At 72.3% G+C, this 53,843-nt stretch carries 62 protein-coding genes (2 of these 62 running past the window's edge); 39 read left to right on the plus strand and 23 right to left on the minus strand.

Annotation, left to right across the window (positions count from 1 at the left end):
* The 12 genes from pyrF to BJ958_RS05670 form a co-directional block, all read left to right on the plus strand.
* On the plus strand, positions 1–218 hold the end of the coding sequence (pyrF, locus tag BJ958_RS05615; protein ID WP_179725931.1) for an orotidine-5'-phosphate decarboxylase. Its footprint begins 607 nt before the window's first position; 218 of the gene's 825 nt are visible here — the last part of the coding sequence; its start codon lies beyond the left edge, outside the window; its stop codon occupies positions 216–218.
* A gap of 2 nt (positions 219–220) precedes the next feature.
* Positions 221–682: a hypothetical protein gene (locus BJ958_RS05620; protein WP_179725932.1), complete on the plus strand. Its 462-nt coding sequence runs from the start codon at positions 221–223 to the stop codon at positions 680–682.
* Positions 683–813: 131 nt separating this feature from the next.
* Entirely contained in the window at positions 814–1,134 is a 321-nt protein-coding gene (gene mihF, locus BJ958_RS05625; protein ID WP_179725933.1) for an integration host factor, actinobacterial type, read from the plus strand.
* A gap of 73 nt (positions 1,135–1,207) precedes the next feature.
* Complete coding sequence (gmk, locus tag BJ958_RS05630) at positions 1,208–1,699, plus strand: guanylate kinase (RefSeq protein WP_273517734.1); 492 nt, start codon at positions 1,208–1,210, stop codon at positions 1,697–1,699.
* A gap of 53 nt (positions 1,700–1,752) precedes the next feature.
* On the plus strand, positions 1,753–2,082 hold the full coding sequence (gene rpoZ / locus BJ958_RS05635; RefSeq protein WP_179725934.1) for a DNA-directed RNA polymerase subunit omega: 330 nt from the start codon (positions 1,753–1,755) through the stop codon (positions 2,080–2,082).
* 10 nt (positions 2,083–2,092) lie between these two features.
* Complete coding sequence (coaBC, locus tag BJ958_RS05640; protein ID WP_179725935.1) at positions 2,093–3,358, plus strand: bifunctional phosphopantothenoylcysteine decarboxylase/phosphopantothenate--cysteine ligase CoaBC; 1,266 nt, start codon at positions 2,093–2,095, stop codon at positions 3,356–3,358.
* Between the two features lie 79 nt (positions 3,359–3,437).
* A complete protein-coding gene (gene metK / locus BJ958_RS05645) occupies positions 3,438–4,637 on the plus strand; it encodes a methionine adenosyltransferase (RefSeq protein ID WP_179725936.1) in 1,200 nt (399 codons plus the stop codon).
* 184 nt (positions 4,638–4,821) lie between these two features.
* Complete coding sequence (locus tag BJ958_RS05650) at positions 4,822–6,867, plus strand: primosomal protein N' (RefSeq protein WP_179725937.1); 2,046 nt, start codon at positions 4,822–4,824, stop codon at positions 6,865–6,867.
* 31 nt (positions 6,868–6,898) lie between these two features.
* Positions 6,899–7,444, plus strand: a complete 546-nt coding sequence (gene def / locus BJ958_RS05655) for a peptide deformylase (RefSeq protein ID WP_179725938.1) — start codon at positions 6,899–6,901, stop codon at positions 7,442–7,444.
* Positions 7,441–8,367: a methionyl-tRNA formyltransferase gene (gene fmt / locus BJ958_RS05660; RefSeq protein WP_179725939.1), complete on the plus strand. Its 927-nt coding sequence runs from the start codon at positions 7,441–7,443 to the stop codon at positions 8,365–8,367. Before def ends, fmt begins: the two co-directional genes overlap by 4 nt.
* A complete protein-coding gene (locus BJ958_RS05665; RefSeq protein ID WP_179725940.1) occupies positions 8,360–9,700 on the plus strand; it encodes an RsmB/NOP family class I SAM-dependent RNA methyltransferase in 1,341 nt (446 codons plus the stop codon). The genes fmt and BJ958_RS05665 overlap by 8 nt, the downstream gene beginning before the upstream one ends.
* 40 nt (positions 9,701–9,740) lie before the next feature.
* Positions 9,741–10,757: an LLM class flavin-dependent oxidoreductase gene (locus BJ958_RS05670; RefSeq protein WP_179725941.1), complete on the plus strand. Its 1,017-nt coding sequence runs from the start codon at positions 9,741–9,743 to the stop codon at positions 10,755–10,757.
* A gap of 59 nt (positions 10,758–10,816) precedes the next feature.
* Here the strand turns inward: BJ958_RS05670 and BJ958_RS05675 are convergent, their stop codons facing one another.
* Both BJ958_RS05675 and BJ958_RS05680 read right to left on the minus strand, forming a co-directional pair.
* Entirely contained in the window at positions 10,817–11,773 is a 957-nt protein-coding gene (locus BJ958_RS05675; RefSeq protein WP_179725942.1) for an IS481 family transposase, read from the minus strand.
* A 147-nt stretch (positions 11,774–11,920) separates the two neighbouring features.
* Positions 11,921–12,298, minus strand: a complete 378-nt coding sequence (locus BJ958_RS05680) for a MerR family transcriptional regulator (RefSeq protein WP_179725943.1) — start codon at positions 12,296–12,298, stop codon at positions 11,921–11,923.
* A 70-nt stretch (positions 12,299–12,368) separates the two neighbouring features.
* On the opposite strand from BJ958_RS05680, the gene BJ958_RS05685 reads away from it, so the two are divergent.
* Positions 12,369–13,529, plus strand: a complete 1,161-nt coding sequence (locus tag BJ958_RS05685; protein WP_179725944.1) for an MFS transporter — start codon at positions 12,369–12,371, stop codon at positions 13,527–13,529.
* A 4-nt stretch (positions 13,530–13,533) separates the two neighbouring features.
* Here BJ958_RS05685 and BJ958_RS05690 read toward each other — a convergent pair whose 3' ends face one another.
* The 3 genes from BJ958_RS05690 to BJ958_RS05700 are packed head-to-tail and all read right to left on the minus strand — an operon-like array spanning position 13,534 to position 15,634.
* Positions 13,534–14,358, minus strand: a complete 825-nt coding sequence (locus BJ958_RS05690; RefSeq protein ID WP_179725945.1) for a hypothetical protein — start codon at positions 14,356–14,358, stop codon at positions 13,534–13,536.
* A complete protein-coding gene (locus tag BJ958_RS05695) occupies positions 14,355–14,873 on the minus strand; it encodes a SigE family RNA polymerase sigma factor (protein ID WP_343052582.1) in 519 nt (172 codons plus the stop codon). Before BJ958_RS05695 ends, BJ958_RS05690 begins: the two co-directional genes overlap by 4 nt.
* Before the next feature lie 32 nt (positions 14,874–14,905).
* Positions 14,906–15,634, minus strand: a complete 729-nt coding sequence (locus BJ958_RS05700; protein ID WP_343052583.1) for an AAA family ATPase — start codon at positions 15,632–15,634, stop codon at positions 14,906–14,908.
* Between the two features lie 48 nt (positions 15,635–15,682).
* On the opposite strand from BJ958_RS05700, the gene BJ958_RS05705 reads away from it, so the two are divergent.
* Both BJ958_RS05705 and ligD read left to right on the plus strand, forming a co-directional pair.
* Positions 15,683–16,228, plus strand: coding sequence for an NUDIX domain-containing protein (locus tag BJ958_RS05705; RefSeq protein WP_179725946.1), 546 nt, complete (start codon positions 15,683–15,685; stop codon positions 16,226–16,228).
* An 18-nt stretch (positions 16,229–16,246) separates the two neighbouring features.
* The gene (gene ligD, locus BJ958_RS05710) at positions 16,247–17,206 is read left to right on the plus strand and encodes a non-homologous end-joining DNA ligase (protein ID WP_179725947.1); all 960 of its coding nucleotides are present in this window, start codon (positions 16,247–16,249) and stop codon (positions 17,204–17,206) included.
* Here ligD and BJ958_RS05715 read toward each other — a convergent pair.
* On the minus strand, positions 17,196–17,429 hold the full coding sequence (locus BJ958_RS05715; RefSeq protein ID WP_179725948.1) for a hypothetical protein: 234 nt from the start codon (positions 17,427–17,429) through the stop codon (positions 17,196–17,198). The genes ligD and BJ958_RS05715 overlap by 11 nt on opposite strands.
* A gap of 101 nt (positions 17,430–17,530) precedes the next feature.
* Positions 17,531–17,950, minus strand: coding sequence for a DUF4440 domain-containing protein (locus BJ958_RS05720; RefSeq protein ID WP_179725949.1), 420 nt, complete (start codon positions 17,948–17,950; stop codon positions 17,531–17,533).
* Between the two features lie 47 nt (positions 17,951–17,997).
* Between BJ958_RS05720 and rpe the strand changes: the two genes are divergently transcribed.
* Positions 17,998–18,663 carry a ribulose-phosphate 3-epimerase gene (gene rpe, locus BJ958_RS05725; protein ID WP_179725950.1) on the plus strand — a complete coding sequence of 222 codons (666 nt, stop codon included), beginning with the start codon at positions 17,998–18,000 and terminating at the stop codon, positions 18,661–18,663.
* 3 nt (positions 18,664–18,666) lie between these two features.
* On the opposite strand, the gene BJ958_RS05730 is transcribed toward rpe, so the two are convergent.
* Positions 18,667–19,257 (minus strand): hypothetical protein, encoded by a 591-nt coding sequence (locus BJ958_RS05730; protein WP_179725951.1) that lies wholly within the window; start codon positions 19,255–19,257, stop codon positions 18,667–18,669.
* 33 nt (positions 19,258–19,290) lie between these two features.
* Between BJ958_RS05730 and BJ958_RS05735 the strand changes: the two genes are divergently transcribed.
* A complete protein-coding gene (locus BJ958_RS05735; RefSeq protein WP_179725952.1) occupies positions 19,291–19,758 on the plus strand; it encodes an MOSC domain-containing protein in 468 nt (155 codons plus the stop codon).
* On the opposite strand, the gene BJ958_RS05740 is transcribed toward BJ958_RS05735, so the two are convergent.
* From BJ958_RS05740 to kstD, 3 genes are all read right to left on the minus strand, one after another.
* Positions 19,730–20,170: an OsmC family peroxiredoxin gene (locus tag BJ958_RS05740; protein WP_179725953.1), complete on the minus strand. Its 441-nt coding sequence runs from the start codon at positions 20,168–20,170 to the stop codon at positions 19,730–19,732. The two genes, BJ958_RS05735 and BJ958_RS05740, sit on opposite strands and share 29 nt — an antisense overlap.
* A 99-nt stretch (positions 20,171–20,269) precedes the next feature.
* Positions 20,270–21,157, minus strand: coding sequence for a MaoC/PaaZ C-terminal domain-containing protein (locus BJ958_RS05745; protein ID WP_179725954.1), 888 nt, complete (start codon positions 21,155–21,157; stop codon positions 20,270–20,272).
* Positions 21,157–22,818, minus strand: a complete 1,662-nt coding sequence (gene kstD, locus BJ958_RS05750; RefSeq protein ID WP_179725955.1) for a 3-oxosteroid 1-dehydrogenase — start codon at positions 22,816–22,818, stop codon at positions 21,157–21,159. The genes BJ958_RS05745 and kstD overlap by 1 nt, the downstream gene beginning before the upstream one ends.
* A 105-nt stretch (positions 22,819–22,923) precedes the next feature.
* Here kstD and BJ958_RS05755 point away from each other — a divergent pair, with 105 nt between their 5' ends.
* The 9 genes from BJ958_RS05755 to BJ958_RS05795 all read left to right on the plus strand — a co-directional run bounded on the left by BJ958_RS05755 (position 22,924) and on the right by BJ958_RS05795 (position 32,246).
* Positions 22,924–24,030: a calcium-binding protein gene (locus BJ958_RS05755; RefSeq protein WP_179725956.1), complete on the plus strand. Its 1,107-nt coding sequence runs from the start codon at positions 22,924–22,926 to the stop codon at positions 24,028–24,030.
* A 176-nt stretch (positions 24,031–24,206) separates the two neighbouring features.
* Positions 24,207–25,328: a calcium-binding protein gene (locus BJ958_RS05760; protein ID WP_179725957.1), complete on the plus strand. Its 1,122-nt coding sequence runs from the start codon at positions 24,207–24,209 to the stop codon at positions 25,326–25,328.
* A 45-nt stretch (positions 25,329–25,373) separates the two neighbouring features.
* Complete coding sequence (locus BJ958_RS05765) at positions 25,374–26,522, plus strand: calcium-binding protein (RefSeq protein ID WP_179725958.1); 1,149 nt, start codon at positions 25,374–25,376, stop codon at positions 26,520–26,522.
* A gap of 137 nt (positions 26,523–26,659) precedes the next feature.
* Positions 26,660–27,847, plus strand: coding sequence for a 3-hydroxy-9,10-secoandrosta-1,3,5(10)-triene-9,17-dione monooxygenase oxygenase subunit (gene hsaA, locus BJ958_RS05770; RefSeq protein WP_179725959.1), 1,188 nt, complete (start codon positions 26,660–26,662; stop codon positions 27,845–27,847).
* Positions 27,847–28,731 carry a 4,5:9,10-diseco-3-hydroxy-5,9,17-trioxoandrosta-1(10),2-diene-4-oate hydrolase gene (hsaD, locus tag BJ958_RS05775; RefSeq protein ID WP_179725960.1) on the plus strand — a complete coding sequence of 295 codons (885 nt, stop codon included), beginning with the start codon at positions 27,847–27,849 and terminating at the stop codon, positions 28,729–28,731. The genes hsaA and hsaD overlap by 1 nt, the downstream gene beginning before the upstream one ends.
* Entirely contained in the window at positions 28,728–29,624 is an 897-nt protein-coding gene (hsaC, locus tag BJ958_RS05780) for an iron-dependent extradiol dioxygenase HsaC (protein WP_273517196.1), read from the plus strand. The genes hsaD and hsaC overlap by 4 nt, the downstream gene beginning before the upstream one ends.
* A gap of 21 nt (positions 29,625–29,645) precedes the next feature.
* Positions 29,646–30,281, plus strand: coding sequence for a flavin reductase (locus BJ958_RS05785; protein WP_273517198.1), 636 nt, complete (start codon positions 29,646–29,648; stop codon positions 30,279–30,281).
* A 63-nt stretch (positions 30,282–30,344) separates the two neighbouring features.
* Positions 30,345–31,694 carry a trypsin-like serine peptidase gene (locus tag BJ958_RS05790; RefSeq protein ID WP_179725961.1) on the plus strand — a complete coding sequence of 450 codons (1,350 nt, stop codon included), beginning with the start codon at positions 30,345–30,347 and terminating at the stop codon, positions 31,692–31,694.
* Positions 31,695–31,745: 51 nt separating this feature from the next.
* Positions 31,746–32,246: a TetR/AcrR family transcriptional regulator gene (locus BJ958_RS05795; RefSeq protein ID WP_179725962.1), complete on the plus strand. Its 501-nt coding sequence runs from the start codon at positions 31,746–31,748 to the stop codon at positions 32,244–32,246.
* On the opposite strand, the gene BJ958_RS05800 is transcribed toward BJ958_RS05795, so the two are convergent.
* Genes BJ958_RS05800 through BJ958_RS05810 form a run of 3 tightly spaced genes read right to left on the minus strand, consistent with a single transcriptional unit; the run spans position 32,176 to position 35,218 of the window.
* On the minus strand, positions 32,176–33,168 hold the full coding sequence (locus tag BJ958_RS05800; protein WP_179725963.1) for an acyl-CoA dehydrogenase family protein: 993 nt from the start codon (positions 33,166–33,168) through the stop codon (positions 32,176–32,178). The genes BJ958_RS05795 and BJ958_RS05800 overlap by 71 nt on opposite strands.
* On the minus strand, positions 33,168–34,070 hold the full coding sequence (locus BJ958_RS05805) for an acyl-CoA dehydrogenase family protein (protein ID WP_179725964.1): 903 nt from the start codon (positions 34,068–34,070) through the stop codon (positions 33,168–33,170). Before BJ958_RS05805 ends, BJ958_RS05800 begins: the two co-directional genes overlap by 1 nt.
* Positions 34,067–35,218 (minus strand): acyl-CoA dehydrogenase family protein, encoded by a 1,152-nt coding sequence (locus tag BJ958_RS05810; protein WP_179725965.1) that lies wholly within the window; start codon positions 35,216–35,218, stop codon positions 34,067–34,069. Before BJ958_RS05810 ends, BJ958_RS05805 begins: the two co-directional genes overlap by 4 nt.
* Positions 35,219–35,315: 97 nt before the next feature.
* Between BJ958_RS05810 and BJ958_RS05815 the strand changes: the two genes are divergently transcribed.
* The 5 genes from BJ958_RS05815 (at position 35,316) to BJ958_RS05835 (ending at position 40,095) form a co-directional block, all read left to right on the plus strand.
* Positions 35,316–36,518 carry an acyl-CoA dehydrogenase family protein gene (locus BJ958_RS05815; RefSeq protein ID WP_179725966.1) on the plus strand — a complete coding sequence of 401 codons (1,203 nt, stop codon included), beginning with the start codon at positions 35,316–35,318 and terminating at the stop codon, positions 36,516–36,518.
* Positions 36,515–37,318 carry an SDR family oxidoreductase gene (locus BJ958_RS05820; protein WP_246319010.1) on the plus strand — a complete coding sequence of 268 codons (804 nt, stop codon included), beginning with the start codon at positions 36,515–36,517 and terminating at the stop codon, positions 37,316–37,318. The genes BJ958_RS05815 and BJ958_RS05820 overlap by 4 nt, the downstream gene beginning before the upstream one ends.
* 33 nt (positions 37,319–37,351) lie before the next feature.
* Positions 37,352–38,515 (plus strand): acetyl-CoA C-acetyltransferase, encoded by a 1,164-nt coding sequence (locus BJ958_RS05825; protein WP_179725967.1) that lies wholly within the window; start codon positions 37,352–37,354, stop codon positions 38,513–38,515.
* Between the two features lie 75 nt (positions 38,516–38,590).
* Positions 38,591–39,109: a SigE family RNA polymerase sigma factor gene (locus tag BJ958_RS05830; protein ID WP_179725968.1), complete on the plus strand. Its 519-nt coding sequence runs from the start codon at positions 38,591–38,593 to the stop codon at positions 39,107–39,109.
* A complete protein-coding gene (locus tag BJ958_RS05835) occupies positions 39,106–40,095 on the plus strand; it encodes a hypothetical protein (protein WP_179725969.1) in 990 nt (329 codons plus the stop codon). Before BJ958_RS05830 ends, BJ958_RS05835 begins: the two co-directional genes overlap by 4 nt.
* A 23-nt stretch (positions 40,096–40,118) precedes the next feature.
* On the opposite strand, the gene BJ958_RS05840 is transcribed toward BJ958_RS05835, so the two are convergent.
* On the minus strand, positions 40,119–40,838 hold the full coding sequence (locus tag BJ958_RS05840) for a PilZ domain-containing protein (protein WP_179725970.1): 720 nt from the start codon (positions 40,836–40,838) through the stop codon (positions 40,119–40,121).
* A 69-nt stretch (positions 40,839–40,907) separates the two neighbouring features.
* Between BJ958_RS05840 and BJ958_RS05845 the strand changes: the two genes are divergently transcribed.
* Positions 40,908–41,288: a VOC family protein gene (locus BJ958_RS05845; RefSeq protein WP_179725971.1), complete on the plus strand. Its 381-nt coding sequence runs from the start codon at positions 40,908–40,910 to the stop codon at positions 41,286–41,288.
* Between the two features lie 19 nt (positions 41,289–41,307).
* Here the strand turns inward: BJ958_RS05845 and BJ958_RS05850 are convergent, their stop codons facing one another.
* Positions 41,308–41,682 (minus strand): hypothetical protein, encoded by a 375-nt coding sequence (locus tag BJ958_RS05850; protein WP_179725972.1) that lies wholly within the window; start codon positions 41,680–41,682, stop codon positions 41,308–41,310.
* A 52-nt stretch (positions 41,683–41,734) separates the two neighbouring features.
* Here BJ958_RS05850 and BJ958_RS05855 point away from each other — a divergent pair, with 52 nt between their 5' ends.
* Positions 41,735–42,724 (plus strand): GNAT family N-acetyltransferase, encoded by a 990-nt coding sequence (locus BJ958_RS05855; RefSeq protein WP_179725973.1) that lies wholly within the window; start codon positions 41,735–41,737, stop codon positions 42,722–42,724.
* A 174-nt stretch (positions 42,725–42,898) separates the two neighbouring features.
* Here BJ958_RS05855 and BJ958_RS05860 read toward each other — a convergent pair whose 3' ends face one another.
* Positions 42,899–43,156, minus strand: coding sequence for a hypothetical protein (locus BJ958_RS05860; protein WP_179725974.1), 258 nt, complete (start codon positions 43,154–43,156; stop codon positions 42,899–42,901).
* 102 nt (positions 43,157–43,258) lie between these two features.
* On the opposite strand from BJ958_RS05860, the gene BJ958_RS05865 reads away from it, so the two are divergent.
* Positions 43,259–43,585 (plus strand): hypothetical protein, encoded by a 327-nt coding sequence (locus tag BJ958_RS05865; protein ID WP_179725975.1) that lies wholly within the window; start codon positions 43,259–43,261, stop codon positions 43,583–43,585.
* 37 nt (positions 43,586–43,622) lie between these two features.
* Here BJ958_RS05865 and BJ958_RS05870 read toward each other — a convergent pair whose 3' ends face one another.
* The 4 genes from BJ958_RS05870 to BJ958_RS05885 are packed head-to-tail and all read right to left on the minus strand — an operon-like array spanning position 43,623 to position 47,092.
* Positions 43,623–44,690, minus strand: coding sequence for an NAD(P)H-dependent flavin oxidoreductase (locus tag BJ958_RS05870; protein WP_179725976.1), 1,068 nt, complete (start codon positions 44,688–44,690; stop codon positions 43,623–43,625).
* Positions 44,683–45,438 (minus strand): CoA-transferase subunit beta, encoded by a 756-nt coding sequence (locus BJ958_RS05875; RefSeq protein WP_179725977.1) that lies wholly within the window; start codon positions 45,436–45,438, stop codon positions 44,683–44,685. The genes BJ958_RS05870 and BJ958_RS05875 overlap by 8 nt, the downstream gene beginning before the upstream one ends.
* Positions 45,435–46,334: a CoA transferase subunit A gene (locus tag BJ958_RS05880; protein WP_179725978.1), complete on the minus strand. Its 900-nt coding sequence runs from the start codon at positions 46,332–46,334 to the stop codon at positions 45,435–45,437. The genes BJ958_RS05875 and BJ958_RS05880 overlap by 4 nt, the downstream gene beginning before the upstream one ends.
* Positions 46,334–47,092 carry an enoyl-CoA hydratase family protein gene (locus tag BJ958_RS05885; RefSeq protein ID WP_179725979.1) on the minus strand — a complete coding sequence of 253 codons (759 nt, stop codon included), beginning with the start codon at positions 47,090–47,092 and terminating at the stop codon, positions 46,334–46,336. Before BJ958_RS05885 ends, BJ958_RS05880 begins: the two co-directional genes overlap by 1 nt.
* A gap of 97 nt (positions 47,093–47,189) precedes the next feature.
* Here BJ958_RS05885 and BJ958_RS05890 point away from each other — a divergent pair, with 97 nt between their 5' ends.
* Positions 47,190–48,074: an SDR family oxidoreductase gene (locus BJ958_RS05890; protein WP_179725980.1), complete on the plus strand. Its 885-nt coding sequence runs from the start codon at positions 47,190–47,192 to the stop codon at positions 48,072–48,074.
* A 110-nt stretch (positions 48,075–48,184) separates the two neighbouring features.
* Here the strand turns inward: BJ958_RS05890 and BJ958_RS05895 are convergent, their stop codons facing one another.
* The gene (locus BJ958_RS05895; RefSeq protein WP_179725981.1) at positions 48,185–49,123 is read right to left on the minus strand and encodes a type IV toxin-antitoxin system AbiEi family antitoxin domain-containing protein; all 939 of its coding nucleotides are present in this window, start codon (positions 49,121–49,123) and stop codon (positions 48,185–48,187) included.
* A 244-nt stretch (positions 49,124–49,367) separates the two neighbouring features.
* On the opposite strand from BJ958_RS05895, the gene BJ958_RS05900 reads away from it, so the two are divergent.
* Together BJ958_RS05900 and BJ958_RS05905 are read left to right on the plus strand one after the other, a co-directional pair.
* The gene (locus tag BJ958_RS05900) at positions 49,368–49,973 is read left to right on the plus strand and encodes a hypothetical protein (RefSeq protein ID WP_179725982.1); all 606 of its coding nucleotides are present in this window, start codon (positions 49,368–49,370) and stop codon (positions 49,971–49,973) included.
* 8 nt (positions 49,974–49,981) lie between these two features.
* Positions 49,982–51,610, plus strand: a complete 1,629-nt coding sequence (locus tag BJ958_RS05905) for a DNA polymerase Y family protein (RefSeq protein ID WP_246319011.1) — start codon at positions 49,982–49,984, stop codon at positions 51,608–51,610.
* Between the two features lie 31 nt (positions 51,611–51,641).
* On the opposite strand, the gene BJ958_RS05910 is transcribed toward BJ958_RS05905, so the two are convergent.
* Positions 51,642–52,937, minus strand: coding sequence for an AAA family ATPase (locus tag BJ958_RS05910; RefSeq protein ID WP_179725984.1), 1,296 nt, complete (start codon positions 52,935–52,937; stop codon positions 51,642–51,644).
* 144 nt (positions 52,938–53,081) lie between these two features.
* Between BJ958_RS05910 and BJ958_RS05915 the strand changes: the two genes are divergently transcribed.
* Together BJ958_RS05915 and BJ958_RS05920 are read left to right on the plus strand one after the other, a co-directional pair.
* On the plus strand, positions 53,082–53,630 hold the full coding sequence (locus BJ958_RS05915; RefSeq protein WP_179725985.1) for a hypothetical protein: 549 nt from the start codon (positions 53,082–53,084) through the stop codon (positions 53,628–53,630).
* Positions 53,631–53,700: 70 nt separating this feature from the next.
* On the plus strand, positions 53,701–53,843 hold the 5' portion of the coding sequence (locus tag BJ958_RS05920; RefSeq protein ID WP_179725986.1) for a phospholipase D-like domain-containing protein. It continues 1,204 nt past the right edge of the window; only the first 143 of its 1,347 coding nucleotides appear in the window; the start codon lies at positions 53,701–53,703; the stop codon falls past the right edge of the window.

Below are 53,843 nucleotides of genomic sequence, written 5' to 3' on the forward strand. Positions count from 1 at the left end.
ACCGCGGCCTGGACCTCGCGTTCAACGGCCCGATCCTCGCGCCCGGGTACGGCGAGCAGGGCGGCACCACGGCCGACATCCGCCGGATCTTCGGAGCCAGCGCCGGCAACGTGCTCGCCAGCTCGTCGCGGGGCGTGCTGCGGCTCGGCCCCGATGCGGCGGCGATGCGTGAGGCCGTGCTGCGCACCAACGACGAGCTGCGCGCCCTCCAGGGGTGAGCGTGCGCCGCAACCTGCTGCTCGGCGCGATGCTGGTGCTCGCGGTCGTCGCGGGCTTCCTGGTGCTGCGCGGTGGCGGCGAGGACGATCCCTTCGCGTCGTACTGCGACGCGGTCACCGACCACCGCGAGGACATCGGTGCCGCGCTCAGCGCCGGTCCGACCACCGGCCTGCTGCGTGCACTGCCCAGCTTCGAGGCGCTCGCCGACGAGTCGCCCGAGGACATCAGGGCCGACTGGACGCTGGTCGTCGACCGGATCACCGCGCTGGAGAAGGCGCTCGACTCAGCCGGGGTCGACGCCGCGACGTACAGCTTCGACCAGCCGCCCGCCGGTCTGCCGGACGACGACAAGTCGGCGATCGACGCGGCGGCGGCCCGGCTGGGTGCCGCGGACACGGCCACCGCACTGGCCCACGTCGAGCAGCAGGCGCGCGACGTCTGCAAGACACCGCTGAGCATGTGAGGTTTCGCCACCGGGTGGCGCAACCTCGCAGGCACACGACCCCGCATTGCCCGCTGCGTCGGGCAATGGCTAGATTGACCAACGGCGGCTCCGCCCGCTCGCTGGCCCGTTGACCGAAGGAAATCTCACCCGTGGCTCTGCCCCCGCTCACCCCCGAACAGCGCCAGGCTGCCCTCGAGAAGGCAGCCGCCGCCCGCCGGGAGCGGGCCGAGGTCAAGAACCGGCTCAAGAACTCCGGCGCCTCCATCCAGGAGGTGCTGCAGCAGGGCCAGGTCAACGAGGTCATCGGCAAGATGAAGGTGCTCGACCTGCTGCAGTCCGTGCCCGGGCTCGGCAAGGTGCGCGCCCGTCAGGTCATGGAACGCCTCGGCATCGCCGAGTCGCGGCGGGTGCGCGGGCTCGGGGCCAAGCAGGTCGCCGCGCTCGAGCGCGAGTTCTCCCCTGAGGCATGAGCACCCGGTGACGGCGAAGCTCTTCGTCCTCGCCGGACCCACCGCGGTCGGCAAGGGCACGGTCGCTGCTGCGATGCGCGAGCAGCACCCCGAAATCTACCTGTCCGTCTCGGCCACGACGCGCGCCCCCCGGCCCGGCGAGGTCGACGGTGTCCACTACCACTTCGTGTCCGCCGAGGAGTTCGACCGCCTGGTCGCCGAGGGCCAGATGCTGGAGTGGGCCGTCGTCCACGGCGTCAACCGCTACGGCACGCCGCGCGGTCCTGTCGACGAGGCGTTGGCCGCCGGACGGCCCGCGCTGCTCGAGATCGACCTCCAGGGCGCGCGCCAGGTCCGGGAGTCCGCGCCCGACGCTGTCTTCGTGTTCCTCAAGCCCCCGTCGTGGGACGAGCTGGTCCGCCGGCTGGTCGGCCGCGGCACCGAGGACGAGGAGGAACGCGAGCGCCGGCTGGCGACCGCCCGCGAGGAGCTCGCCGCCGAGTCGGAGTTCGACGTGACCATCGTCAACCGCGAAGTTCACGCTGCCGTCGAGGAGTTGGTAACCTTGATGGTTGGTCCGCGCTGATCGCCCGGCCCAGCTCGTCTTCTGCCCGCCCATCATCTGTGAGGCTTCTCCACGTGTCTGCCCCGAACATCGCCGCCGAGGGTGTCACCAACCCTCCCATCGACGACCTGCTGTCCAAGACCGACAGCAAGTACAAGCTGGTGCTCTACAGCGCCAAGCGCGCGCGGCAGATCAACGCCTACTACTCGCAGCTGGGCGAGGGCCTGCTCGAGTACGTCGGCCCGCTCGTGGAGACCCACGTGCAGGAGAAGCCGCTCTCGATCGCGCTGCGCGAGATCAACGAGGACCTGCTGACCTGCGAGGACATCGACCCGGCCGAGCTCGCTGCCGAGGCTGCTGCCGCTGCGGCGGCCGTCGAGGCCCCGGTCGCCGACGCTGAGTGACCTGAGCGCCATGTCGTCGGCTGCGTCGTCGGCCACCACCTCGGCCGGGGCCCGGCCCCGGGTGGTGCTCGGCGTCGCGGGCGGCATCGCCGCCTACAAGGCGTGCGAGCTGCTGCGCCGGTTCACCGAGTCGGGCCACGACGTGACCGTCGTACCGACCGCGGCGGCACTGGAGTTCGTCGGCGCGCCCACCTGGGCCGCGCTGTCGGGCAAGCCGGTGTCCGCCGAGGTCTGGGACGGCGTCCACGAGGTGCCCCACGTCCGGCTCGGTCAGAGCGCCGACCTGGTCGTCGTCGCGCCTGCGACCGCCGACCTGCTGGCCAAGGCCGCCCACGGGCTGGCCGACGACCTGCTCACCAACACCCTGCTCACCGCACGGTGCCCGGTCGTGCTCGCCCCGGCGATGCACACCGAGATGTGGGAGCACCCGGCGACCGCCGCCAACGTCGCCACGCTGCGATCGCGCGGCGTGCTCGTGATCGAGCCCGCCGAGGGCCGGCTCACCGGCGCCGACACCGGCAAGGGCCGGCTGCCGGAGCCCGCCGAGATCTTCGAGGTCTCCCGCGACGTGCTCGCCCGGGCGCAGGCCGGCGCCGCCGTGCCCGCCCTCGACCTCGCCGGCCGCCACGTCGTCGTGTCCGCCGGTGGCACCCGGGAGCGCCTCGACCCGGTCCGCTTCCTCGGCAACCGGTCCTCGGGCCGGCAGGGCTACGCGCTGGCCCGTGCTGCCGTCGCCCGCGGCGCCGAGGTCACCCTCGTCGCCGCCAACGTCGACCTGCCCGACCCGGCCGGTGTCAAGGTGGTCCGCGTCGAGTCGACCGCCGAGCTACGCGACGCCGTGCTGAGCGCGACCGCCGGCGCCGACGCCGTCGTGATGGCCGCGGCTCCGGCCGACTTCCGCCCGACCCAGCTGTCGGACGTGAAGATCAAGAAGGCGGACGACGGATCGGCTCCGTCGATCACGCTGCAGCAGAATCCCGACATCCTCAAGGAGATCTCGACGCACCGGGCCCGTCCGGAGGCCGTGATCGTGGGGTTCGCCGCCGAGACCGGTGACGCCACCGGGAGCGTCCTCGACCTGGCCCGCGCCAAGCTGGCCCGCAAGGGCTGTGACCTGCTGGTCGTCAACGACGTGAGCGGGGGAGCGGTCTTCGGCAGCACCGACAACGAGGCGGTGATCCTGGGCGCCGACGGCTCCGTGGTCGACGTACCGCACGGATCCAAGGGTGCGCTCGCGCACCACATCTGGGACCAGGTCGTCTCGCGACTTTCCTGAGACTCCCCGGCATCACCTCCACCGGTCCGTATCGTTGGACCACCGCCCATCAGCCCCCCAACCAGGAGTTCCCACCACCATGACCGGACGTCTGTTCACGTCGGAGTCGGTGACCGAGGGTCACCCGGACAAGATCGCCGACCAGATCAGCGACACCGTGCTCGACTACCTGCTCGAGCACGACCCCAAGAGCCGGGTCGCTGTCGAGACCCTGCTGACCACCGGCCTGGTCGTCGTCGCCGGCGAGGTGACCACCGAGGCGTACGCCCCGGTCGCCCAGCTGGTCCGCGAGAAGGTCCTCGAGATCGGCTACGACTCGTCGGACAAGGGCTTCGACGGCAACTCCTGCGGCGTGCAGGTCGCCATCGGCGCGCAGTCGCCGGACATCGCGCAGGGCGTGGACACCGCCGAGGACGTCCGCCTCGGCGGCTCGTCCGACGAGCTCGACAAGCAGGGCGCGGGCGACCAGGGCCTGATGTTCGGCTACGCCTGCGACGACACCCCCGAGCTGTTCCCGCTGCCGATCAAGATCGCGCAGACGCTCGCCGAGAAGCTCACCGAGGTGCGCAAGGACGGCACGCTGCCCTACCTCCGTCCCGACGGCAAGACCCAGGTCACCATCGAGTACGACGAGGACGACCGCGCCGTCCGCGTGGACACCGTCGTGCTCTCGACGCAGCACGCCGAGGACGTCACGCAGGAGCAGATCGCCGCCGACATCAAGGCGAAGGTCATCGAGCCGGTGCTCGAGCAGTTCAAGACCAGCGTCCCGTTCGACGGCTACAAGCTGCACATCAACCCGACCGGCAAGTTCGTCGTCGGTGGACCGATGGGCGACGCCGGCCTGACCGGCCGCAAGATCATCGTCGACACCTACGGCGGCATGGCCCGCCACGGCGGCGGCGCCTTCTCCGGCAAGGACCCGTCCAAGGTCGACCGCTCGGCCGCCTACGCCATGCGCTGGGTCGCCAAGAACATCGTCGCCGCGGGCCTGGCTCGCCGCGCCGAGGTCCAGGTCGCCTACGCGATCGGTGTCGCCAAGCCCGTCGGCGTCTTCGTCGAGACCTTCGGCACCGGCGTCGTCCCGGACGAGAAGATCCAGGAGGCCGTGCTCGAGGTGTTCGACCTGCGCCCGGCCGCGATCCTGCGCGACCTCGACCTGCGTCGCCCGATCTACGCCAAGACGGCCGCCTACGGCCACTTCGGTCGCGAGCTCCCCGAGTTCACCTGGGAGAAGACCGACCGCGCCGAGGCCCTGAAGGCCGCCGCGGGCATCTGATCCACCGACCCGGCGCGAAGTAGCCCGGGATCTGCGTCGACCCGGCAGGAAATGACCTCGCGAGAGGCCACTTCCTGCCGGGTCGGCGCTTTTTTGGAGCGACCTCCTGACGGGTCGGCGCGATTTCGGAGCCTCCTCGTGCCGGGTCGGCGATGGGTCGGGGGACGCTGGTAGAACTGCGGCCATGACCCCCACTCCCGACGAGCCGGCGCTGGAGCTGCCCGGTCTCGTCCGGGACCGGGCGGCCGAGGGGCGGGCCAGGGCGGTCGCGACCCGCGCGCGGAAGGTGGCCGAGGCCGAGATCGCGCAGGTCGACCCGGTGGCCCACGTGGTGCTCGACCTGCCGCTGGCCCACCTCGACCGCACCTTCGACTACGCCGTGCCGGCCGCGATGGCCGACGGCGCGGTGCCCGGCACCCGGGTCAAGGTGCGCTTCGGCGGCCAGGACGTCGACGGCTTCGTCGTCGCTCGCGCCGCAGCCTCCGAGCACGACGGCCGGCTCACCCCACTCAAGCGGCTGGTGAGCCCCGAGCCGGTGCTCAGTCCCGCGGTGGCGGCGCTGTGCGCCCGCGTCGCGGAGCGGTACGCCGGGGTGGCTGCCGACGTGCGCCGGCTCGCGGTGCCGCCGCGGCACGCCACCACCGAGAAGGAACCGACGCCACCCGAGCCCGCGCTGGCCCACGACGGTGCTGCCGCCGACCGCGCCTGGGCCGCCTACCCGGCGGCCGCACCCTTCCTGACCCACCTCCGCGAGGGTCACCCACCGCGAGCGGTGTGGTCGGCCGGCCCCGGTGAGGACTGGCCGGCGCTGCTGGCCCACCTCGCCGGCGCCGCGCTGGCGGCGGGCCGGGGGACGCTCGTGTGCGTGCCCGACCACCGCGACGTCGCCCGCCTCGACGCCGCGCTCACCACCCTGCTCGGCGAGGGCCACCACGTCGCCCTGCACGCCGACCCGGGTCCGGCCGCCCGCTACCGGGAGTTCCTGGCCGTCGCACGCGGGGAGCGCCGGATCGTGGTCGGCACCCGGTCGGCGGCGTTCGCGCCGGTCCGCGACCTCGGGCTGGTCGTGGTGTGGGACGACGGCGACGACCTGCACGCGGAGCCGCGGGCGCCCTACCCCCATGTCCGGGAGGTCCTGCTGCTGCGCGCCGAGCAGGAGCGCACCGCCGCGCTGGTCGGCGGGTTCGCCCGCACCGTCGAGGCCCAGCACCTGCTCCACACCGGCTGGGCGCGGGAGATCGCACTGCCGCGCACGACGGTTCGCGAGCGCGCGTTGATCGGCGTCACCGGCGCCAGCGACGTCGCCCTCGACCGCGACCCGACCGCGGGCGCGGCCCGGGTGCCGAAGGAGGCCCACGACGCGCTGCGCTGGGGGCTCGAGCGCGGACCGGTGCTGGTGCAGACCCCGCGAGCGGGCTACGCGCTGCGGCTGGCCTGCGAGCGCTGTCGCACTCCGGCCCGCTGCCGGGCCTGCTCCGGGCCCCTGGAGCTGACCGGCCCGACCACGCCGCCGCGCTGTCGCTGGTGCGCGACCGAGGCGCCCGCCTGGTCGTGCCCGGAGTGCGGCGCCACCGGCCTGCGGGCGCCCGTCGTGGGCGACGCCCGCACCGCCGACGAGCTGGGCCGCAGCTTCCCGAAGGTGGCCGTCGTGTCCTCGTCGGGGGACCGGATCCGGTCCCGGGTGGGGCCCGAGCCGCGGATCGTCGTCGCGACACCGGGGGCGGAGCCGGTCGCCGACGGCGGGTACGCCGTCGTCGTCCTCCTCGACACCTGGTGGGCGCTGGGTCGCGACAGCCTGCGCGCGCCCGAGGAGGCGCTGCGCCGCTGGTGCAACGCGGTGGGCCTGGTGGGCCCGGGCGGTCGCGCTCTCGCGGTGGGGGACCCGGCGATCCCGGCGCTGCAGGCGCTGGTGCGCTGGGACGCCGCCGGCTTCGCCGTGCGCGAGGCGGAGGAGCGGCGCGAGGCCCGGCTGCCCCCGGCCGCGCGGATCGCCACCGTCACCGGCCCGCCGGGCGCCCTCGACGACCTGCAGGCCCTGCTCGAGCTGCCGCCAGCTGCAGAGGTGCTCGGGCCGGTCCCGACCCACGACGCCGACGCCGAGCGGCTCGTGCTGCGGGTGCCCCGAGCCGACGGGGTCGCCCTGGCCAGGGCGCTGGGGGAGGCGCAGCGACTGCGCTCGGCGCGCAAGCTGGAGCCGGTGCGGATCCAGGTCGACCCGTGGGAACTGTGAGCGCCGACGAGCGCCTCGATAGGCTGACGCGGTGGCGATCCGACCCATCCGACTCTTCGGCGACCCCGTCCTGCGCAAGCCCGCGATCGAGGTCGTCCACTTCGACGCCGAGCTGCGCCAGCTGGTCACCGACCTGACCGACACCATGCTCGACGCCCCCGGCGCCGGGCTGGCCGCACCCCAGATCGGCGTGGGCCTGCGGGTCTTCACCTGGTACGTCGACGGCGAGGTCGGGCACCTCGTCAACCCGACGCTGCAGCTCTCCGACGAGACCCAGGACGGCCCCGAGGGCTGCCTGTCGCTGCCCGAGCTCACCTATGACTGCCTGCGCGCGCTCTCCGTGGTGGCCAGCGGCTTCAACATGCACGGCGACCCGGTCACGATCGAGGGCTCCGACCTGCTCGCGCGGGCGATCCAGCACGAGACCGACCACCTCGACGGGATCTTGTTCATCGACCGCCTCGACGAGGCCGGCCGCAAGGCCGCGATGCGCGAGATCCGCGAGTCCGAGTGGTTCGGCCTCGACAAGCCGACGATCAAGCTCTCGCCGCACGCGACCGGGGGCTTCGGCCGATGAGGGTCGTCTTCGCCGGCACCCCCGTGGTCGCCGTCCCCGCCCTCGACGCGATCGCTGCGTCCGCCCACGAGCTGGTCGGCGTGGTCACCCGTCCCGACGCCCCCGCCGGCCGTGGGCGGAAGCTGACCCCGAGCCCGGTCGCGCAGCGCGCCGCGGAGCTCGGCGTACCCGTCCTCAAGCCGACCCACCCGCGCGACCCCGAGTTCCAGGAAGCGCTCGAGGCGCTGGAGCCCGACTGCTGCCCGGTGGTCGCGTACGGCGCCCTGATCCCGCGTGCCGCGCTCGACATCCCGGTCCACGGCTGGGTCAACCTCCACTTCTCGGTCCTGCCGGCCTGGCGGGGAGCAGCGCCGGTGCAGCACGCGATCTGGAGCGGTGACGAGTACACCGGCGCCACGACCTTCCGGATCGTCGAGGCGCTCGACGCCGGCCCGACCTTCGGGGTGATGACCGAGCGGATCCGGCCCACCGACACCGCCGGTGACCTGCTCGGACGACTGGCCGAGGGCGGTGCGAGCCTGCTCGTCGCGACCCTCGACGGCATCGCCGACGGCTCGCTCGAGGCGCGCGAGCAGCCCGTCGACGGGATCAGCCTGGCGCCCAAGATCAGCGTCGACGACGCCCGCGTGGACTGGAAGGAGCCGGCGGTCGGTGTCGACCGGCGGATCCGCGCCTGCACCCCGGGGCCCGGCGCCTGGACCACCCTGGACGACGAGCGGGTCAAGCTCGGCCGGGTCGAGATCGTCGCCGACGGTCCTGATCTCGCTCCCGGCGCCATCGTGGTGGGCAAGAACGAGGTCCTCGTCGGCACGGCGAGCGACCCGGTGCGGCTCACCGACGTCAAGGCGTTCGGCAAGAAGCAGATGGGCGCGTCCGACTGGGCGCGCGGCGTACGGCTGCCGGAGACCGCTCGCTTTGAGTAGGCAGAAGCGGCGGGCGGTCGACCCGGCCCGGCTGGCGGCCTTCGAGGTGCTGAAGGCGGTCCGGGTCGACGACGGCTACACCAACCTGCTGCTGCCGGCCGTCCTGGCCCGCCACGGCCTGACCGGCCGCGACGCCGCGTTCACCACGGAGCTCGCCTCGGGCACGATCCGCCGCCAGGGCACGTACGACGCCGTGCTCGCCGCCTGCATCGACCGGCCGCTGCGCAAGGTCGAGGCGAAGGTCCTCGACGCCCTGCGCCTCGGCGCCCACCAGCTGCTCGCGATGCGGGTCCCGACCCACGCCGCGATCGACACGACCGTCACCCTGGTCCGCAACCAGGTCAACCAGGGCGCGGCCGGCTTCAGCAACGCCGTGCTGCGCAAGGTGGCCGCGCGCGACCTCGAGGCCTGGCTCGCCGACGTCGCCCCCGACGACCTGGCGGTGGCGCACAGCCACCCGGCCTGGGTGGTCGACGAGCTGCGCCGCGCGCTCGGCGACCGGGCCGGCGAGCTGCCCGCGCTGCTCGCCGCCGACAACGACCCACCCCGGGTGACCCTCGTGGCCCGGCCGGGCCTGGCGGCGCGCGAGGAGCTGCCCGGTACGCCGACCCGGTACTCGCCGTACGGCGTCGTCCTCGACGGCGGCGACCCGGCAGGAGTGGCGGCGGTCGCCGAGGGCCGCGCAGGCGTGCAGGACGAGGGCTCCCAGCTGGTCGCGCTCGCCCTGGCGTCCTCGCCGGTCGAGGGCCGCGACGAGCGCTGGATCGACCTGTGCGCCGGTCCGGGCGGCAAGGCGTCGCTGCTGGCGGCGCTGGCCGCCGAGCATGGGGCGCGCCTGACCGGCGTCGAGCTGCACCACCACCGGGCCCGCCTGGTCGCCCGTGCCGCTGCCGCCGGCGGGGGACTGGCCGGTGTCGTCCGGGCCGACGCCACCCGGGCCCCCTTCGCCGACGCGAGCGCCGACCGGATCCTGCTCGACGCCCCGTGCACCGGCCTCGGCGCCCTGCGCCGTCGCCCCGAGGCACGCTGGCGTCGGCGTCCCGCCGACGTGATCGCGCTGGTCGGCCTGCAGCGCGCGCTGCTGGCCGAGGCGGTCCGGGTGCTGCGTCCCGGGGGAGCGCTGCTCTACGCCACGTGCTCGCCGGTGCTGGCCGAGACCGCCGACGTCGTCACCGCCACCCTCGCCGAGCACCCCGACGTCCGGCTCGAGGACGTCGCGGGCCACCTGCCCGCCGTACCGGATGCGGAGGGGCCGCTGCCCGGCACGGTGCAGCTCTGGCCGCACCGCCACGGGACCGACGCGATGTTCCTGGCCCTGCTGCGCAAGGCCTGAACCGCGGAATGAACCAGGAAAGTTGACGGTTCAACCAGTCATGAAGAAGATCGGGTTCCTCTCGTTCGGCCACTGGACGCCGAGCCCGCACTCCCAGACCCGCTCCGCCGCGGACACGCTGCTGCAGTCCATCGACCTCGCGGTCGCGGCCGAGGAGCTGGGGGCGGACGGTGCGTACTTCCGGGTGCACCACTTCGCCCGCCAGCTCGCCAGCCCGTTCCCGCTGCTGTCGGCGATCGGCGCCCGCACCAGCCGGATCGAGATCGGCACCGGTGTGATCGACATGCGCTACGAGAACCCGATGTACATGGTCGAGGACGCCAGCGCCGCCGACCTGATCTCGGGCGGGCGACTGCAGCTCGGCATCTCGCGCGGGTCACCGGAGCAGGTCATCGACGGCTGGCGGTACTTCGGGTACGCGCCGGCCGAGGGCGAGACCGAGGCCGACATGGCGCGCCGGCACACCGAGGTGTTCCTGGAGGCGCTCAAGGGCGAGGGCTTCGCGCAGCCGAACCCGCGCCCGATGTTCGCCAACCCGCCGGGCCTGCTCCGCCTCGAGCCGCACTCCGAGGGCCTGCGCGATCGGATCTGGTGGGGCGCCGCCTCCAACGGCACCGCCCGCTGGGCCGCCGAGCTCGGCATGAACCTGATGAGCTCCACGCTCAAGGAGGACGAGAGCGGCCAGCCGTTCCACGTCCAGCAGGCCGACCAGATCCGCGTCTTCCGCGAGGCCTGGGCCTCCGCCGGGCACGAGGGCACCCCGCGGGTGTCGGTGAGCCGGTCGATCTTCCCGCTCGTCTCCGAGGAGGACCACATGTACTTCGGTGGCCGCCCCGACGACGACCAGGTCGGCCAGATCGACAACATGCGGGCGATCTTCGGTCGCTCGTACGCCGCCGAGCCCGACCAGCTCGTCGAGCAGCTGCGCGAGGACGAGGCCGTCGCCGAGGCCGACACGCTGCTGCTGACCGTCCCCAACCAGCTCGGTGTCGACTACAACGCCCACGTGCTGGAGTCGATCCTCACCCACGTGGCGCCGGAGCTGGGCTGGCGCTGATTTACGCGCCGTGTCACGCGGTTTGGTCCCAAACCGCAGGATCTAGCTGTACCCGGCCATCAGGTTGGTAGCAGTCGGCTGATCGGCGGTTTGCCTCCGAGTGCGCTGTGGCGGCGTTCAGTGTTGTAGTGCTCGAGCCAGGGTGCAAGAGCGGCCGCTCGCTCGTCGTTGCTGGTGAAGACCTGGCGGTAGGCCCACTCGGTGGCCAGGGTGCGGTTCAGCCTCTCGACCTTCCCGTTCTGCCACGGGCAGTGGGGACGGATGAACTTCTGGACGATGCCGTGCTCGGCGCACACCGTGCGCAGCGAGTAGCGGTAGGCCCAGGCGTTGTCGGTCATCAACCGCTCGATCCGAGTGATCCCGTGATCGGCGAAGTTGGCGATCGCACGCTCGAGGAACGCGGCACATGTGGTGCCCTTCTCGTCGCGCAGCACCTCTGAGTAGGCCAGCCGGGAGTGGTCATCGACGAGCGAGTGGACGTAGTCGTAGCCGGGCCCGTTGACGCGGTCGCGAGGGATCGCCCGGCCGTGGACGCGCCAGCCGCCGCCGTCGGGGATCCGGCCGATCTTCTTCACGTCCATGTGGACCAGCTCGCCTGGGCGGTCGCGTTCGTAACGAACGGCGGTCTGTTTCGAGGACCGGATGACCTCGCCGGTGATCGGGTCCAACTCGCGAAGGTAGGGCACGCGATGGCGGCGCAGGATCCGGGACACGGTACGCGGAGGCACGCCGAGCTTGGGGCCGAGGACATCGGGGCCGTCGCGGAGCTCGGCCCGGGCGGCGAGGACCTTCTGCTCGATCTCGTCGCTGGACTTGGTGGGCATCGTGTGGGGGCGTGACGAGCGGGTGGTCAGGCCGACTTCGCCCTCGGCGGCGTAGCGGTCGATCCAGGTCTTCACGCACTTGCGAGACACGCCCATCGCCGTGGCGATGTGGGCTTGCTTCCAGCCGGCCTGGTGGCGTTGGACGATCAATCGGCGACCGTGGACGGTCAGTCGGGCACTACCGTGGGACACGAGAACCTCCGGGTTGGAGTGGGCCTTAGACAAGCCACATCCCACCCGGAGGTTCTCGTTCGTTCAGCCAGGCTCGCCGCAACCAACGTCCTGGCTGGGTACATCTAGCGCCGAAACGTCGCGGATTGGTCCCAAACCGCAGCCAGATTACGCACTGCTCGGGGCGCCGCTCCCGCTGCTGACCTGTGCCAGGAACTGGCGGATCGTGTCGCGGCTCCGGGTCAGGCACGTGATCCGCTTCTCCAGGCCGACCAGCTCCTCGGCGAGCAGTGCGGCGACCTCTGCGGAGCAGGTGGGCTGCTCGAGGGCACAGGCAGCCTCGGCCTCGAGCAGGACCTTGACGAGACGGGTGGGGACGCCGGCCTGGACCAGGCCGGCGATCCGCTCGATCCGCTCGACGTGCGTCTCGGAGTAGGTGCGGTAGCCGTTGGGCAGGCGGTCCGCGGTGAGCAGGCCCTGCTGCTCGTAGTAGCGGATCAGCCGGGTCGCGACCCCGGTCCGCTCGGCCAGCTCGCCGATCCTCATGTCTGCTGCCTCACCTTCCGGGCGCCGGGCCTTGACATTGACATCAGTGTCAGACTCTAGCGTCGATGGCATGACCCTCACCAGTCCCGGCACCGGCCCCACCACCCGTACCGCCACTCGTCCGAGTGCCGACCTCGGCGACGGCCTGCCGTGGCCGGTACTGCTCACCCTGGGCGCGGCCACGCTGGTCATGGTCACCGGCGAGATGCTCCCGACCGCGGTCCTCGGCCCGATGAGCCGCGGACTCGCCGTCTCCGAGGCTGCCGCGGGGCTGCTCGTGAGCATCTGGGCGGCGGTCGTGGTCCTCGCCAGCATCCCGCTGGTCCGGATCACCCGCCGCTTCCCGCGCCCGGCCGTGATCGCAGGCAGCCTCGTCGCATTCGCGGTGGCTGCGGCAGCAACGGCCCTCGCGCCGTCGTACGGCGTCGTGCTGGGTGCACGCACCCTCGGCGCTGCCGCCGTGGGTCTGCTGTGGTCGACGGTCAACGCGCACGTCGCCGACCTGGTGCCGGACCGGTTGCTCGGGCGGGCCACGTCCGTGGTCCTGGGCGGGGCGACGCTCGGCATGGTGCTCGGTACGCCGGTCGGGCGGGTGGTCGCCGACCTCGCCGGCTGGCGCGCCTCGTTCGTCCTGCTGGCCGCCGCGAGCCTGGTGGCGGCGCTGCTGGTGCTGCGGGTGGTGCCTCCCGCGAGCCGACACGCCGGACCGACCAGGGCCGCGGAGGAGAGTGGCTCGCTGCGGCCGATGCTCGGGGTGACCCTGCTGGTCGCGCTGGCCCTGGTCGGCCATTACGGCGCGTACACCTACGTCACCCGCCTCGCCGGCCCGCCGGCGCTCGCGCTGCTGGTGTTCGGGCTCGCATCGGCGCTCGGTGTCGTCCTCGCGGGCCGCGTCGAGCGCACCGCACTGGGCCTGGTCGTCGCCACGGTCCTCACCGCGGTCGCGATCCTCGCGGTCGGGACCGTCGGCACCCTGCCGCTCGTCGCCCTGTGGGGCGTCGCGTCCGGGGCGCTGCCCCCGTTCGCGCAGACCCTGGTGTTGCGCCTGGCCGGGCCGGGCCACCGCGCACTGGCCGGAGCGCTCATCCCGGTGCTGTTCAACGGCGGGATCGCCGTGGGGGCCGCGCTGGCCTCCGGTGTCGTCGCGGCGTACGGCGTGGGCGGGCTCGGGCTGCCCGCCGCGACCCTGGTGCTGCTGGCCGCGGCAGGGCTGGCCCGGGTCGCGCGGTGAGGGGTCAGTCCACCCAGGCCAGGCCTTCGCCGAGGGTCGTGACCTCCGCGTCGGTGGTGCCCTGACCGCCCTCGACGCTGATGAAGATCCCGTCGTGCACGTCCGTCACGTAGACACCCGGGTCCGCGCCCTTGTCGGGCGAGGACAGCCACTCGTCGTGGTCGGCGGCGTCACGGATCACCAAGCCGGCCACGCCGCCGTCGGTGGAGGTGCAGGCAGCCTTGTCGTCGCTCAGGAACCACTCGCAGGTCCAGCCCGCGGGAGTGGTCACCGGCGCCTTGTCCACCTTGCCGAGCATCCCCAGCGCGTCGGCGTCGGCCATGGAGACGGCGACGGTGATGCCGGGCCAGTCCTGGGTCAGGGTGCCGAGGCCCTCGGACCACCAGGTGTCGATCCGGTCGGTGGGACCCGAGACCAGGGCGACGAAGCCGGTGCCGGGGCCGGGCAGGGTGCTCGCGCCCAGCTCGTAGAGGCCGGTCTGGTCGGTGCGGATCGTCGCGACGAGCCCGTCGCCGAGGTCGAGCTGCTGCCCGACCCGCAGTGTCGCGGGCGCCGCCACGGTGGTGGCCGCGGTGGTGGGCGCGGTGGCGACCGAGCGGTCGCGGGCCGCCGTACCGTCGCCGGTCACCACGCCTGCGGCCACCGAGACAGTGGCGACCGCGACGACACCGGCCACGGCGCCGGACACGGCGACGCGGCGCCGGCGGCGCAGTCGCTGGCCGGAGGCGAGCGAGGTGGCCGCGAGGTGCTCGAGGTCCGGGCGCTCGTCGCGCAGCCGCTCGCGCAGCGCGGGGCCGACGAGCGGGTCGAGGTGGTCGAGGTCGGTCATGTGTGGGTCCTCTCGGCGATCGGGTCGATCAGCGGGCGCAGCCGCAGCAGGGCGCGGCGAGCGCGGGTGCGCACTGCCGACTCGCTGATCCCGAGGTCGGCGGCGGTGTCGGCGACGCTGCGGTCCTCCCAGTAGCGGAGGACCACGACGGCGCGGTCGAGCGGGGCGAGGCCGGCCAGTGCGGCCAGCAGGTCGATCCGCAGCTCCGGGTCGTGCCCCGGGGCCGGCGGGCCGACGTCGGCGTCGACGAGGTCGCTCGGGCGCTCCGCGCTACGGCGCAGCCGGCGGTGCGACAGGAAGGTGTTGAGCAGCATCGTCCGCGCGTAGGCGACCGGGCTCTGCGCGGTCTGCACCCGCCGCCAGCGCACGAAGACCTTGGCGTAGGTCGCCTGGGTCAGGTCCTCCGCGAGGTGGTGGTCACCCGTGAGCAGCATCGCCGCGTGGTGGAGCTGGGTGCCGGTCTCGCGCACGAACGCCGAGAACTCCTCGGCCTGCCGGTCTGCCTTCACACCCACCTGACGCTCCAGACCTCGGCCCGCGTGACAGGTCAGTCCAGGACGTGGCGCAGGTAGCGCCGCGGGTCGTCGAGGTAGCGGCGCCAGTGCTGGACCAGCTCGAGCTCCTCCCACGTCGTACGTCGCAGCCCCCAGTCCCCGACCTCGAGGATCGTCGCACCCGGCATCGCCGCCAGCACGGGGGAGTGGGTCGCGCACAGCACCTGCCCGCCCTCGCCGACCACCCGGTCCAGGACCGAGATCAGGCCGAGCGAGGAGGAGAACGACAGGGCCGCCTCGGGCTCGTCGAGGCAGTAGAAGCCGGGGGAGTCGAAGCGGGTGCGCAGCACCTCGAGGAAGGACTCGCCGTGGCTCATCTCGTGGAACCGGCTGTCCTGCGGGCGTTCCGGGCGTCTCGGGTTCTGCTCGACGAAGGTGTACCAGCCGTGCATCGTCTCCGCGCGGAGGAAGAACCCCCATCGGCCCGCGCCGAGCCCACGCTGGATCCTCAGCGCCCGGTGCAGCGGGGACTCCGACTCACGCGTCGAGTGCCGGCCCTGGTTGGTCCCACCCTCCGGCGAGAGCCCGTACGCGACCGCGACCGCCTCGACCAGGGTCGACTTCCCGGAGCCGTTCTCTCCGACCAGGAAGGTGACGCCCTTCGCCAGCTCGAGGCCCTCGCGCACGACCTGCGCGACGGCCGGGATGGTCATCGGCCACTCGTCCGGGTCGAGCCGGTCCTCGGCGCTGACGTGCACGACGGGCGGTTGGTCGAAGTCCACGGGGCCACGCTACGGCCCGCTTCGCCGGGCGTCCTCTAGGTTGACGGGATGCAGCCCTGGCAGCGCCGTACGACCCGGATCGCCTACGAGAACCCGTGGATCCGGGTGCGCGAGGACGAGGTGGTCCGCCCCGACGGCAGCGACGGGATCTACGGGGTCGTCGAGGTGCGGCAGCCGGCGGTGTTCGTCGTACCGCTCACCGAGGACGACGAGGTCGTGCTCGTCGAGATCGACCGCTACACGACGGGCGAGCGCGCCTCGCTCGAGCTCCCCGCCGGCGGTGCCGACGGCCAGGACCCGCTCGTCGCGGCCCAGCGCGAGCTGCGGGAGGAGACCGGCCTGGCGGCGTCGGACTGGCAGGAGATCGGCCGGATGAACGCACTCATCGGCGTTGCCCACGCCCCGGAGGTGGTCTACCTCGCTCGCGGCCTGACCTACGTCGGCGACGACGCGATGCTCGAGGACGGCATCCGTGCCGTGCACCGGGTGCCCCTCGACGAGCTGCTGGCGAGGGTCGGCCGCGGCGAGATCACCGACGGCGAGAGCCTGGCCTGCCTGCTGCTCGCGCTGGTCGCGCTCGGCCGGGTCGGCTGACCGGTACCCTCAGCAGCCATGGCGTCCCCCGCAGTGGAGATCGAGGTCGAGAACCGCGTCGTGCGGGTGAGCAACCCGGACCGCGTCTACTTCCCGGAGATCGGCGCCACCAAGCTCGACCTCGTCGAGTACTACCTCGCCGTCGGCGACGGCATCGTCAACGCCCTGTGGGAGCGCCCGTGCATGCTGCACCGCTTCCCGAAGGGACTCGACGGCGAGAAGGTCCATCAGAAGCGGCTCCCCGCCGGCGCGCCCGACTGGGTCGAGACCGTGCAGCTGTACTTCCCGCGCTGGAAGCGCACGGCCGACGAGCTGTGCGTGACCGAGCTGGCCTCGGTGATCTGGGCGGTGCAGATGTCGACCGTGGAGTTCCATCCGTGGAACAGCCGCCGTGGGGCCACCGAGGTGCCCGACGAGTGGCGCATCGACCTCGACCCCGGCCCGGCGTCGACGTACGACGACATCCGGCGCGTGGCTCACGTGGCCCACGAGGTGCTCGACGAGCTCGGTGCCGTCGGCTATCCCAAGACCAGCGGCAGCAAGGGGATCCACGTCTACGTCCGGATCAAGCCGGAGCTCGACCACAAGGGCGTGCGCCGAGCCGCACTCGCCTTCGCCCGCGAGGTCGAGCGCCGCGCACCCGAGCTGGTCACCACCACCTGGTGGAAAAAGGACCGTGACCCGGCTGCGGTGTTCGTCGACTACAACCAGAACGCCCGCGACCACACGATCGCGGCGGCGTACTCCGTGCGCGGCCTGCCCGATGCCCGCGTCTCCACGCCGATCCGCTGGGACGAGGTCGACGACGCCGACCCGCGCGACTTCACGATCCGGACGGTGCCCGCCCGCTTCGCCGAGCTCGGCGACCTGCACCGCGACATCGACGACCACGTCTTCGACATCGCGCCGCTGGTGGAGTGGGCCGACCGGGACGACCTGCCCGCAGAGGAGGGTGACGACTCCCAGGTCAGGCGCTGAGCGGCTGGACGGGCTGGTCGCCCCGGTCCGGGTCCTCGAGGGCGGCCCGCAGGTCGCGTGCGTGGGCGTGCAGGATCACCGCGGCGAAGCCGTTGCCGCAGGCCTCCTCGTGGTCCGCCTCGCGGTCCCACTCGTCGGCGAGCCGACGGGCCTCGGCCCGCGGGTCGGTCAGCAGCTCACGTGCGGCGGCCCGCTTGCGGGCCTCGCTGTTCATCATGGGCATCGGGTGCCTCCCCCCAAAGAGTGCTGTGCCTTCCATCATCGTCCGAATCCGGCCGCAGTGAAGGGGAAACACCCGATCGCCGGGACATCGGTCGCGGCGCGTCAGGCCGGCTCGTCGTCCCAGGCGACGGCGCTGATCCGCCAGCCGTCCTCCGTCCGCACGAGCTGCAGCGACTTGGTCCCGGCGCCGGCCATCGCCACGCCGTCGCGGCGCCACGACTTCGCGTACCCGCACCACACCTGGGCGATGTCGCCGAACCGGTCGACCCGCGCGTGCACCGCCCACTCGCGGAAGTCCGCCAGCGTCCCGCTTCCGAGCAGGGACACGCGCGGCGCGATGAACGACTCGACGTCGTACGACGCCCGCGTGGCGCCGGCCGTGCTCACCAGCAGCGCCTCGGGCAGCAGCACGGCGCGCAGGTCGTCGGCGCGCGCGGCTGCCTCGGGGCCGCTCACGAACGCGGCGAAGAAGCGGTCCACGACCGCGCGGATCTCCCGGTCGTCGCTCTCCTCGGCAGGCATGCCCACGATCATGCCCGAACGGCCGTCCTCTCCTAGACTGGCCGCCCGTGGGCCACATCCAGATCACCCCGTCGATCCTCAACTCCGACTTCGCGCGGCTCGGTGAGGAGGTCGCCCGGATCCCCGGTGCCGACTGGGTGCACGTCGACGTCATGGACAACCACTTCGTGCCGAACCTGACCTTCGGGCCGGCCATGGTCGAGGCGCTGGCACGGGTCAGCCCGGTTCCGCTCGACGCGCACCTGATGATCGACGACGCCGACCGCAACGCGCCGGCGTACGTCGAGGCGGGGTGCGGCTCGGTCACCTTCCACGTCGAGGCGGCGAAGGCGCCGGTGCGGCTGGCCCGCGAGATCCGCGCGGCCGGTGCGCGGGCGTCGATGGCGCTCAAGCCCGCCACGCCGATCGAGCCCTACGAGGACCTCCTCGCCGAGCTCGACATGGTGCTGATCATGACCGTCGAGCCGGGCTTCGGCGGCCAGAAGTTCCTCGACCTGTGCCTGCCCAAGATCCGCCGGGCCCGCGCGCTGATGGACAAGCACGGCGTCGAGACCTGGCTCCAGGTCGACGGCGGCGTGTCGCTGGAGACCATCGAGCGCTGCGCCGAGGCGGGCGCCGACGTCTTCGTCGCAGGCTCGGCCGTGTACTCGGCCGAGGACCCCGACGCCATGGTCGCCGCGCTGCGGGCCAAGGCCGACGCCGCGCGTTCCTAGCCCTCAGAGGTCGGGCGGCGCCCCGACCTCGACGGGGACGTCGGGCCGATGGGCGCCGACCCAGGCCAGCACCTCGTGCAGCGGCTCGAGCGCGGCCGCCCCGATCACCACGGTCAGCGCCGCCGCGGGCGCAGAGATGCCGAACGACCGCGCCAGGTCCGCGCTGATCGCCGGCGTTCCGTGCAGCGTGACGTCGCCGTCGTGCCGGGCGACGAACCGCAGCACCGGCAGGTGGATCGCCTCCTCGACGTACGGCGGCACGATCTCCCACCAGTGCACCTCGACCAGGGCCACGTCGGGCCAGGTGACCAGCGCGGAGACGTCCGCGCCGCGCACCGTGACGCCGATCCCGTCCAGGGTCACGTCGGTGGCCTGATGGAGCCGGGCCCGGGTGCCTGCCAACCGGCGCACACCCCAGCCGAGGACGACCAGGCCGGCGAGAGCGAGCATCAACGCGTTCAGGCGGTCGTACGTGTCCAGGCGCCGGCTGGCGATCGCAGCCAGGGGAGCGACGAGCAGCACGCCCCCGACGACGACGGCGGCCACCGCACTGCGCGGCCGGCCGCCGGCCGCGGCGGGCAACCGGACGTCCATGCCCGGCACCCTAGGCCCTCTAGCCTTGGCTGCATGGACCACCCGCCCGTCGTCGCCGCGATCCACCTCGCGAAGGCCAGCCGACTGCCGATGCAGTCGAAGGAGGAGGTCGAGGTGGAGGCCGGGCGCGGGATCGTGGGCGACCGGTACCACGGCACGAAGCACCGCCACGTCACCGTGCAGAGCCGGGAGACGCTCGACGAGGCGGCCGCGTCCTACGGGCGGCCGGTGCCGAGCGAGCTGACCAGGCGCAACCTGACGATCAGCCACGGCGTCGTCCCGCGGGAGCCCGGCACCAGGATCCGGGTCGGCGAGGTGCTGCTCGAGGTGGTGCGGGTCGCAGCGCCGTGCAAGCTGCTCGACGACACGATCGGCGCCGGAGCGCAAGTTGCGCTCCGGCGGCGGGCCGGGACTGTGTTCCGCGTGCTCGACGGCGGCACCATCCGGGTCGGTGACCCGGTCGAGCTGGAGGTCAGCTCTCCAGAGCAGCGTCCAGCGTGATCTCGGTGCCGGTGAGCGCCTTGCTCACCGGGCAGCCCGCCTTGGCGGTGGCCGCCGCGGTGGCGAAGCCGGCCTCGTCGAGGCCGTCGACCTCGCCACGGACCGTGATCTTCACGCCGGTGATCCGGACGCCGCCGTCCGGGTCCGGGCCGAGGGTGACGTCGGCCTGGACGTCGAGCGCGATCGGCGTGCCGCCGGCCTTGGCGATCTCGTTCGACAGCGACATGGCGTAGCACGCCGAGTGCGCCGCGCCGATGAGCTCCTCCGGGCTGGTCGTCCCGTCGGCGTCCTCGGCTGCCCGCTTCGGGAAGGAGACGTCGAAGGTGCCGGCACCCGAGGAGGTCAGCTCGACCTGTCCGGTGCCGTCCTGGAGGCCGCCGTTCCAAGCGGTGCGTCCGGTGCGAGTGGGCATGCGAATCCTCCGTAGAACAGGTGTCGATTGGGCAGAGACTGCACGTTTCTGGCCCCAATTGTTGCGGTTTGGGACCAAACCGCAACGCCCACGCCCGACTCAGGCCAGCGACAGCACGCAGTCCGCGAGGACGGGCGACCCGTCGCGCTCGCCACCGGCGATGCTCGCCGAGGCGATGATCGCGTCACCCTCGCGCCAGCCGGCGACCCGGATCGTCTCGCCCGGGAACACCACGCCGGCGAACCGGCCGGTGAACCCGCCGACCTGGGTCGCGTCGCCGCCGAGCAGGCCGTCGGTGAGCTCGCGCAGCACGATGCCGTAGGAGCACAGCCCGTGCAGGATCGGTGCGGGGAAACCGGCGGCTTTCGCGAAGCCCGGGTCGGCGTGCAGCGGGTTGCGGTCACCGCACAGGCGGTAGAGGAGGGCCTGCTGCGGCGTCACGGCGTACGACGACACGTGGTCCGCGTCCCGCGCGGGCACCACGACGGGCGTCGCGTTGCCGCGGTCACCGCCCCAGCCGCCCTCGCCCTTGACGAAGATCGACGAGCGGACCCGCCACAGCTCCTCGCCCGTCCCGTCGGGACCGGCCGTCGCCACACCCTCCTGCCAGATCACGGCCGCCTTGCCCTTGTCCCACACGTCGGTCAGCGTGGTGCGCACGGTCGCCGTGCCCGCGGTGGGCAGCGGGCCGGAGACGGAGATCGCCTGCGAGCCGTGGACCACCTGCGCGAGGTTGATGTCGCACCCGGGCAGGTCGAGCGGCGGCGGGTCGGTCTCGTGGAAGGTCGGGGCGACGACGCCGAAGGACGGCAGCACCTGCAGGGCCGCGTCGTCGAGGGTGTAGCGGAGCGCGGAGGCCGACAGGTTGTCGCCGGCGCGCGAGCCCGCGCCGATCCCGAGGTGGTAGAGCAGGACGTCGGACTCGGTCCACGAGAAGGTGCGGGAGCCGAGGTCGGCCCCGATCGCGACGGACGGGTCGATCGGCATCAGCTGTTCTCCTTCGCGATGTCCTCGGCGGCCAGGTAGCCGAACACGATGGCGGGCCCGATGGTGCCGCCGGGACCGGGGTAGGTGTTGCCCATGACGGCCGACGAGACGTTGCCGGCGGCGTACAGGCCGGGGATCACCGAGCCGTCCTCGCGCAGCACCCGGGCACGCTCGTCGGTAACCAGGCCGCCCTTCGTGCCGAGGTCGCCGGGGACGATCTTGACCGCGTAGAACGGACCCTTCTCGATCGCCGCGAGCGAGCAGTTCGGCTTGACGGTCGGGTCGGAGTAGTACTTGTCGTACGCCGACTCGCCACGGTGGAAGTCCTCGTCGACGCCCGAGCGGGCGAAGCCGTTGAAGCGCGCGACCGTCGCGTCCAGCGAGCCGGACGGCAGGCCGATCTCGGCGGCCAGCTCCTCGAGCGTGTCGGCACGGGTGACGACGCCCTCCTTGTACCAGCGGCCGGGGAAGGGCTGGCGGCCGGCGACACCGGCGAACAGGTAGCGGTTGCGGTAGGTCTGGTCGAAGACCATGTACGACGGCACGTGGTCCACGCCGGTGGCCTGCCCCTTGTAGATCTCGTGGGTGGCCTCGACGTAGGGGAGTGCCTCGTTCATGTAGCGCACGCCGAGGGAGTTCACGATGATCGAGCCGGGCAGGTTGCGCTCGGCCAGGCAGAACCACGCGCGACCCGGCAGCGGGATGGTCGGTCCCCACCAGGCGTCGTCGAGCAGGTCGGTGGCGGCACCCGCCGCCGTACCGGCCAGCAGGCCGGCGCCGGTGTTGGACGCCGCACCGGTGGACCAGGCCGCGGACGTCGGCTGGGGGAGGAACTTCTCGCGCAGCTCCTGGCTGTGCTCGAAGCCGCCCGAGCCGAGGATCACGCCTCGCTCGGCCCGGATCTCGCGGCGCTGGCCGCCGGACTCCACCGCGACGCCGACCACGCGGCCGTCCTCGACGAGCAGGTCGAGGAGCGCGGTGTCGTAGACGACCGGTACGCCGGCGTCGGCCAGGCCCTTGCGCAGCCCGATGGCGATGGCGTTGCCCATCGCGAACATCTTCTTGCCCGTGAGGATGGCGAGCAGCCGCTTGACCATCACCTTGATCATGGTCAGCGGGCCGCGGATCGTGCGCAGGCCGAGGCTGAGCTTGCGGAAGTCGGCCTGGGTGACGATCAGGTTGGCCGGCGCCTTGGTGTACGGCGGGTGCAGCCGGTCGAGCTCCTCGCCGAGGAAGCGCGCATCCATCGGGACCGGCTCGACGCTGCGCCCGCGCGGGCGGCCGCCGGGCTGCTCGGGCAGGTAGTCGGCGTACTCCGGCACCCAGGTGAACCTCAGCGGGGTCTTCTCCTTGAGGAAGTCGAGGACCTCCGGGCCGCGGTCGAGGTAGGTGTCGCGGCGCACCTTCGGCACGACGTCGCCCACGATGGAGTCGAGGTAGGTCTTCGCCGCGTCGCGGTCGCCCTCGTCGACCTGGCCGGCCGCCCGCAGTGCGTAGTTGCCGGGGATCCACACCCCGCCGCCGGAGCGCGCGGTCGAGCCGCCGAAGTGGCCGCTCTTCTCGACCAGGACCGTGTCGAGGCCCTGGTGGGCCGCGGCGAGGGCGGCCGACATGCCGGCACCGCCGGCGCCGACCACGACGACGTCGTAGGAGTCCTTCATGGCCAAAACTGTAACAGGTTCTAGTTGCACCGGGGGTTTGCCCCGTCGTGGGGCGGGCACGTGCCGGATGCACCATCCGTCACAACTCCGTCTTGGGGGAAACACATGAAGAAGATGAATGCACTCGGGTGCGCGTTCGCCGCGACGCTCGTCCTCGGCACCGCGGCGCCCGCGCTCGCGGCCGACCTCGTCGGCACGCCGAAGAAGGACAAGATCGTCGGCACCGCCGATGCGGACCAGATCCTGGGCCTGGGCGGCAACGACAAGCTCTGGGGCGGCGAGGGCGACGACCGCATCGAGGGTGGCGTCGGCAAGGACAGGATCTACGGCGGCAACGGCGACGACTTCCCCCTCCTGGGCGGCGACGGCAACGACAAGGTCTTCGGCGAGGGCGGGAACGACAACATCGAGGGCGGCCTCGGCAACGACAAGATCAACACGGGCGACGGCGGCGACTCGGCGACCGGTGGCGAGGGCAACGACAAGATCCGCTCGGGCAACGGTGACCCCTCCCGGCCCGACGCCGACAGGGGCGGCTACCGCGGCTCCTACCTCAGTGGCGACGGCGGCAAGGACAAGCTGTGGGGCGGGTTCGGCAACGACAGCCTCTACGGCGGCGACGACAACGACAAGCTGAGTGGTTCCGAGGGCCAGGACTACCTCGACGGCGGCACCGGCAACGACAAGCTCAAGGCCGGCGGCGGCAACGACAACCTCTACGGCGACTCCGGTGAGGACAAGCTCAAGGGCGGCCCCGGCAACGACAACCTGTCCGGCGGCCCCGGCGCGGACAAGGTCGTCGGCGGCCCCGGCGACGACAGCTTCTGGGAGGAGGCAGGCGAGGGCGACGTGATCAAGGGTGGTGCCGGCAACGACAAGCTCGGCGACCCCGAGGGCGGCTACCTGCACGGCCTGGTGAAGGCATTGGCGGGCGCCGGCGACGACGTCATCGTGATCGCCGACCCGGTCCCGGGCACCGTCGTCAAGCCGGGTGCCGGCAACGACAAGGTGTACGTCAAGAACGCCTTCAAGGGCATGAAGATCACCTGTGGCGCTGGCCTCGACACGATCTACTTCAACGTCAAGGCGAAGAAGGTCAAAACCAAGGGCTGCGAGAGCGTGGTCTACGGCAAGGATGCCTTCCACTGGGACGCCGAGGGCGCCCAGCCGGTCTGGTGGCGGGCGATGGTCGAGGGCCGTCAGGCTCCCTGATCACCTGAGCACGGCCTGCGGGGCGTCGGACCTTCGGGTCCGGCGCCCCGTTCGCGTGCCGGGATGCCGGAGCGAGCCGCGGGGGTGAGCGGCTCCGTGCTGGGTAGGTTGTCCGAGCGCCGGAGGCATCGGTCCTGTCGGCGAGCACATCCTCTCGCTATGTCTTGGGAGTTCACATGAGGAAGATCAACGCGGTCGGGTGCGCCCTCGTGGCCACCCTGGCGGTCGGAGCGACCGCGCCGGCGTTCGCGCAGGACTTCGTCGGTACGCCGAGGAAGAACAGGATCGTCGGTACGCCCGGCAACGACCAGGTCCTCGGTCTCGGGGGCAAGGACAGGCTCTACGGCGGCGACGGCAACGACCGGATCGAGGGTGGCGCCGGCAACGACCGGATCCACGGTGGCAACGGCGACGACTACCCGCTGCTGGGCGGTGACGGCAAGGACCGGATCTTCGGCGAGGCCGGTGCCGACGAGATCCTCGGCGGAGCGGGCAACGACCGCATCGACACGGGCGACGGTGCCGACCGGGCCTACGGCAACGAGGGCGACGACCGGATGCGGTCGGGCAACGGCGACCCCACCCGCGTGATCACGACGGGCAACAACGTTCCGATCGGGTACGAGGGGGCGACCATGTCGGGCGAGTCGGGCAACGACCGGCTCATCGGCGGCGCCGGCAACGACTCGCTCTACGGTGGCGAGGACGACGACCGTCTCAAGGGGCGCGGCAGCGAGGACTACCTCGAAGGTGGTGGCGGCGACGACCGGCTCCTCGGCGGCGACGGCAACGACTACCTGATCGACGACGACTACGAGACCCTCGGGAGCGGTGACGACGTCCTCAGGGGCGGCGCCGGGAACGACGGCTTCGAGGTCTACTCCGGTCGCGACAAGGCTGTCGGTGGAGCCGGCGACGACGACTTCTTCAGCTTCGGCGCGGGTGAGGACGATCTGTTCAAGGGTGGGGCCGGCAACGACCGGTTCGGCTACAGCACCCAGCCGCTCAGTGGCCTGTTCAAGGCGGTCGGCGGCGGGGGCGACGACACCTTCTACGTCGGCGACCTCGACCGCGACGCCGTGGTCAGGCCGGGCGCGGGCAACGACAAGGTCTACGTCAAGAACCCGGTCAAGGGCATGCGGATCACCTGCGGCAAGGGTGCCGACACCGTCTACTTCAACATCAGGGTCAAGAAGGTGCGGACCAAGGGCTGCGAGAGCGTCGTCTACGGCAACGACGCCTTCCACTACGACCCCGACGGTTCCGTCCCGCTGCGCCACCGTCCCTCGCGCGGCTGACGCCGCCCGCATGACGTACGTCGACCACGACTCTTGGGAGAACAGATGAGGAAGATCAATGCCATCGGGTGCACCCTCGCGGCCACCCTGGCTCTCGGCACGGCGGCGCCGGCCCTCGCGCAGGACTTCGTCGGCACGCCGAGGAAGGACAAGATCACCGGGACCCCGGCTGACGACCGGATCCTGAGCCTGGCCGGCAAGGACAAGGTCTGGGGCGGTGACGGCAACGACCGCATCGAGGGAGCGGCCGGGAACGACCGACTCCTCGGCGGCAACGGCAACGACACCGTCTGGGGCGGCTCCGGCAACGACCGGCTCTTCGGCGAGGCGGGGCGTGACTACCTGTACGGCGAGGTCGGCAACGACCGGATCGACACCGGCGACGGCGTGGGCGTCGGGTGGGGTGGACCGGGCAACGACCGGCTCCGCGCCGGCAACGGCGACGCGAGCGTGCCGGACCAGGACCGGCCGGGCTACGTCGGCGCCAGCCTGCTCGGTGACGCCGGCAAGGACCGGATCGTCGGCGGGGGCACGAACGACGAGCTGTTCGGTGGAGCCGACGGTGACCGGCTCAACGGCAGTCTCGGCAACGACGTCGTCGCTGGCGGTGGCGACGACGACAGGGCCAAGGGCGGTGCCGGCGACGACGTGGTCGACGGCCAGGACGGGGACGACAAGGTGAAGGGTGGCGCCGGCAGCGACCTGGTGATCGGCGGCCCCGGTCGCGACAAGGTGCTCGGCGGTGCCGGCGACGACACGCTGCGCGACGGCGTCTCCTACGACCCCGGCCACAGCTACGGCACGTCGTTCTCCGGTTCCGGCGTGGTGACCAGTGAGGGCGACGTCTTCAAGGGCGGCGCCGGGAACGACACCTTCGGCAGCCAGGAGCCCGGTGGACTGCTGACCGGGCAGCTGAAGGCGCTGGGCGGCGCGGGCGACGACACGCTCTGGCTGGGCGACCTCGACGCCCACGCGGCGGTGAGGGCCGGGGCCGGCAACGACACCATCTACGTCAAGAACCCGGTCAAGGGACTGCGGATCAGCTGCGGGGCGGGCGCCGACGCCGTCTACTTCAACGTCAAGGCGAAGAAGGTCAGGACCAAGGGCTGCGAGAGCGTGCTCTACGGCAAGGACGCGTTCCACTTCGACCCCGCCGGGGTCATCCAGGTGTGGTGGCGCGCGATGCTCGGCTGACCGGGTCGGGTCGTGGTGACGGGGCGTCGGACCATCGGTCCGGCGCCCCGTCGGTGTTGACGGGGCCCGGGTTGTGCCAAAAGTAGAACCTGTTCTAATCTGGTCCAGCACACACTGTCGCAGACACAGGAGCTCCCATGAACCAGGACTTCGCCCCCGAGGTGACCGCCGTCCTCGACGGCGTGCGTGACCTCCTCCCGACCATCCGTGAGCGGGCCGAGGAGGGCGAGCGCCTGCGCGTCATCCCGGACGCATCGATCAAGGAGCTCGAGGAGACCGGCTTCTTCCGGCTGCTCCAGCCGAAGCGGTACGGCGGCCTGGAGGCCGACCCGGTCGCCTTCTACACCGCCGTGCGCGACATCGCCGCCGCCGACGGCGCCACCGGCTGGGTCTCCAGCGTGGTCGGCGTGCACCCCTGGCAGGTCGCCCTGTTCGCCGACGAGGCGCAGCAGGCCGTGTGGGGTGACGACCAGCGCGTTCGGCTGTCCTCGTCCTACGCCCCGACCGGCAAGGCCGTCATCACCGAGGGGGGCTTCAAGCTCTCCGGCAAGTGGAGCTTCTCCTCCGGCTCCGACCACTGCACCTGGGTGCTGCTCGGCGGCCTCGTGTTCAACGAGGAGGGGCAGGTCGTCGACTTCCGCACGTTCATGGTCCCGCGGGAGAAGTACCAGGTCGTCGACGTGTGGAACGTCGTGGGCCTGCGCGGCACCGGCTCCAACGACATCGTCGTGGAGGAGACCTTCATCCCCGAGGCGTTCACGCTGTCGATGGGGGAGACCGGCGCCTGCCGCGGACCGGGCCAGGAGGTCAACACCAGCGACCTCTACAAGCTGCCGTTCCACTCGATCTTCACCAGCACCATCGCCACCCCGATCATCGGCATGGCCAAGGGCGCGTACGCCGAGCACGTCGAGATGCAGCAGAAGCGGGTGCGTGCGGCGTACCTCGGCGAGAAGGCGTCCCTCGACCCGTTCGCCGCGGTCCGCATCGCCCGCGCCTCCTCGGAGATCGACGCCGCCTGGGCGCTGCTCATCAGCAACATCCGCGAGGAGCAGGCCCACGTCGCCAGGGGCGAGCAGATCCCGCTCGAGCTGCGGCTGCGGGTGCGGCGCGACCAGGTGCTCGGCACCGCCCGCTCCATCGAGGCGATCGACGCGCTGTTCGAGGCGTCCGGTGGCCGGGCGCTCGCGGAGGGCACCTACCTCCAGCGGGCCTGGCGCGACTCCCACGCCGGGCGCGTGCACGCCGCCAACGACCCCGAGCGCGCGCTGCAGATGTACGGCGCCCAGCAGTTCGGTCACAAGGTCGACCCGGGGATGTACTGATGAGCTTCGGCCAGGAGGAGACCCGTCGATCCGCGAAGGCGGGCGACATCACGCTCAACTACTACGAGGCCGGCCCCGAGGGCGGATCCGTGGTGGGCGGTGGCCTGCCGTTCGTGCTCCTGCACGGCGGCGGCCCCGGCGCCTCGGCGTGGAGCAACTTCGGCTCGGCGCTGCCGCGATTCGCGCAGAGCTTCCGGACGCTGCTGGTCGACCAGCCGGGCTTCGGCGCCTCCGACAAGCCCGAGGTGAGGGCCAACTACTTCCGTCACTCCGCGTCGTACCTCCTCAAGCTGCTCGACGAGCTGCAGATCGAGCGGATCCACCTGCTCGGCAACTCGCTGGGCGGCGGTACGGCGACCCGGTTCGCGCTGGAGTACCCCGACCGTGTCGGCCGACTGGTCCTGATGGGCCCCGGTGGCATGTCGGTGAACCTCTTCCACGCCGACCCGACCGAGGGCGTCCAGCGGCTGATGGACTTCAGCATGAACCCCAGCCGTGAGGCGCTGCGGGCGTTCATCTCGACGATGGTCGTCAACCAGGCCCTCGTCACCGACGAGCTGGTCGAGGAGCGCTTCGCCGACGCCACCGCGCCGGGCTCCCTCGAGGCGATGCGCTCGATGGGCGCCTCGTTCTGGAACCCGGAGTGGGCCGAGGACGGCATGCTGTGGCGCGAGGCGCACCTGCTGCGCAAGCACACCCTGCTGACGTGGGGCCGTGAGGACAGGGTGAACCCGCTCGACGGCGCGCTGGTCGCGCTCAAGCAGATCCCCAAGGCCCAGCTGCACGTCTTCCCCAACTGCGGCCACTGGGCGCAGATCGAGGCGGCCGAGGAGTTCGCCGAGATCTGCACCGCCTTCCTGGCCCGCCACAAGGAGCGTTCGTGACGATCGACATCAAGTCCATGGGCTACATCCGGGTCGCCAGCACCGACCTGGAGGCCTGGAAGACCTTCGCCGGCAAGGTGCTCGGCCTCGCCGAGGGCCGCGGCCCGAACCCGGACCACCAGTACTGGCGCATCGACGAGGTCTCCGCGCGCATCGTGGTGTTCCCCTCGGAGGTCGACCAGCTCGACTGCACCGGCTGGGAGCTCGCCGACCACCAGGCCCTGCAGGCCGCCCGCGAGCACCTGCAGAAGGCCGGCGTGGAGTTCGAGGAGGGCACGAGGGAGGAGCTCGACGAGCGCCGGGTCCAGGAGCTGATCCGGTTCCGCGACCCGTGGGACAACGTGTTCGAGCTGTTCCACGGCATCACCTACGAGGCGCGGCCCGTCGTGACGCCGTACGCCGCCACCTTCGTCACCGGCGAGCAGGGGATGGGCCACATCGTGGTGCCGGTGCTCGACGACGTCGAGGCGCTGCGGTTCTACACCGAGGTGCTCGGCTTCCGCCTGCGCGACTCGATGAGCATGCCGGGGGAGTTCGTCGGCAAGGAGCCCGGCAGCAAGGTCTGGCTGCGCTTCCTCGGCGTCAACCCGCGCCACCACTCGCTGGCGTTCCTGCCGATGCCCAACCCGAGCAAGTGCGTCCACGTGATGCTCGAGGTCGACAAGCTCGACCACGTCGGCCGGGCACTGGAGCGCGTGCGCAAGCACGGTGCGCCGCTCTCGGCGACCCTCGGGCGGCACATGAACGACGAGATGATCTCGTTCTACGTGAAGTCGCCCGGCGGCTTCGACGTCGAGTTCGGCACCGAGGGGATGACCGTCGACGATGCCCGCTGGGTGGCCCGCGAGTCGACGGCCGTCTCGTACTGGGGCCACGTGTTCGGCGGTCAGTGAGTGCCTACTAGCGTGAGTGGCGTGAGCGAGATCCCCGAGGGCATCAGCCCCGACGCGCGGGAGACCTGGCCGCACCCCGAGCTGATCCAGTCCTGGCTCGGGGACGCGGAGGTCGACTTCGAGCTGCGCCCCGGTGAGGAGGTCGCGGTCCACGACGACCCGGAGGCCCAGGCCGCCGCGCGCCGGTTCCGTGACACCCTCGGCTGCTTCGCGTCGGGCATCACCGTGATCACCACGATGAGCGGCGACGAGCCGGTCGGCATGACCTGCCAGTCGTTCGCCAGCGTCTCGCTCGATCCGCCGCTGATCACCTTCATCCCCGCGCGCAGCTCGCGCGCCTGGCCGGCGATCCAGCGCTCGGGCCGGTTCTGCGTCAACGTGCTGGCCGCCGACCAGGAGCACGTCTCGGGTCAGATGGCGACCAAGGGCATCGACAAGTTCGCCGGCATCTCCTGGGAGCCGGCGGCGGCGACCGGCTCACCCGTCATCGAGGGCACGCTGGCCCACCTCGACTGCACGATCCACGCCGTCTACGAGGGCGGCGACCACTTCATCGTGGTCGGCAAGGTGGAGCACCTCGAGGCGCACCCCGAGGACGCCGCGGCGACCGAGCCGCTGCTGTACTTCAAGGGCCGGTACCGCACCACCGATTCGTGACCCCGGCCCGCCGCGGGCGTTGATCCCTCGAGCACGACGGACCGGTCTGGGGGATCGATGAGGATGCGCAGGTCGCTCGGGGTGGTGGCCGCAGCCATCGCTCTCCTCACCGGCCTGCCGGTCGTCGCGCCGGTCGTCGCGCCGGCGCTCGCCGAGCCGCAGGCCGCTGAGCCCGGGCCGCCGGCGCCCGCCCGTCACGGCGCGGTCGTGCAGGACCTCGAGAGCCCGGCCGGGACGGCGTACTGGACCCGTCGCCGGATGCGTGCGGCGCTCCCGCTCGACCTCGACCCCAGTGGTGCCGTCATCACGTCCAGCGCCGACGCGGCGGCCCCGGCGCAGCCGGCGGTGACGCCGCCCGGCCTGCGCAGCACCGGGAAGCTGTTCTTCCGCGACCCGAGGACCAGCCAGGGCTACGTCTGCTCGGCGTCCTCGGTCAACACCCCCGAACGCAACCTCGTGGTGACCGCCGGGCACTGCGTCTACAGCACCCGCGACGGCTGCGTGCTGCTGTGCACGGCACGCCACTACTTCTCGGACTTCGTGTTCGTGCCGTCCTACGACCACGGCACGGCGCCCTACGGGCAGTGGACGGGGGTGCGGGCGATCACCCAGCAGGCCTGGATCGCCGACGAGGACGACGGGCACGACCAGGCCTTCCTCGCGGTCGCACCGGTGGGAGGCGTGAACCTGGTCGACGTCGTCGGTGGCAACGGCCTGGCCTGGAACTACCCGGCGCGGGAGGACGGCGTGCGGGTCGTCGGGTGGCCGGCGCAGGCGCCGTACGACGGACAGAGCCGGCAGGAGTGCAGCGGGGCGACCACGGTCTCGCAGGTCACCGACCCCACGGATGCCCAGATCTCCTGCCCGCTGACCGGCGGGGCGAGTGGCGGGCCCTGGTTCCTGCGGATGGCGAGTGCCGACACCGGGTTCGTCTTCGCCGTGACCTCACGCCGTCCGGCCGACGGCACGCCCCTGCTCTTCGCCATGCCCTTCGACTCCTCGATCGAGACCCTTCTGGCCGCCGCACGGAGCGCTGCCGTGCCGGTCTCGGCCCGGGTGCCAGCCCGACCGGGCGCGAGGCCCCGGCTGCGGCTGGTCGCCTCGGCCGCGTCGGTCGGCTTCGGCGAGAGCTACCAGCTGGTCGCCGAGACGCGCAGGGTGCGCCGGATCGTGCTGCAGGTGCGCACCGTCCCGGGTGCGCCGTGGCGGCGGGTCGCGCGGGCCCGTGTGCACCAGGGGGTCACGGTGTTCGACCAGGCGCTCCCGCCCGGGACCCGGTGGTACCGGGTCCGGGAGCGGGGCACCCGCAGGCACAGCAAGCCGGTGGTGGTGACCGTCGGCGCCTGCCCGCTGCCGCTGGACCGCAGTCCCGGGGTGGTGAGCAACACCCGCTGCACCAGCCCCGTCGGCTGAGCGCCGGGCCACGTCGTCGGGCACCATCGAAGGACTATGGGAAACACCGGCATGCACAGCCTGGACCCCACGGAGGACTTCGCGATCCGCCTCGTACGGCGCTTCCTCCTGCTCTGCGAGCACCCGCGCACGCGGCAGCGGATGCTGCGGCTGGTGCGCCAGTCGACGCAGGTGGGCCCGGACGCCCCGAAGCTCTACGGCTGGATCAACCGTGCGGTGCTGCACCCGCGGTTCCAGCCGGTCGTGGAGCGGCGGTCGATGTCGGCGATGAAGGCCGAGCTGGTCGCCTCGCAGCTGATCGGGCTCGCGATGACCCGCTACGTGCTGAAGATCGAGCCGCTGGCGTCCGCCCCGGTCGACGACGTCGTCGCGATGGTCGCTCCGGCGGTCAACGCAGCCCTGCAGGGGCCGGACGCGTTCACGGCCGTGGTGGGCGGCGACGCACCTGAGCCGGCGGTCGCCGCCCGACGACGGAGGCTGGTCAGAGCTCCACGGCTGCCCGGTGCCGGTGCGGTGCGCCGTACAGCTGCCCGAGTGCGTGTGCGCGCTTGAACACCAGGTGGGCGTCGTGCTCCCAGGTGATCGCGATGCCGCCGTGCAGCTGGACGCACTCGCTGGCGGCGAGGCCGGCCGTCTCGAGGGCGTACGACGCCGCCGAGTGCGTCAGGAACGCAGCCTCGGCCGGGTCGGTCTCCGCGTCGGTGAGGGCGTAGGACGCCGCCCAGCTCGCCGAGCGTGACATCTCCACGCGCGCGAGCACGTCGGCCATCCGGTGCTTGAGCGCCTGGAACGAGCCGATCGGGCGGCCGAACTGCACCCGCTCCTTGAGGTAGCCCACCGTCATCTGCAGCGCCCGGTCGGACAGCCCGACCGCGAGTGCCGCCACCGCCGCGGCGCCGACGAGCTCGGCCCGGGTCCGCGCTGCGTTGCCGTCGCCGACCACCGTCAGCTCGGCACCCGACAGGTCGAGGTGGGCCAGCCGGACGCTCTGGTCCATCGACTCGGCCCAGGTCGCGGTCGCACCGCTCACCTCGACCAGGTCGTCCCCGCGCACGGCCAGGATCACCTGGGCGCGGTCGGCGTCGAGGACCGGGCCGTCGTCGAGTGCGATGGTGGCGATCTCGCCCGCCGCGATGCCCGGGAGCAGACGCTTCTTGGCGTCCTCGGTGCCGCCGGCCAGCAGCGCCTCGGTGGCGACCGTCGTGGCGAGCAGCGGGCTCGGCGCGATGGTGCGGCCGATCTCCTCGAGCACCACGGCGGTCTCGAAGAAGGAGACGCCGACGCCGTCGTACTCCTCGGGGACGGCGAGTGCCGCCACCCCGATCTGCTCGCACAGCGTGGTCCAGAGCCCCTCGTCGTACCCCGTCTCCGAGGTCGACGCGGCACGTACCGCGGCCGAGTCGGCGCGCTTGTCGAGCAGGCCGCGGACGGTCGCCGCCAGCTCCGCCTGCTCCTCGCTGAGCTCGAACTGCATCAGGCGCTCCGGAGGGTCTGGAGGATGCGGGCGCGATGGTCGCCCGGCGTGCCCCAGGCGGTGACGAGTGCGCGGATCTTGGTGATCCACACGCTCAGGTCGAACTCCTGGGTGTAGCCGATCGCGCCGTGCACCTGCAGGCCGGTGCGCGAGGCGAGGTACGCCGCGTCGGCGCAGGCGACCTTGGCGGCCGACACCGCGCGCGCCCTCTCGCCGGTCGAGCCTGTGACCAGCGCGGCGCCGTGGACCAGCGGACGGGCGAAGTCGAGCGCGATCCGCACGTCGGCGAGCTTGTGCTTGATGGCCTGGTAGGAGCCGATCTCGCGGCCGAACTGCTTGCGCTGCTTGACGTAGGTCACCGCGTCCGCGAGCACTCGCTCGCCGGCGCCCAGGAGCTGGGCGGCGGTGGCGAGCACCGCGAGGTCGTAGGCCGCGTCGAGGTCGCCGTGCCCGACGGCCTCGCCGGGAGTGACGTCGAAGACGTGGCGGGTGCGGTCGACCGAGGTGTGGGCGGTCCCCGCGGTCGCGGCGTGCAGCGTGCCGTCGACGACGGCGTAGACCGCGTCGGCGACGTCGGCGTCGAGCGCACGGGGCATCGCGACCGTGGCGACGCCCTCGACCTCGGCGCCGAGCGCGATGGGCAGGTAGGCGGCCGACTCGACCCACGGGCCGGGCACGGCGTGGCGGCCGAGGGCCTCGAACGCGACGCAGACCTCGACGGGGGACGCCTCGGTGGCGAGCATGGTCAGGCCCTGCTCGGCGAGCCGCTCCCAGAGCCTGAGCCCGGCGGCGTGGTCGCCCTCGGCCCAGCTGCGGGCGGCGGTGACGGTGTCGGCTGCGGCCAGCAGGGCGTCGAGCGAGGCGGCGAAGTCCTGCTGGTCGGTGGTGAGCTCGAACCTCATGACTTCTGCACTCCCTTGGGCTCACGCGGCAGACCGAGGATCCGCTCGGCGATGATGTTGCGCTGGATCTCGTTGGTGCCGGCGTAGATCGGGCCGGACAGCGAGAAGGTGTAGCCGTCGAGCCAGCGGGACTCGAGCTCGGCGTCGGGGCCGAGCAGGTCGAGCGCGGTCTCGTGGAGGGCGACGTCGAGCTCGCTCCACCACACCTTGTTGACCGAGCCCGCCGCGCCGATGTCGCCACCGTCCTTGAGCCTGGTGACGGTGCCCCAGGTGTAGAGGCGGTAGGCCTCGGCCCGGAGCCACGCGTCGACGACACGGTCGGCCACGCGGGGGTCGGGCTTCTCGTCGTACAGCGCGAGCAGGCGGTCGGCGGCCGCGGTGAAGCGACCGGGGGAGCGCAGCGAGAGACCGCGCTCGTTGCCGGCCGTGCTCATCGCGACCCGCCAGCCGTCGCCCGGTGCGCCGAGCACGTCGGCGTCGGGCACGAAGACGTCGTCGAAGAAGACCTCGGCGAAGCCCTCCTCGCCGTCGAGCTGAGCGATCGGACGGACCGTCACGCCGTCGGCGTCCAGCGGGAACAGGAAGTACGTGAGGCCGGCGTGCTTCTGCGCCTCCGGGTCGCTGCGGAACAGGCCGAAGCCCCACTGGGCCAGCGCCGCACGCGAGCACCAGATCTTCTGCCCGTTGAGCACCCAGCCGCCGCGCTCGTCGTCACGACGGGCAGTCGACTTGAGGGAGGCGAGGTCGGAGCCGGCCTCGGGCTCGCTCCAGCACTGCGCCCAGACCCGCTCGCCGGTCGCCATCGAGGGCAGGAAGCGGTCCTGCTGCTCGGGGGTGCCGTGCTCGAAGATGATCGGGGCGAGGAGGAAGATCCCGTTCTGCGAGACACGCAGGGGTGCGCCGGCCCGGTAGTACTCCTCCTCGAAGATGATCCACTCCACGAGGGACGCCTCGCGGCCGTGGTACTCCTTCGGCCAGGACACGACCGACCAGCGCTCTGCGGCGAGCTTCGCCTCCCAGGCCTGGTGCAGGACGAAGCCGTCGGCGGTGTCGAGGGACGGCAGCGGCTCGGCCGGCACGTTGGCCGCCAGCCAGGCGCGAGCCTCGGCCTGGAAGGCCAGCTCGGACTCGCTCAGTTCGAGATCCATGTCAGTTCGGGTTCCTCATCGGCGTGGAGGTCGTCACAGTCGAAATGTAGGCCCGGGCGCTGCCCGAACCAAGCATTTGCTTGGTAGGGTACCAGCCATGAACCTGACCGAGGGGCCTGAGGACCGCGCTTTCCGCGCCGAGATCCGGGAATGGCTCGGCGACCACCTGACCGGCGAGTGGGCGGCGCTGCGCGGACTCGGCGGCCCCGGGCGCGAGCACGAGGCGCACGACGAGCGCCTGGCCTGGAACCGCCACCTCGCCGAGCACGGCTGGACCGCGGTCGGCTGGCCCACCGAGCACGGCGGCCGCGGCCTGTCCCTGTGGCAGCAGGTGATCTTCCACGAGGAGTACGCGCGGTCGAACGCCCCGGCCGGCGTCAACCACCTCGGCGAGCAGCTCCTCGGCCCGACGCTGATCGCGTTCGGCACGCCCGAGCAGCAGCAGCGCTTCCTGCCCGAGATCGTCGCCGTGCGCGAGCTGTGGGCGCAGGGCTACTCCGAGCCCGGCGCCGGGTCCGACCTCGCCAACGTGCAGACCCGTGCCCGCCTCGACGAGGCGACCGGCGAGTGGGTGGTCGACGGGCAGAAGGTCTGGACGTCGCTGGCCCACCTGTCCGACTGGTGCTTCGTCGTCGCTCGCACCGAGGCTGGGTCGCAGCGCCACCAGGGACTGTCCTTCCTGCTCGTGCCGCTGCGCCAGGACGGCGTCGAGGTGCGCCCGATCGAGCAGCTCACCAGCGGCTCGGAGTTCAACGAGGTCTTCTTCACCGGCGCCCGCACCGCGGGCGACCTCGTGGTCGGCGAGCCCGGACGCGGCTGGGGCGTGGCGATGGGCCTGCTCGGTTTCGAGCGCGGCGTGTCCACCCTCGGCCAGACCGTCGGGTTCGCCCGCGAGCTCGAGACCGTGGTGGCCCGCGCGAAGGAGAACGGCTCGATCGACGACCCGGTCGTGCGCGACCGGCTCGCGGCCCTCAAGACCGAGCTCGCCGTGATCCGCAGCTTCGCCCTGCGCGCGCTGGCGCTCGTCGAGGGCGGCCAGGACTCGGCAGCCGGCGGTGGCGCTGGCTCGATCTTCAAGCTGGCGTGGGCGACCTGGCACCGCACCCTCGGCGAGGTGGCCATGGACGTCGCCGGCCGCGGTGGCCTGCTGACGCGCGGCGGGTCGTCGTACGACCTCGACGACCACCAGCGACTCTTCCTCTTCTCGCGTGCTGACACGATCTACGGCGGCAGCGACGAGATCCAACGAAACATCCTCGCCGAGCGCGTGCTCGGCCTACCGAAGGAGCCCCGCGGATGACTGCGATGCGACCCGAGCAGCCGACCCCCGACTACGTCCCCGGGCACGACCTGCTCGCCGGGAAGGTGGTCGTCGTGACCGCCGCCGCCGGTGCCGGGATCGGTGCGGCCGTCGTGCGCAGGGCGCTGGAGGAGGGTGCCAGGGCGGTCGTCTTCAGCGACACCCACGAGCGTCGCCTGGCCGAGGCCGAGGAGGCGCTGGCCGCCGAGTTCGGCGCCGACCGGGTCCGCCAGCTGGTCTGCAACGTCACCAGGGAGGAGGACATCGCCGCCCTGCTCGACGCGGCCGAGGAGTTCGGCGGCGTCGACGTCATGATCAACAACGCCGGCCTCGGCGGCACCGACTCGATCCTCGAGGTCACCGACGAGACCTGGAACCGGGTCATCGACATCACCCTGACCGGCACCATGCGGGCGACTCGCGCGGTCGGCCAGCGCTTCGTCGCCGCCGGCAAGAAGGGCGTCATCGTCAACAACGCCTCCGTCATCGGCTGGCGCGCGCAGGAGGGCCAGGCCCACTACGCCGCCGCCAAGGCCGGAGTGATGGCGCTGACCCGCTGCTCCGCGCTCGACCTCGCGCCCCACGGCATCCGCGTCAACGCGGTCTCGCCCTCGCTGGCCATGCACCCGTTCCTCGAGAAGGTGACCTCGCCCGAGCTGCTCGTCGAGCTCAAGCAGCGCGAGGCCTTCGGCCGCGCCGCCGCTCCGTGGGAGGTCGCCAACGTGATGGTCTTCCTCGCGAGCGACTACTCGTCGTACCTGACGGGCGAGGTCATCTCCGTCAGCAGCCAGCACGCCTGAGCTCGTCCACCCCTCTACGCAAGGAGTCCTGTCATGGCTGAGGCCTACATCGTCGACGCGGTCCGCACCGCGGTGGGCAAGCGCGGTGGCGCGCTCGCCGGGGTCCACTCCGCCGACCTCGGCGCGCACTCGCTCGCCGCCCTCGTCGAGCGCACCGGGATCGACGCGGGTGCGGTCGACGACGTGATCCTGGGCTGCTGCGACACCATCGGATCGCAGGCCGGCGACATCGCCCGCACCGCCTGGCTGGTCGCGGGCCTGCCCGACCACGTCCCCGGTGTCACCATCGACCGCCAGTGCGGCTCGTCCCAGCAGGCCGTGCACTTCGCGGCACAGGGCGTCATGTCCGGCACCCAGGACCTCGTCGTCGCCGGCGGCGTGCAGAACATGAGCGCCATCCCGATCTCGGCCGCGATGATGGTCGGCCAGCAGTACGGCTTCACCACGCCGTTCGCGGAGTCCCCGGGCTGGATCAAGCGGTACGGCGACCAGGAGGTCAGCCAGTTCCGCTCGGCCGAGATGATCGCGGAGAAGTGGGACGTGTCCCGCGAGGACATGGAGAGGTTCGCGCTGGCCTCGCACGAGCGGGCCAAGGCGGCCATCGCCGAGGGCCGGTTCGCGAGCGAAATCGCGCCGTACGTCCTGGAGGACGGCAGCGTCTTCGACACCGACCAGTGCCCGCGCGACACCTCGCTGGAGAAGATGGCCGGGCTCGAGCCGCTCGCCCCCGGCGGCCGGATCACCGCCGGCGTCGCCTCGCAGATCTGCGACGGCTCCGCCGCGGTGCTCATCGCCTCCGAGCAGGCCGTCAAGGACCACGGGCTGACGCCCCGGGCCCGGATCGTGCACCTGTCCGTGCGCGGCGACGACCCCGTCTGGATGCTCACCGGCCCGATCCCGGCCACGAAGCACGCGCTCGCCAAGGCCGGCATGACGATCGACGACATCGACCTGTTCGAGTGCAACGAGGCCTTCGCCTCGGTCGTGCTGGCCTGGATGAAGGAGACCGGCGCGCCGCACGAGAAGGTCAACGTCAACGGCGGAGGCATCGCCCTCGGACACCCGATCGGCGCCACCGGGGCCCGCCTGATGACCACCCTCCTCAACGAGCTCGAGCGCACCGGCGGCCGCTACGGCCTGCAGACCATGTGCGAGGGCGGCGGCCAGGCCAACGTCACCATCATCGAGCGTCTCTGAAATCCCTGCGCGTCACCGCGGAACCCCGGGGTCCCCTCCCTGCGTAAGGGAGGGTGACACCTGAAAGGAGCCGCGATGCGCAACCAGCGTGACGACGCGTTCGACGAGTTCGCGACGACGGCGTGGCCACGGCTGCACCGGATCGGCTACCTGCTGACGGGCGACCACCATCTCGCCGAGGACCTCGCGCAGGCGGCACTGGTCCGCACCTACTCCTCGTGGAGCCGGGTGCGGGCCGGTGACGCGCCGGCGTACGCGCGGCGCGTGCTGCTCAACCTCAACGTCGACCGCCTGCGCCGCAAGCGGGTCGTGGAGGTCGGGGACGCCGCGCTGGCCGTCGTACCGACGGCGGGCGGGTCCACGTCCGCGGCGACGGTCGAGGACCGCGACCAGGTCGTGCGCCTGCTCGCCGGGCTGAGCGAGCGCGAGCGGCGGGTGGTGGTCCTGCGCCACTACTGCGACCTGAGCGAGGCCGCGGTCGCGGCCGAGCTCGGCATCGCTCCGGGCACCGTCAAGAGCGCGCTGTCGCGCGCGCTCGCGAAGCTGCGGGTGTCGATCACCGAGGACACCGACGAGCTGAGGGGTGCGTTGTGAGCGATCGAACCGTCGCCGAGCTGGAGCAGCTGCTGACCGGGCACGGGCCGTCCGGGCCCGGCCCCGACCTGGACCTGATCCGCCGCCGGGGGCGCGGTCGCCGCCGGCTGCGGCGCGCCGGTACGGCCGGCAGCGTGGTCGCCGGCGCGGCGCTCGTCACCGTCGTCGCGGTGGCGGTCACGGGCGGCACCGAGCGCGCCGCCGACCCGGCCGGGCCTCCCAAGGTCGTTGCGTCGGCTCGGGCCGGGCTCTCCGACCTCGCCCGGCGCGCGCTGACCGAGATCCCCGGTGCGCAGCAGGTCTCGCCGACGATGGTCTCGATCCCCGCGCCCGGCGCGCGTGGCCTCGGCCCCGACATGCCGGCTCAGGTCCACGGGCAGGCCGTCGCGCTGCCCGAGGAGAGCTACGCGGGGGTGACCATGTTCAAGCGCAAGGACGTCCCGGCCTGGCTGTACGACGGCACCGAGGCTCTCGAGAAGGACCAGGGCGACGAGGAGACCGGCTATCCCGTCGGTACGACCGACCTCACCGGCGTCGGGGTCGACCTCGGGCCGCAGTACCTCGGCTGCGTCACGACCGAGGGCGCCGCAGACCCGCCCGCGGGCGAGACCTGCCACCCGGCGGTGGTGACGCGCCAGGGTGACGCCTGGGCCTACCAGTGGGGGATGGGCACCGAGCGGTTCCTCGAGCCGGGCGCCCCGATGGAGGTGTTCACGACGCGCGCCTCCGTCGACGGAGCGGACGGCACGCTCGGGATCGCGGGCCTGGACGGCACCGATGTCGCGCGGGCGGTGTTCATCGGGACCGACGGCACCCGCGTGGAGGGAACCGTGCTGGCCGGCACCCTGGTCCCCGGCGAGTCGATGTTCTACGGCGAGGTCGCGGGGCCCCTGGCCCGGGTGATCGCCTACGACGCCGCGGGCGAGGTGATCGAGGACCACCCGCTGCGCGAGTGCAAGGACCCGGTCGACTGCGAGGTGCGCTGAGACCGGTCTCGCCGGGGCCCGGGTCAGCGGCGCCGGCGTCGGCGGCGCTCGGTCTCGAAGACCAGCCGCCGGATCCGGTCACCGTGCACGCTCGGGTCCACGAAGGCGATCGCGACGCCGAGCCCGCCGCTGGCGAAGCGGACGTGGCGCACCACCCGGGCCTCCTGGACCAGGTTGTCGCCGTCGATCCGGGTCGTCGCCTCGACACTCGTCCCGACGGGCGGCGGCTCGGTGCGGACGGTCGCCAGCAGACCGCCCTCGCTGACGTCGACGACCACGCCGAGGAGCTCGAGGTGCTCGGGGTGCTCGGGGTGCTCGGGGTGCTCGGGCTGGTCGGGGGCAGCGTCCGCCGAGGTCTCCTCGACCTCCGGCGTCCAGCGCAGCAGCACCGGCATCGAGATCCGGGCGCGGAAGAACGAGCGCTGCTGCAGGCGTGCGGGCGGTGAGCTCGGGCGGAGCAGCCAGACCTCGCCGTAGGCCCGCCGGCCGGGTCGGGTGCTCACCGGGCACTCCATGCGTCCGAGCGGGTAGGTCCACGCCAGGGTGACGTCGAAGTGGTGCTCGTGGGGGTCCAGGCCGACCGGACAGGCGACGACCAGCGTGGTCGACCCGTCGGGCTGCGGCTCGAGGTCGAGCACCTTCGTCTCCAGTGCCACCGGGTCGCCGGCGGTCGGCCGCAGGGTCAGCGCCACCGTCTGCAGGACCGTCGGATGCAGGTCGGGCTGGACGTCCGTGTGCTGCATGCCGAACCGATCGGCCGCGGACGGTCGTACCTGAGGACGAGTGTCGGACCGGACTGCTTCGATGGGCGCATGATCGATCACCTCGGCATCAACTGCGCCGACCTCGCCGCGTCCAAGACCTTCTACGACCAGGTCCTCGCCCCTCTCGGCTACGGGCGGGTCCTCGACTACGACGTCGCCGTGGGCTACGGGCCGGAGGGCGACCCCGCCTTCTGGCTGAGCAGCTACGCCGACATGCCGCCGCAGCGCGAGGTCCACGTCGCGTTCAAGGCCGCAGACGTCGCGGCCGTGCACGCCTTCCACGAGGCAGCCGTCGCGGCGGGCGTCGAGGTGCTGCACGAGCCGCGGCACTGGCCGGAGTACCACCCCGGCTACTACGGGGTGTTCGTCCGCGACCTCGACGGCAACAACGTCGAGGCCGTGTTCCACGGCTACGTCGCCGAGGCGTGAGCCCGGCGGTGGGCGGTGCTCAGAGCACCGTCCACCAGATGCCGACGATCGCCGGGACCAGGCCCAGCAGCAGCCAGGGCGAGCGCCAGGAGCGGCCGTTGATGACGAGCGTGGCCGCGATGCCGCCGACCATGAACGCCGCAGCGATGACGTTGAGGCCGATCCGGGCGTCGGTCCGGTCCGCGGCGACGTGGTCGGCCGCGATCACGAAGCCCGCCGAGAGGTGGAAGATCGTGGTGATGACCAGCACCGAGACCACTCGGCGCTGCACGCGCTGGAGGCGCTCGATGTCCTTGGGGTCCGGTGCCTTGCGAGGCGCGTTCGGGTCCATCAGGTGACGGCGGCGGGGGGCGGCTGCGCTCGGGCTCGACCCCTGCGGCGACGTCTGGTTCACGGCCTCAGGATATCCAGTGGCACCGGCGCCGGCCGCATCGGAGGCTGGTGCCATGGACATCCGCCCCTTCGGTCCCGACGATCGCGAGGACCTCCTCGCCTGGACCGGCCTGACCGACGCGATCAGGGCTGCCGACGCGCCCTGGGCCATGCCGGACTCGTTGGCGCAGGCCGACGCGCGCTTCCGGCACGGCTGGGACGGCGAGCCGGAGTCGCCGTACCTGCTGCGGGTGGACGGCACCGTCGTCGCCTGGGGCTCGATCGCGACCAGTGAGTACGACAACCACGACCTCGCCTTCCTCACCCTCGGCGTGCACCCCGACCACCGTCGGCGCGGCCACGGCACAGCGCTGCTCGACGTGCTCCACGCCGAGGCGCGACGTCGAGGGCGCACCCTGTTGATGACCGAGGCCTGGGAGAGCGTGGCCGGCGACGGGTTCGCCGCACGCCATGGCTTCGAGCGGCGCCTCGCTGCGATCAACCGGCGCCAGCTGCTCGCCGACATCGACCGGGCCGACCTCGCGAAGAGGTACGACGACGCGCTGACCCACGCCGCCGACTACGCCCTCGAGCGCTGGCCCACGCCGACCCCCGAGGACCGCCTCGACGACCTCGCCGCCATGGCGAGCTCGATCAACGACGCCCCGACCGACGACCTCGACTACGAGGACGAGGTGTTCACGCCCGTGCGGATGCGTGCCTACGAGGTGGGCTGGGCGGCCCGGGGCTTCCGGCAGTACCGGCTCGTCGCCCGCCACCTGCCGTCCGGTGAGCTGGCCGGCCAGACGTGCGTCGGTGTGCTCGCCGCCGACCCCGCCTGGGGCCAGCAGGACGACACGACGGTCACCCGACCGCACCGCGGCCACCGGCTGGGGCTGCTGCTCAAGATCGGCATGCTCCGCTGGCTCGCCGAGGCCGAGCCGGGGCTTGCGCGGATCGACACCTGGAACGCCGAGTCGAACGACCACATGATCGGCGTGAACGAGGTTCTCGGCTACCGGGTCATGGGCCGGGAGTGGGCCTACCAGCGCTCGCTGGACTGACCAGTCCCTGCACAAGGCGCACCTTGTCGGGTCCGTGACGGACTGTGAGGGTACGCAGGCCGGGTACTCCCGGGTGAACCTCTCGCCGCTCGATCGTCCCAGCGGGGGCTCGTGGCCACGCCCATGCGGCGAGCGCAGGACAAGACCCACGACAGAGCCGTTGCGCGGCGTGTCCTACGAGTAGCGGTGCGACTTGGCTGCGTGTCCACGCTCGCGGGTGCAGGTGCGCCCGCTGATGTTGCGGTGGCCGCACAGCGCGCCGTCGTCCGTCTCCGCTGCCGCCGGCGCGGCTTTGGCCGGTGCCTTCGATGGGGTCGCCTTCGCCGGCTCGGCCTTGGCAGGCTTGGCGGCCCGCGAGGTCGGTGCGGGGCGGCCCGCACGGGCCTGGGCCTCGGCGTAGCGGGCTTCGCGCATCGCGCGTACTGCGTCCATCTTGCTCATCGGCGGCTCACCTGATCGACCCTAGGGGAGTGGTCCGACACCTCGCCGAGCGGGTCGTTAGGCTCGGCGATCGGAACGAGATGAGGTGGGCAGATGGTGGCGAGTCGATCCGCGCGCGAGCGCAAGGCCGCGATGCAGGCCGGCCCGCTGGCACGGGTGCGGATCGAGGTAGGCGCCGACGACCAGTTCGTCTACAAGATCAGCTGTTCGGAGTGCACGGCCAAGGGGCACCGACCGTGGTCGGCCTACCGCCCCGGCACCGACAACGGGTTCATGGCCGCGATGGACCGCTGGGTCTTCCACCTCAAGGAGCAGCACCCGGCCAGTGACGCGCCTTGCCTCGAGTTCCTGCCCGAGGCCGAGCAGCGCCTCCACGAGCGTCGGATGCAGCACGAGGCAGCGAGGACGCGACCGGACTGACCAGTCGCGCCCTCGGCGTCATGACATCAGCACGTCGTCACACGACGTACGACGACGCCCGCTTCAGCTCGCCAGCCGCCTCGACGACGATCCGCTCGATCAGCTCCTCGCACGACGGCAGGTCGTCGATCACGCCCACGACCTGGCCGCTGGCGAGCACGCCGGCGGACGTGTCGCCCTCGACCAGGCCAGCGCGCAGCATGGTCGGGGTGTTGGCGGCGAGTGCCATCTGACCCAGGGTGCGGCCCTGCGCCTTCTTCATGGAGCGGCCGTCCTTGAGCAGCTGGGTCCACGACATCCCGGAGGACTTCTTGAACTCCAGGGTGCGCCGGGCGGTGGGCCCGAGACGGCGTACGGCGGAGGTCTCCTCGAGCGACTCGACGAGGTCCGTGCGCAGCATCCGGTGGGGCATGCCGTCGACCTTGGTCGTGACGATCGTGTCGGAGAGGCCCTTCGACAGGTACAGCTCCTTGACCGCCTGCGGGACCGCGGAGTCGCGGGTGAGCAGGAAGCGGGTGCCCATGCCGACACCGGCGGCGCCGTACGACAGCGCCGCGGCCAGGCCCCGGCCGTCGAAGAAGCCGCCCGCGGCGATGACCGGGATGTCGACGGCGTCGAGGACGGTCGGGAGCAGGAGGGTGGTCGGGACGGCACCGGTGTGGCCACCGCCCTCGCCGCCCTGGACCATCACGGCGTCGGCGCCCCACGAGGCGACCTTGACCGCGTGCTTGGCCGCGCCGATGGAGGGCATCACGACGATGCCGTGCTCCTTGAGCTTCGCGATCAGCTCGGGCTTCGGGGCCAGCGCGAAGGACGCGACCTTCACGCCGTGGTCGATCAGCAGCTGGCAGCGGTCGGCGGCGTCGCCGGCGTCGGCGCGCAGGTTGACGCCGAAGGGCTTGTCGGTGCGGCCCTTGACCTCGATGATCGCGGCCTCGAGCTCGGCGAAGGTCATCGTCGCCGAGGCGAGGATGCCGAGTCCGCCGGCGTTGGCGGTCCCGGACACCAGGCGCGGGCCGGAGACCCAGCCCATGCCGGTCTGCACCACCGGGTGGGGGACGCCGACCAGGTCGGTGAACGGCGTACGGATCTGCTGGTCAATCATTGGGGACCTCCTTGAAGCGAAGACCCTTCGGGTCCAGCATCTCGCGGATGAGGAGCAGCTCCTCGTACGACGGCTCGCGGGTCACCGGCACCTCGGCCGGCACCTCGAGGGCGAACCCGGTGGCCGCGACGACCTCGTCGACGGTCACGCCCGGGTGGACCGAGACGAGCCGCATGGTGTGGTCGGCGCCGCCCATGTCGAGGACGCCGAGGTTGCTGACGATCCGGTGGATGTCGTTGAAGCGTGAGGCAGCGGTGCCGGCGGACTCGGCGCGCGCCGGGCCGACGCCGGAGACGATGTCGACCTGCTCGACGAAGACCCGGGAGGAGTGCTTCGGGACCCAGTACGACGTGCGGTTGTTGACCGTGTTGCCCGGGGCGCCGCGCGAGCCGAGCAGCTGGCGCTTGGGCTGGGCGAACGGGCCGATCGCGGAGATGTTCTGGTTGCCGTGGCGGTCGACCTGGGTGGCGCCCATCATCACGTGGCGCTTGCCGTAGGCGACGACGTCGAACACGCGGCGGAAGGGGATCCAGCCCTCGACGACGTCCTTGCCGCCGAGCGGCGGGGTGCCGCCGAGGAACACCGACTCGCCGTCGCTGATGACCAGGTCGGGGTTGGAGGTCAGCCGGGCCAGCCGGACGCCGAGCGTCGGCAGCAGGCCCATCGGGCTGGCGAAGATCTCGCCGTCCTCGCTGAAGGCGTCCGCGATCGCAGCGGCGCAGACGTCGGCGCGGGTGTAGTCGCTCACTTGGCGTTCTCCTCGGTGAAGGCCTGGACGGCTGCCTGGTACGACGCCTCGTCGCCCGCGAGGAAGCGGTCGTGGAACGCCTGCCAGTCCTCGTCGGAGCCGGACGCGGCGGCGGCGTACGCGCGCTGGAACCTCTCGTCGCGCTCGTAGTCCGGCGTGCAGGTGGTGAAGTGCGCGCCGTTGGGCGTCTCGACGACGCCGCTGACCATCATCCGGCTGAGCAGCAGCCGCTGGACCGGCGTGTCGACGGTGAGGCCGGCGGTGTCGACGACCTCCTCGACGCTCAGGTACGTCTTGTCGGCGGCCATGGCGAACAGGTCGTCGAAGTACGGGTCCGGCCCGAGGTAGGACGCGTTGCCGTGCTGGTCGGCGCGGTTGAGGTGCACCAGGGCGACGTCCAGCTTAAGCGCGGGCACCGCGACGAGCTCCTCGTGACCGTGGCCCTCGTCGTACGGGCTGGTGACCGTCTTGATCCACGAGTTGTTGACCAGCACGTCGGAGCCGAGGCCGGCGCGCATCGGGAGGAAGGGCAGACGCTGCGCGGCGGCACGAAGGCCGGTCTGGAACATGCCCTCGTCGAGCTCGACGACCTCCGGGATCGACGCCGACTGGCGGGCGCGCTGGAAGTTCGGCTCGAGCGGGACCGAGTCCAGCGAGACGAAGGCGTAGACCAGCTTGCGGATCTTGCCCGCGCGCGCCAGCAGGCCCACGTCGGCGCCGCCCCAGCTGACGATCGTGAGGTCGGTGAGGTCGGAGTTGTAGATCGCGCGGACCAGGGCCATCGGCTTGCGCCGCGGACCCCAGCCGCCGATGCCGATGGTCATGCCGCTCTCGAGGCTGCCGACGACCTCCTCGATCGACATCCGCTTGTCGCGCGGCTTGCGGTTGCTGCTCATCAGGCCCCCTTGGCCTTCTCGGTGCCGGCGAAGTCGTCGCGCAGCTCGTCGCTGACACCCATCAGGTTGAGCTCGAAGGTGAAGCCCTGCTCCCAGCGGTACGACTTGTTGACGTCGATCGGGTCGATCCCGTTGAGCGCCTCCTTGGCGGCACGGATCACCTTGGTGTTCTTGGCGGCGATCTCGCCGGCGACCTTCAGCGCGGCGTCGAGCAGGTCCTCGCGCGGCACGACCTCGAGCACCGATCCGAACTGGACCAGGTCCTTGGCGGGGATGGTGCGCGCGGTGAAGTACAGGGTGCGCATCATGTGCTGGGGGACGAGGCGGGCCATGTGGGTCGCGGCGCCGAGGGCGCCCTGGTTGACCTCGGGCACGCCGAAGAACGCGTCGTCGCTCGCGACCACGATGTCGGCGTTGCCGACCAGGCCGACGCCGCCACCGACGCAGAAGCCGTTGACGGCCGCGACGACGGGGACCGAGCACTCGTAGACAGCCTTGAAGGCGGCGAAGCAGCCCTTGTTGGCACCGAGGAGGGCGTCGAACCCGGTGGTGTTCTGCATCTCCTTGATGTCGACGCCGGCGTTGAAGCCCTTGCCCTCCGCGCGGAGCACGACGACCTTGGTCGCCATGTCGGCGCTGGCCTCGTCGAGGGCTGCTGCCACGTCGAACCAGCCCTGGACGGTGAGGGCGTTGACCGGGGGAGCGTTCATCGTGACGACGCGGATCCCGTCGGGCCGCAACTCGCTGGTGACTGTCATGCCGCCATGCTACCAAGCATTTGCTTGGTATTGTGTGTCCTGTCCCGAGTCCGAGTGGACGAGGAGCAGACGAACCGACGTCGTAGAGGAGACCGAAGTGAGCAGGTTGCTGGAGGGCCGGGTCGCGATCGTGACCGGTGCCGGACGAGGCATCGGACGCGCGCACGCGCTCGAGCTGGCGCGCCACGGCGCCAAGGTGGTCGTCAACGACTTCGGCGTGTCGGCGGCGGGTGAGGGCACCGACGAGTCGCCCGCGCACCAGGTCGTCGCCGAGATCGAGGCGATGGGCGGCCAGGCGGTCGTCAACGGCGCGGACGTCGCCGACTTCGCCGCCGCCGAGGCCATGGTCCAGCAGGCGATCGACACCTTCGGTGGCCTCGACATCCTGGTCAACAACGCGGGCTTCCTGCGAGACCGGATGCTGGTCAACACCAGCGAGGAGGAGTGGGACGCCGTCGTGCGCGTGCACCTCAAGGGCCACTTCGCCCCGCTGCGCCACGCGGGCGCCTACTGGCGCGCCGAGGCGAAGGAGGGTCGCCAGCGCGCGGCCCGCGTGATCAACACCTCCTCGGGCGCCGGCCTCCAGGGCTCGCTCGGCCAGACGACGTACTCCGCCGCCAAGGCGGGCATCGCCGGGATGACCCTGGTCGCCGCCGTGGAGATGGGCCGGTACGGCGTCACCGTCAACGCGATCGCCCCGGTCGCCAAGACCCGGATGACCGAGGGTGCCTTCGACACCTCCGCGATGGCGCTGCCCGAGGACAACTCGCCCGTCGTGGCGTGGCTTGCCTCGGAGGAGGCCGGTGACGTGACCGGTCGAGTCATCGAGATCGACGGCTCGGTCATCACGGTCGAGAACGGCTGGACCCACGGCCCCTCGCGCGACAACGGCTCGCGCTGGGAGGCCGAGAAGGTCGGTCCCGCTCTCCGGGACCTGCTGGCCGAGGCGCCTGCGCCGGAGCCGGTGTACGGCACCGCCTGAGATGTCAGTTTCACCGGCCGGCCGGTGAAACTCGCGCTTGGACGAGGAAGCTTCCTCGTCCAAGCGCGAGTTTCGTTCACCCGGTGTCTCAGATGTGGCTGGAGGGGCGCTCAGGCTGCCAGGCGCATCGCGCGCAGGATGCGTGCGACGGTGGCCTCGGGTCGAGCGAGGTCGGCCCAGGTGATCCTGATCATGACCCAGCCGGTCAGCTCACGGAGTGTGTCCTCGCGCTGCTTCTCCCGGATCACCATCTGCTCGATGGTCTCGGCGGGACGGCGGAACCGGTGGTACTTGACCATGCCGTCGAACTCGAGCATCACCTTGAGCTCGGGCCAGGCGAAGTCGACCCGTCCTGCCAGGCGTCCGCTCGGATGACGGATCTCGTACTGAGCGATCGGCGCTGGCACGCGCGCGACGCGGAGCATGAGTCGGGTTCGCGTCTCGCCCACGGACTCGGCTCTGCCGTCCGCCAGACCGAGGACGTGGCGGAGGCGGAGCGAGTCCGGCCAGGCTCTCATTCGGTGCTCGTACGTCTCGAACAGTGCGTCCAGCGTGGTGAGACCTGCTTGGACGTACCAGTCGAGAACAGCCACGGCCGGTTCGAGGTCGGTCATCGTAGCGGTGTCCAGGGCGGAGCGAGTCGGGGCCGTCAGCCAGCCCCGCTCGTCGCGCGTGAGGTCGTTGACGAGGAGTTCTCCGCGGTGATGGACGACCAGGGCCGCGGACCTCTCGCCCCTGCCGTACAGGCTCGTGAAGTGGACCGAGGTGAGGTCGAGCCCCCAGGCAGGCCCTCCCTGCTCGATGCAGGCGCTGACGTGGGAAGCGGCCACGTTGTCGTCGTACAGCTGGCGAGCTCCTTCGAGGAGCAGCCGGTGTCGAGCGACCGGGTCCGCGTCCTCCCAGATGCTGCGGAGCACGTAGACGCCCTGGCGGATCCGCACCAGGAACCCGGCGCGCACCGCACGCTTCAGTGCGGTGTCCGTCGAGCCGGCGGCGATGGCATCGCGACGTAGCAGGATCCCGTGGGCGTCGATGAGGTGCTCGAGCATGCCGGGAGCCTGCCCTGATTCTGGGTCTGGCGCTCGGGGCGCCCTCCGCGCCTGTGGATGGCGTCGTACGTCGCCTCGGGGCCTGTGGATGACTGATCGGCTTGGACGACGAAACTAGCGCTGGACCGAGGATGCATCCTCGTCCAAGCGCCAGTTTCACCGGCCGGCCGGTGAAACTCTTCCGACCGGCCTTCCCGAGGACGCGCCACTTGCTTTGTTCGAACAGATGTTCGAACATGGAGTGGTGAGTGTTCGCCCCCTCGAGATCGACGACCCGCGTGCTGTGGTCGACCGGCTGCGCGGGCGGATCGCAGCGCTCGAGGGCGGTCCGACCCGGCTGCTGGTGCCGGTGCTGCCGGCGCTCGCCGGCCTGGTCCAGCTGCGCACCGGCGGGGTCTACGGCGTCGACTCGGCGAGCCTCGGGATGGCGCTGGCTGCCGGTGCCTCGCAGGCCGGGGAGTGGGTCGGGTTCGCGGGCTGGGACGACTTCGGCGCCGAGGCCGCCCAGCAGCGCGGGATCGTGCTCGGGCGCACGGTCCTCGTCCCCACGCCGGGGGAGCACTGGCTCGAGGTGACCGCCGCTCTGGTCGACGTGCTCAAGGTCGTGGTGCTCCGCCCGCCCGGCGGGGTCGACGCGAAGTCCGCCTCGCTCCTCGAGGCCCGGCTGCGGGCCAGGTCGGCGGTGCTCGTCGTGCAGGGGGAGTGGCCCCGCTGCGAGGCGCGGATCAGCGCGGAGCAGGTGACCTGGGACGGCATCGGCCACGGTCGCGGACGGCTCCGTGAGCGGCGGGCCACGCTCGTCGCGAGCGGTGGCGGACGGATGCCGGTGCGGGCGGACGTGGTGCTCTGATGCGGACGATGGTGCTCTGGTGCCCGGACTGGTCGGTGACCGCGGCGCTGCTCGAACGGGTCGACGCGATGCCCGACGATGCCCCGCCCGCCGACGTCGCTGCGCCGGCGGTCGTCCTGGCCAACAACAAGGTGGTGGTGTGCAACGCCGCCGCCCGGGCGGAGGGCGTCCGGCGCGGCCACCGGCGCCGCGATGCCCAGGCACGCTGTCCCGAGGTGGTGCTCCTCGACGCCAACCCCGACCGCGACGCCCGGTGGTTCGAACCGGTGCTGGCCGCCGTCGAGGCGGTGCGGCCCGGGGTGGCGCCGCTGCGGCCCGGCCTGCTCGCCGTCCCCGCTCCGGGGCGGTACTTCGCCCGCCGTGGGAGCGGTGGCCAGGACGAGCGGATCGGTGGGGAGGAGGCCGCGGCGGCGGTCCTCGCCGAGCACCTCGTCGAGGCGGGGGTCTGGGACAGCCGGTTCGGTGCCGCCGACGACCTCTACACCGCCGAGCGTGCCGCGCGGGAGGCGCCGCCCCAGTCCTGCCTCTCCGTCCCCTCGGGTTCCTCGGCGGAGTTCCTGCGCGGCCTGCCCGTCACCGTCCTCGCCGACGACGGGCCGGAGGGTGCCGAGCTCGCCGACCTCCTGCGCCGGCTCGGGCTGGTGCTGCTCGCCGACTTCGCCCGGCTCGGTGCCGGCGAGGTCGCCAACCGGTTCGGCAGCTACGGCACCGACGTGTGGCGACGGGTGCAGGGCCGCGAGGTGACCCGGCTTGCCTCGCGCACCCCACCGCCCGAGCTGGCCTGCGAGATCGCCTTCGAGCCCCCGCTGGACTCCGCCGAGGCGGTCACCTTCAGCGTCCGCACCACCGCCGAGCGGTTCGTCGCCGGACTGGCCGACCGGCAGCTGGTGGCGACCTCCGTGCGCATCGAGGCCGAGTTCGAGGAGGGTGTCTCCGCCCGGACCTGGCTGCACCCGCGCTGCTTCACCTCCCGCGACCTCGTCGACCGGGTGCACTGGCAGCTCCAGGCCGGCATGGCCTCCTCGGGGCTGCGCAGCCGCAAGGGCACCGGCGAGACCATCACCTCCGCGGTCACCCTCGTCCGCTTCCTGCCCGACGTCGTCGAGCCGGCGGGCGACCACGCCGACGGGCTGTGGGGTGGCGGCGCGGAGGAGCAGGTGGTGCGCGGCGTCGCCCGGGTCCAGGCGATGGTCGGGTACGACGCCGTCCGGGTCCCGGTCCTCCAGGGCGGCCGCGGTGCCGCCGACCGCCAGGCCCTGGTTCCCTGGGGCGAGCGGCCGGTCGGGCTGCGCCCGGTCGAGCGCCCCTGGCCCGGCCGGATCCCCGGGCCCGCACCGAGCCGGGTCTTCGCCACGCCGCTCGAGGCCGAGGTCGTCGACGAGGCCTCGGTCCCTGTCGCGGTCACCGCACGCGGACTGGTGACCGGCGAGCCGTGGAGGATCCGGCTCGGGCGGCACTGGTGCCCCGTCGCCTCCTGGGCCGGGCCGTGGCCGGTCGACGAGGGGTGGTGGTTGGCGGGCTCGGGTGCCGGCTCGGGGCGGGCCGCCCGGTTCCAGGTGGTCGGCGTGGACGGACGGGCCTGGCTGCTGTGCTGGCGCGCACCCGGCAGCTGGGAGGTGGAGGCGGCCTATGACTGAATGACGACCGCCTCAGCGCCGACCCGAGCGATCACAGGTAGTGCCCGGCCTCCTGGGCCGAGGGCCGCCAGCCGCCCTCGGCTGCCTGCGCCAGCAGGGCCTCGGTGGTCACCGCATCCTGCGTCTCGAGGACCGTGGCCCGCACCAGCTCCTTGAGGTCCGCGCCGGTCGCGCCCTCGGTGGCCCGTGCCACCGCCGGAAGGTCGAGCGGGGTGGTGCACCAGGCCAGGTAGCGCCCGAGGATCGCCAGTCGGCCCTCGACGCCCGGCGCCTCCATCCTGACGACCGTGTCGAAGCGCGACGAGCGGCGCGCTGCCTTGTCGACCTTGCGGTGGTCGTTCGTGGACGCGATGACCACGACACCGCTGCGGTCGGCGAGCCCGCCGTCCATCACGTTGAGGAACTCGCGCAGCCGGTGCGGGTTGGTCTGCCCGCGCTCGCCCGCGATCAGGTCGAGATCGTCCATCAGGATCAGGCAGGGCGACAGGTCGGCGGCCAGGCCGAAGAGCTCGGTCAGGTAGTGCTCGGTGACGTAGGTGTCGGGCACCAGGACGGTCGTCGTACCGTGCAGCTCGCGGGCCACCACCGTGCCGAGCTGGGTCTTGCCGGTGCCCGGTGGACCGACGAGCAGCAGCCCGGTGCTGGTCCCGAGCCCGCGTGCTGCCAGGTCGGGTGCGAGCTCCAGCACGCGGTGCACGCTGCGGTCGACGGTGTGCCACACGCCCGGGTCGAGCTTGAGCAGGTCGCGTGAGGCGGCCGGTGGAGTCCACCGCTCGAGGACCAGTCCGCGGTTGCCGGTGGTGAGCCGGTAGGTGCCCTGGCGGTACGGCGAGTCGGTGGTGCGGCAGCGGCGCAGGAAGCCGTCGAGCACGTCGGGGAGCCCGTCAGCGTCGCGGGTCCGGCCGATCAGCTCGACCTCGGGGCTGAAACGGTCGGGGACGAGCCGCACGACGACGGGCACGCCGGCCAGCGTCCCGGCCGACAGCGTCATCGTGACCGCGTTGAACGCGCGGACGTCTCCACGTGCACCCGGCACGGTCTCCGAGGTCGCCGGCCGGGTCGGGAAGGCGCCGACGTGCTCGGCGCTCCAGCGCAGCTGGGCCTCGAAGAGCCAGTGGCCGACCGCGTGGGCGACCGGCGGCTCCAGCACCTCGGTGAGCACCACGAGGTCGGTGACGCCGACACCGAGCTGTGCGGCGGCGTGGTCGTAGGGCGAGGGAGCGCTCTCCTCGCGGCGCGCGAACTCGCGGTCGATCGCGGTGGCGAGCAGCCGGAGGGCAGGGGAGGGCGTCTCGGCGAGCAGGTCGAGAGCGTCGATGTCGGTCATGTTCACCACCTTCGGTTCGGTCGGGGACGGGCACGGGGCACAGTCGGCCAGTGTGCGGCGCCGTCCGCCTGCGTCGCCACTGGATATCGGGGACGGCGGCGCCCTACCCTGCTGGAGGGAGGGCGTGAACCGCTGGAGGAGAGCATGGGACGGACCGGGAAGCCGGCTGACCTCGTCGGGCGCAACCTGCGGGCGCTGCACGGCGCTCTCGAGCACAGCGTCACGATCCAGATGACCCGGTTGCAGGGGCTGATGGACGACCTCGTCTCGCGCGGTTCGTTGACCCGCGCCGAGGCCGACCACCTGCTCGGCCAGCTGGTCAGCACCGGGAAGGCCTACTCGCAGGCACTGCTGCAGGTGCTCGACACCGTGCGCCAGCAACCCCCGAAGGTGCCGGTCCCGAAGGTGCCTGTCCCGAGGCTGCCCGTCCCGAAGGTGCCGATCCCGCCCCAGCTGCGCCCGAACCGTCGGCGTCCCGATCCCGATCCCGAGCCCGCCCCGGCTGCGGCCGCGGTCCCCGACAACGTCGACCCCCTCGTGCTCCCCGACCTCCACGCCCTCACCGTGGCGCAGGTGAAGCCCCGGCTGGCCGGACTCGGTGCCGACGACCTCCGGCGGCTGCGGGAGCGCGAGGTCGCCGGCAAGAACCGCAAGGGTGTCCTCGCAGAGATCGACCGGCTGCTGGAGGGCTGACGTGTAACGGATTCCCCGGTCCCGACGCTCTACGGAGGAAGGCCTCGGGACACCAGGAGAGTGGGGAATCGTGCGGTTCGTGTGGGACAGGTCGACGGTCGGTACGACGCGGGGGTTGGTGGCGGTGGCGCTCGCGGTGCTGCTCGCGGCGGCACTGCTGGTGGCCGGGCCCGGGCGTACGCCGGCGGCGCAGGCCGCCCCCGACCCGGCGTA

The organism is Nocardioides kongjuensis (genome assembly GCF_013409625.1).
Lineage (GTDB): Bacteria > Actinomycetota > Actinomycetes > Propionibacteriales > Nocardioidaceae > Nocardioides > Nocardioides kongjuensis.

Coding starts and splice junctions, on each gene's coding strand:
- BJ958_RS05880 (WP_179725978.1), bottom strand. CDS start 46,334: ATGAGCAGCAACCGCAAGCCGCGCGACAAGCGGATGTCGATCGAGGAG.
- BJ958_RS05855 (WP_179725973.1), top strand. CDS start 41,735: ATGGACATCCGCCCCTTCGGTCCCGACGATCGCGAGGACCTCCTCGCC.
- fmt (WP_179725939.1), top strand. CDS start 7,441: ATGAGGGTCGTCTTCGCCGGCACCCCCGTGGTCGCCGTCCCCGCCCTC.
- BJ958_RS05680 (WP_179725943.1), bottom strand. CDS start 12,298: ATGAGGATCGGCGAGCTGGCCGAGCGGACCGGGGTCGCGACCCGGCTG.
- BJ958_RS05815 (WP_179725966.1), top strand. CDS start 35,316: ATGAACCTGACCGAGGGGCCTGAGGACCGCGCTTTCCGCGCCGAGATC.
- BJ958_RS05720 (WP_179725949.1), bottom strand. CDS start 17,950: ATGCCTGCCGAGGAGAGCGACGACCGGGAGATCCGCGCGGTCGTGGAC.
- kstD (WP_179725955.1), bottom strand. CDS start 22,818: ATGAAGGACTCCTACGACGTCGTCGTGGTCGGCGCCGGCGGTGCCGGC.
- BJ958_RS05805 (WP_179725964.1), bottom strand. CDS start 34,070: ATGAGGTTCGAGCTCACCACCGACCAGCAGGACTTCGCCGCCTCGCTC.
- BJ958_RS05715 (WP_179725948.1), bottom strand. CDS start 17,429: ATGCCCATGATGAACAGCGAGGCCCGCAAGCGGGCCGCCGCACGTGAG.
- BJ958_RS05825 (WP_179725967.1), top strand. CDS start 37,352: ATGGCTGAGGCCTACATCGTCGACGCGGTCCGCACCGCGGTGGGCAAG.
- BJ958_RS05735 (WP_179725952.1), top strand. CDS start 19,291: ATGGACCACCCGCCCGTCGTCGCCGCGATCCACCTCGCGAAGGCCAGC.
- BJ958_RS05885 (WP_179725979.1), bottom strand. CDS start 47,092: ATGACAGTCACCAGCGAGTTGCGGCCCGACGGGATCCGCGTCGTCACG.
- coaBC (WP_179725935.1), top strand. CDS start 2,093: ATGTCGTCGGCTGCGTCGTCGGCCACCACCTCGGCCGGGGCCCGGCCC.
- BJ958_RS05895 (WP_179725981.1), bottom strand. CDS start 49,123: ATGCTCGAGCACCTCATCGACGCCCACGGGATCCTGCTACGTCGCGAT.
- BJ958_RS05755 (WP_179725956.1), top strand. CDS start 22,924: ATGAAGAAGATGAATGCACTCGGGTGCGCGTTCGCCGCGACGCTCGTC.
- BJ958_RS05810 (WP_179725965.1), bottom strand. CDS start 35,218: ATGGATCTCGAACTGAGCGAGTCCGAGCTGGCCTTCCAGGCCGAGGCT.
- BJ958_RS05830 (WP_179725968.1), top strand. CDS start 38,591: ATGCGCAACCAGCGTGACGACGCGTTCGACGAGTTCGCGACGACGGCG.
- BJ958_RS05705 (WP_179725946.1), top strand. CDS start 15,683: ATGCAGCCCTGGCAGCGCCGTACGACCCGGATCGCCTACGAGAACCCG.
- BJ958_RS05650 (WP_179725937.1), top strand. CDS start 4,822: ATGACCCCCACTCCCGACGAGCCGGCGCTGGAGCTGCCCGGTCTCGTC.
- BJ958_RS05670 (WP_179725941.1), top strand. CDS start 9,741: ATGAAGAAGATCGGGTTCCTCTCGTTCGGCCACTGGACGCCGAGCCCG.
- metK (WP_179725936.1), top strand. CDS start 3,438: ATGACCGGACGTCTGTTCACGTCGGAGTCGGTGACCGAGGGTCACCCG.
- gmk (WP_273517734.1), top strand. CDS start 1,208: ATGCGCGAGCAGCACCCCGAAATCTACCTGTCCGTCTCGGCCACGACG.
- BJ958_RS05800 (WP_179725963.1), bottom strand. CDS start 33,168: ATGCAGTTCGAGCTCAGCGAGGAGCAGGCGGAGCTGGCGGCGACCGTC.
- BJ958_RS05820 (WP_246319010.1), top strand. CDS start 36,515: ATGACTGCGATGCGACCCGAGCAGCCGACCCCCGACTACGTCCCCGGG.
- BJ958_RS05905 (WP_246319011.1), top strand. CDS start 49,982: ATGGTGCTCTGGTGCCCGGACTGGTCGGTGACCGCGGCGCTGCTCGAA.
- BJ958_RS05745 (WP_179725954.1), bottom strand. CDS start 21,157: ATGCCGATCGACCCGTCCGTCGCGATCGGGGCCGACCTCGGCTCCCGC.
- ligD (WP_179725947.1), top strand. CDS start 16,247: ATGGCGTCCCCCGCAGTGGAGATCGAGGTCGAGAACCGCGTCGTGCGG.
- BJ958_RS05690 (WP_179725945.1), bottom strand. CDS start 14,358: ATGACCGACCTCGACCACCTCGACCCGCTCGTCGGCCCCGCGCTGCGC.
- hsaA (WP_179725959.1), top strand. CDS start 26,660: ATGAACCAGGACTTCGCCCCCGAGGTGACCGCCGTCCTCGACGGCGTG.
- BJ958_RS05795 (WP_179725962.1), top strand. CDS start 31,746: ATGCACAGCCTGGACCCCACGGAGGACTTCGCGATCCGCCTCGTACGG.
- hsaD (WP_179725960.1), top strand. CDS start 27,847: ATGAGCTTCGGCCAGGAGGAGACCCGTCGATCCGCGAAGGCGGGCGAC.
- BJ958_RS05760 (WP_179725957.1), top strand. CDS start 24,207: ATGAGGAAGATCAACGCGGTCGGGTGCGCCCTCGTGGCCACCCTGGCG.
- BJ958_RS05860 (WP_179725974.1), bottom strand. CDS start 43,156: ATGGACGCAGTACGCGCGATGCGCGAAGCCCGCTACGCCGAGGCCCAG.
- BJ958_RS05870 (WP_179725976.1), bottom strand. CDS start 44,690: ATGATTGACCAGCAGATCCGTACGCCGTTCACCGACCTGGTCGGCGTC.
- BJ958_RS05915 (WP_179725985.1), top strand. CDS start 53,082: ATGGGACGGACCGGGAAGCCGGCTGACCTCGTCGGGCGCAACCTGCGG.
- BJ958_RS05910 (WP_179725984.1), bottom strand. CDS start 52,937: ATGACCGACATCGACGCTCTCGACCTGCTCGCCGAGACGCCCTCCCCT.
- BJ958_RS05865 (WP_179725975.1), top strand. CDS start 43,259: ATGGTGGCGAGTCGATCCGCGCGCGAGCGCAAGGCCGCGATGCAGGCC.
- BJ958_RS05685 (WP_179725944.1), top strand. CDS start 12,369: ATGACCCTCACCAGTCCCGGCACCGGCCCCACCACCCGTACCGCCACT.
- BJ958_RS05845 (WP_179725971.1), top strand. CDS start 40,908: ATGATCGATCACCTCGGCATCAACTGCGCCGACCTCGCCGCGTCCAAG.
- BJ958_RS05840 (WP_179725970.1), bottom strand. CDS start 40,838: ATGCAGCACACGGACGTCCAGCCCGACCTGCATCCGACGGTCCTGCAG.
- BJ958_RS05765 (WP_179725958.1), top strand. CDS start 25,374: ATGAGGAAGATCAATGCCATCGGGTGCACCCTCGCGGCCACCCTGGCT.
- BJ958_RS05790 (WP_179725961.1), top strand. CDS start 30,345: ATGCGCAGGTCGCTCGGGGTGGTGGCCGCAGCCATCGCTCTCCTCACC.
- BJ958_RS05740 (WP_179725953.1), bottom strand. CDS start 20,170: ATGCCCACTCGCACCGGACGCACCGCTTGGAACGGCGGCCTCCAGGAC.
- BJ958_RS05730 (WP_179725951.1), bottom strand. CDS start 19,257: ATGGACGTCCGGTTGCCCGCCGCGGCCGGCGGCCGGCCGCGCAGTGCG.